This is a genomic window from Aquabacterium sp. TM01 (assembly GCF_057808345.1).
The window spans coordinates 3,015,061-3,071,146 of record NZ_AP046529.1; the positions used below are offsets into that span (position 1 = coordinate 3,015,061).

General features: G+C 64.7%; 52 protein-coding genes and 1 tRNA gene (2 of these 53 running past the window's edge). 25 read left to right on the plus strand and 28 right to left on the minus strand.

Features of this window, described 5'->3' with window-relative positions; translation table 11 throughout:
- The 14 genes from flgB to AC3WW4_RS13990 form a co-directional block, all read left to right on the plus strand.
- Nucleotide 1, plus strand: partial view of a flagellar basal body rod protein FlgB gene (gene flgB, locus AC3WW4_RS13925; protein WP_488829066.1) — a 1-nt sliver only. 437 nt of this gene lie to the left of the window's left edge; only 1 of the gene's 438 nt is visible here; the start codon falls outside the window, past its left edge; its stop codon straddles the left edge of the window (only 1 of its three bases is visible, at nt 1).
- Between the two features lie 23 nt (nt 2–24).
- Nucleotides 25–435, plus strand: a complete 411-nt coding sequence (gene flgC, locus AC3WW4_RS13930; RefSeq protein ID WP_488829067.1) for a flagellar basal body rod protein FlgC — start codon at nt 25–27, stop codon at nt 433–435.
- Nucleotides 436–475: 40 nt separating this feature from the next.
- Nucleotides 476–1,132 (plus strand): flagellar hook assembly protein FlgD, encoded by a 657-nt coding sequence (locus tag AC3WW4_RS13935; RefSeq protein ID WP_488829068.1) that lies wholly within the window; start codon nt 476–478, stop codon nt 1,130–1,132.
- A 43-nt stretch (nt 1,133–1,175) separates the two neighbouring features.
- The gene (gene flgE, locus AC3WW4_RS13940) at nt 1,176–2,486 is read left to right on the plus strand and encodes a flagellar hook protein FlgE (RefSeq protein ID WP_488829069.1); all 1,311 of its coding nucleotides are present in this window, start codon (nt 1,176–1,178) and stop codon (nt 2,484–2,486) included.
- A 25-nt stretch (nt 2,487–2,511) separates the two neighbouring features.
- Nucleotides 2,512–3,240 carry a flagellar basal-body rod protein FlgF gene (flgF, locus tag AC3WW4_RS13945; protein ID WP_488829070.1) on the plus strand — a complete coding sequence of 243 codons (729 nt, stop codon included), beginning with the start codon at nt 2,512–2,514 and terminating at the stop codon, nt 3,238–3,240.
- A gap of 51 nt (nt 3,241–3,291) precedes the next feature.
- The gene (gene flgG / locus AC3WW4_RS13950) at nt 3,292–4,074 is read left to right on the plus strand and encodes a flagellar basal-body rod protein FlgG (protein ID WP_488829071.1); all 783 of its coding nucleotides are present in this window, start codon (nt 3,292–3,294) and stop codon (nt 4,072–4,074) included.
- Entirely contained in the window at nt 4,074–4,760 is a 687-nt protein-coding gene (locus AC3WW4_RS13955) for a flagellar basal body L-ring protein FlgH (protein WP_488829072.1), read from the plus strand. Before flgG ends, AC3WW4_RS13955 begins: the two co-directional genes overlap by 1 nt.
- 41 nt (nt 4,761–4,801) lie before the next feature.
- Nucleotides 4,802–5,932 carry a flagellar basal body P-ring protein FlgI gene (locus AC3WW4_RS13960; protein WP_488829073.1) on the plus strand — a complete coding sequence of 377 codons (1,131 nt, stop codon included), beginning with the start codon at nt 4,802–4,804 and terminating at the stop codon, nt 5,930–5,932.
- The gene (flgJ, locus tag AC3WW4_RS13965; protein WP_488829074.1) at nt 5,932–6,921 is read left to right on the plus strand and encodes a flagellar assembly peptidoglycan hydrolase FlgJ; all 990 of its coding nucleotides are present in this window, start codon (nt 5,932–5,934) and stop codon (nt 6,919–6,921) included. The genes AC3WW4_RS13960 and flgJ overlap by 1 nt, the downstream gene beginning before the upstream one ends.
- Before the next feature lie 19 nt (nt 6,922–6,940).
- The gene (flgK, locus tag AC3WW4_RS13970) at nt 6,941–8,647 is read left to right on the plus strand and encodes a flagellar hook-associated protein FlgK (RefSeq protein ID WP_488829075.1); all 1,707 of its coding nucleotides are present in this window, start codon (nt 6,941–6,943) and stop codon (nt 8,645–8,647) included.
- An 11-nt stretch (nt 8,648–8,658) separates the two neighbouring features.
- On the plus strand, nt 8,659–9,597 hold the full coding sequence (gene flgL / locus AC3WW4_RS13975; RefSeq protein WP_488829076.1) for a flagellar hook-associated protein FlgL: 939 nt from the start codon (nt 8,659–8,661) through the stop codon (nt 9,595–9,597).
- Between the two features lie 26 nt (nt 9,598–9,623).
- Entirely contained in the window at nt 9,624–10,832 is a 1,209-nt protein-coding gene (locus AC3WW4_RS13980; RefSeq protein WP_488829077.1) for an EAL and HDOD domain-containing protein, read from the plus strand.
- Between the two features lie 25 nt (nt 10,833–10,857).
- Complete coding sequence (locus tag AC3WW4_RS13985; protein WP_488829078.1) at nt 10,858–11,889, plus strand: serine/threonine protein kinase; 1,032 nt, start codon at nt 10,858–10,860, stop codon at nt 11,887–11,889.
- Between the two features lie 113 nt (nt 11,890–12,002).
- Nucleotides 12,003–12,455: a flagellar basal body-associated FliL family protein gene (locus AC3WW4_RS13990; protein ID WP_488829079.1), complete on the plus strand. Its 453-nt coding sequence runs from the start codon at nt 12,003–12,005 to the stop codon at nt 12,453–12,455.
- A gap of 14 nt (nt 12,456–12,469) precedes the next feature.
- Here AC3WW4_RS13990 and AC3WW4_RS13995 read toward each other — a convergent pair whose 3' ends face one another.
- Genes AC3WW4_RS13995 through AC3WW4_RS14010 form a run of 4 tightly spaced genes read right to left on the minus strand, consistent with a single transcriptional unit; the run spans nt 12,470 to nt 16,820 of the window.
- A complete protein-coding gene (locus AC3WW4_RS13995; RefSeq protein ID WP_488829080.1) occupies nt 12,470–13,108 on the minus strand; it encodes a Clp protease ClpP in 639 nt (212 codons plus the stop codon).
- Between the two features lie 30 nt (nt 13,109–13,138).
- On the minus strand, nt 13,139–14,731 hold the full coding sequence (locus tag AC3WW4_RS14000; RefSeq protein ID WP_488829081.1) for a diguanylate cyclase domain-containing protein: 1,593 nt from the start codon (nt 14,729–14,731) through the stop codon (nt 13,139–13,141).
- On the minus strand, nt 14,728–15,006 hold the full coding sequence (locus AC3WW4_RS14005; RefSeq protein WP_488829082.1) for a hypothetical protein: 279 nt from the start codon (nt 15,004–15,006) through the stop codon (nt 14,728–14,730). Before AC3WW4_RS14005 ends, AC3WW4_RS14000 begins: the two co-directional genes overlap by 4 nt.
- Entirely contained in the window at nt 15,006–16,820 is a 1,815-nt protein-coding gene (locus AC3WW4_RS14010; RefSeq protein ID WP_488829083.1) for a methyl-accepting chemotaxis protein, read from the minus strand. The genes AC3WW4_RS14005 and AC3WW4_RS14010 overlap by 1 nt, the downstream gene beginning before the upstream one ends.
- Nucleotides 16,821–17,321: 501 nt before the next feature.
- Here AC3WW4_RS14010 and AC3WW4_RS14015 point away from each other — a divergent pair.
- Both AC3WW4_RS14015 and AC3WW4_RS14020 read left to right on the plus strand, forming a co-directional pair.
- Complete coding sequence (locus AC3WW4_RS14015) at nt 17,322–17,672, plus strand: YggL 50S ribosome-binding family protein (protein ID WP_488829084.1); 351 nt, start codon at nt 17,322–17,324, stop codon at nt 17,670–17,672.
- 160 nt (nt 17,673–17,832) lie between these two features.
- Nucleotides 17,833–18,288, plus strand: a complete 456-nt coding sequence (locus AC3WW4_RS14020) for a ferritin-like domain-containing protein (RefSeq protein ID WP_488829085.1) — start codon at nt 17,833–17,835, stop codon at nt 18,286–18,288.
- 11 nt (nt 18,289–18,299) lie between these two features.
- Here AC3WW4_RS14020 and mepK read toward each other — a convergent pair whose 3' ends face one another.
- The 3 genes from mepK to AC3WW4_RS14035 all read right to left on the minus strand — a co-directional run bounded on the left by mepK (nt 18,300) and on the right by AC3WW4_RS14035 (nt 20,628).
- Nucleotides 18,300–18,830, minus strand: coding sequence for a peptidoglycan L,D-endopeptidase MepK (mepK, locus tag AC3WW4_RS14025; protein WP_488829086.1), 531 nt, complete (start codon nt 18,828–18,830; stop codon nt 18,300–18,302).
- A 61-nt stretch (nt 18,831–18,891) separates the two neighbouring features.
- Nucleotides 18,892–20,466, minus strand: a complete 1,575-nt coding sequence (locus AC3WW4_RS14030) for a L,D-transpeptidase family protein (protein WP_488829760.1) — start codon at nt 20,464–20,466, stop codon at nt 18,892–18,894.
- 85 nt (nt 20,467–20,551) lie between these two features.
- Nucleotides 20,552–20,628: transfer RNA gene (locus AC3WW4_RS14035), tRNA-Ile, on the minus strand.
- Between the two features lie 152 nt (nt 20,629–20,780).
- Here AC3WW4_RS14035 and AC3WW4_RS14040 point away from each other — a divergent pair.
- Nucleotides 20,781–21,830, plus strand: a complete 1,050-nt coding sequence (locus tag AC3WW4_RS14040; protein WP_488829087.1) for an NADP(H)-dependent aldo-keto reductase — start codon at nt 20,781–20,783, stop codon at nt 21,828–21,830.
- A 43-nt stretch (nt 21,831–21,873) separates the two neighbouring features.
- On the opposite strand, the gene hrcA is transcribed toward AC3WW4_RS14040, so the two are convergent.
- Nucleotides 21,874–22,893 carry a heat-inducible transcriptional repressor HrcA gene (gene hrcA, locus AC3WW4_RS14045; RefSeq protein ID WP_488829088.1) on the minus strand — a complete coding sequence of 340 codons (1,020 nt, stop codon included), beginning with the start codon at nt 22,891–22,893 and terminating at the stop codon, nt 21,874–21,876.
- Nucleotides 22,894–22,987: 94 nt separating this feature from the next.
- On the opposite strand from hrcA, the gene AC3WW4_RS14050 reads away from it, so the two are divergent.
- From AC3WW4_RS14050 to rapZ, 3 genes are read left to right on the plus strand one after another with little or no spacing between them, the layout of a single operon-like run.
- A complete protein-coding gene (locus AC3WW4_RS14050) occupies nt 22,988–23,890 on the plus strand; it encodes an NAD kinase (RefSeq protein ID WP_488829089.1) in 903 nt (300 codons plus the stop codon).
- A 4-nt stretch (nt 23,891–23,894) separates the two neighbouring features.
- A complete protein-coding gene (gene recN, locus AC3WW4_RS14055; RefSeq protein WP_488829090.1) occupies nt 23,895–25,646 on the plus strand; it encodes a DNA repair protein RecN in 1,752 nt (583 codons plus the stop codon).
- Nucleotides 25,643–26,581, plus strand: coding sequence for an RNase adapter RapZ (rapZ, locus tag AC3WW4_RS14060; protein WP_488829091.1), 939 nt, complete (start codon nt 25,643–25,645; stop codon nt 26,579–26,581). The genes recN and rapZ overlap by 4 nt, the downstream gene beginning before the upstream one ends.
- A gap of 13 nt (nt 26,582–26,594) precedes the next feature.
- Here rapZ and AC3WW4_RS14065 read toward each other — a convergent pair whose 3' ends face one another.
- The 16 genes from AC3WW4_RS14065 to AC3WW4_RS14140 form a co-directional block, all read right to left on the minus strand.
- Entirely contained in the window at nt 26,595–27,524 is a 930-nt protein-coding gene (locus AC3WW4_RS14065; RefSeq protein WP_488829092.1) for an SDR family oxidoreductase, read from the minus strand.
- 26 nt (nt 27,525–27,550) lie between these two features.
- On the minus strand, nt 27,551–28,579 hold the full coding sequence (locus AC3WW4_RS14070) for an NADP-dependent oxidoreductase (protein ID WP_488829093.1): 1,029 nt from the start codon (nt 28,577–28,579) through the stop codon (nt 27,551–27,553).
- A gap of 31 nt (nt 28,580–28,610) precedes the next feature.
- Nucleotides 28,611–29,075 (minus strand): PaaI family thioesterase, encoded by a 465-nt coding sequence (locus AC3WW4_RS14075; protein ID WP_488829094.1) that lies wholly within the window; start codon nt 29,073–29,075, stop codon nt 28,611–28,613.
- An 18-nt stretch (nt 29,076–29,093) separates the two neighbouring features.
- Nucleotides 29,094–29,888, minus strand: a complete 795-nt coding sequence (locus AC3WW4_RS14080; protein WP_488829095.1) for an SDR family oxidoreductase — start codon at nt 29,886–29,888, stop codon at nt 29,094–29,096.
- A gap of 37 nt (nt 29,889–29,925) precedes the next feature.
- The gene (locus AC3WW4_RS14085; protein ID WP_488829096.1) at nt 29,926–30,207 is read right to left on the minus strand and encodes a Dabb family protein; all 282 of its coding nucleotides are present in this window, start codon (nt 30,205–30,207) and stop codon (nt 29,926–29,928) included.
- A 42-nt stretch (nt 30,208–30,249) separates the two neighbouring features.
- The gene (locus AC3WW4_RS14090; RefSeq protein ID WP_488829097.1) at nt 30,250–32,127 is read right to left on the minus strand and encodes an acyl-CoA dehydrogenase; all 1,878 of its coding nucleotides are present in this window, start codon (nt 32,125–32,127) and stop codon (nt 30,250–30,252) included.
- 80 nt (nt 32,128–32,207) lie between these two features.
- Nucleotides 32,208–32,987 carry a crotonase/enoyl-CoA hydratase family protein gene (locus tag AC3WW4_RS14095; protein WP_488829098.1) on the minus strand — a complete coding sequence of 260 codons (780 nt, stop codon included), beginning with the start codon at nt 32,985–32,987 and terminating at the stop codon, nt 32,208–32,210.
- A gap of 112 nt (nt 32,988–33,099) precedes the next feature.
- Nucleotides 33,100–35,202, minus strand: a complete 2,103-nt coding sequence (locus AC3WW4_RS14100; RefSeq protein WP_488829099.1) for a 3-hydroxyacyl-CoA dehydrogenase NAD-binding domain-containing protein — start codon at nt 35,200–35,202, stop codon at nt 33,100–33,102.
- Between the two features lie 212 nt (nt 35,203–35,414).
- Nucleotides 35,415–36,110 (minus strand): ABC transporter ATP-binding protein, encoded by a 696-nt coding sequence (locus AC3WW4_RS14105; protein WP_488829100.1) that lies wholly within the window; start codon nt 36,108–36,110, stop codon nt 35,415–35,417.
- A 2-nt stretch (nt 36,111–36,112) separates the two neighbouring features.
- Nucleotides 36,113–36,913: an ABC transporter ATP-binding protein gene (locus AC3WW4_RS14110; RefSeq protein WP_488829101.1), complete on the minus strand. Its 801-nt coding sequence runs from the start codon at nt 36,911–36,913 to the stop codon at nt 36,113–36,115.
- A 10-nt stretch (nt 36,914–36,923) separates the two neighbouring features.
- Nucleotides 36,924–38,216 carry a branched-chain amino acid ABC transporter permease gene (locus AC3WW4_RS14115; RefSeq protein ID WP_488829102.1) on the minus strand — a complete coding sequence of 431 codons (1,293 nt, stop codon included), beginning with the start codon at nt 38,214–38,216 and terminating at the stop codon, nt 36,924–36,926.
- 7 nt (nt 38,217–38,223) lie between these two features.
- The gene (locus AC3WW4_RS14120; protein WP_488829103.1) at nt 38,224–39,246 is read right to left on the minus strand and encodes a branched-chain amino acid ABC transporter permease; all 1,023 of its coding nucleotides are present in this window, start codon (nt 39,244–39,246) and stop codon (nt 38,224–38,226) included.
- Nucleotides 39,247–39,356: 110 nt separating this feature from the next.
- The gene (locus AC3WW4_RS14125) at nt 39,357–40,592 is read right to left on the minus strand and encodes a branched-chain amino acid ABC transporter substrate-binding protein (protein WP_488829104.1); all 1,236 of its coding nucleotides are present in this window, start codon (nt 40,590–40,592) and stop codon (nt 39,357–39,359) included.
- Nucleotides 40,593–40,774: 182 nt separating this feature from the next.
- Nucleotides 40,775–42,406 carry a 3-(methylthio)propionyl-CoA ligase gene (locus AC3WW4_RS14130; protein WP_488829105.1) on the minus strand — a complete coding sequence of 544 codons (1,632 nt, stop codon included), beginning with the start codon at nt 42,404–42,406 and terminating at the stop codon, nt 40,775–40,777.
- Between the two features lie 162 nt (nt 42,407–42,568).
- Nucleotides 42,569–43,303, minus strand: coding sequence for a nitroreductase (locus tag AC3WW4_RS14135; RefSeq protein WP_488829106.1), 735 nt, complete (start codon nt 43,301–43,303; stop codon nt 42,569–42,571).
- Nucleotides 43,304–43,357: 54 nt separating this feature from the next.
- A complete protein-coding gene (locus AC3WW4_RS14140; protein ID WP_488829107.1) occupies nt 43,358–43,807 on the minus strand; it encodes an acyl-CoA thioesterase in 450 nt (149 codons plus the stop codon).
- Nucleotides 43,808–43,931: 124 nt separating this feature from the next.
- Here AC3WW4_RS14140 and AC3WW4_RS14145 point away from each other — a divergent pair, with 124 nt between their 5' ends.
- From AC3WW4_RS14145 to AC3WW4_RS14165, 5 genes are read left to right on the plus strand one after another with little or no spacing between them, the layout of a single operon-like run.
- Nucleotides 43,932–44,603, plus strand: coding sequence for a TetR/AcrR family transcriptional regulator (locus tag AC3WW4_RS14145; RefSeq protein WP_488829108.1), 672 nt, complete (start codon nt 43,932–43,934; stop codon nt 44,601–44,603).
- Nucleotides 44,600–45,787, plus strand: a complete 1,188-nt coding sequence (locus AC3WW4_RS14150) for an efflux RND transporter periplasmic adaptor subunit (protein WP_488829109.1) — start codon at nt 44,600–44,602, stop codon at nt 45,785–45,787. The genes AC3WW4_RS14145 and AC3WW4_RS14150 overlap by 4 nt, the downstream gene beginning before the upstream one ends.
- Before the next feature lie 14 nt (nt 45,788–45,801).
- The gene (locus AC3WW4_RS14155) at nt 45,802–48,993 is read left to right on the plus strand and encodes an efflux RND transporter permease subunit (RefSeq protein WP_488829110.1); all 3,192 of its coding nucleotides are present in this window, start codon (nt 45,802–45,804) and stop codon (nt 48,991–48,993) included.
- 54 nt (nt 48,994–49,047) lie between these two features.
- A complete protein-coding gene (locus AC3WW4_RS14160; protein ID WP_488829111.1) occupies nt 49,048–49,701 on the plus strand; it encodes a protein-L-isoaspartate O-methyltransferase family protein in 654 nt (217 codons plus the stop codon).
- Between the two features lie 38 nt (nt 49,702–49,739).
- The gene (locus AC3WW4_RS14165) at nt 49,740–51,125 is read left to right on the plus strand and encodes a TolC family outer membrane protein (protein ID WP_488829112.1); all 1,386 of its coding nucleotides are present in this window, start codon (nt 49,740–49,742) and stop codon (nt 51,123–51,125) included.
- Nucleotides 51,126–51,176: 51 nt separating this feature from the next.
- Here the strand turns inward: AC3WW4_RS14165 and AC3WW4_RS14170 are convergent, their stop codons facing one another.
- The 4 genes from AC3WW4_RS14170 to AC3WW4_RS14185 form a co-directional block, all read right to left on the minus strand.
- Nucleotides 51,177–53,489 carry an ATP-binding protein gene (locus AC3WW4_RS14170; protein ID WP_488829113.1) on the minus strand — a complete coding sequence of 771 codons (2,313 nt, stop codon included), beginning with the start codon at nt 53,487–53,489 and terminating at the stop codon, nt 51,177–51,179.
- Nucleotides 53,486–54,427, minus strand: a complete 942-nt coding sequence (locus tag AC3WW4_RS14175) for an ABC transporter substrate-binding protein (protein WP_488829114.1) — start codon at nt 54,425–54,427, stop codon at nt 53,486–53,488. Before AC3WW4_RS14175 ends, AC3WW4_RS14170 begins: the two co-directional genes overlap by 4 nt.
- A 170-nt stretch (nt 54,428–54,597) precedes the next feature.
- Nucleotides 54,598–55,575 carry a helix-turn-helix transcriptional regulator gene (locus AC3WW4_RS14180; protein ID WP_488829115.1) on the minus strand — a complete coding sequence of 326 codons (978 nt, stop codon included), beginning with the start codon at nt 55,573–55,575 and terminating at the stop codon, nt 54,598–54,600.
- Nucleotides 55,576–55,756: 181 nt separating this feature from the next.
- Nucleotides 55,757–56,086, minus strand: partial view of a PEP-CTERM sorting domain-containing protein gene (locus AC3WW4_RS14185; RefSeq protein ID WP_488829116.1) — the 3' end only. It continues 393 nt past the right edge of the window; the window shows 330 of its 723 coding nt (coding positions 394–723); its start codon lies beyond the right edge, outside the window; the stop codon is at nt 55,757–55,759.

Consider the following 56,086-nt stretch of genomic DNA (forward strand, 5'->3'; position numbering starts at 1 on the left):
AGTCGCACGGATCAGGAGCCCCTCATGTCGATGTTCAAGATCTTCAACGTGGCCGGCAGCGCTGTCAGTGCGCAGTCGCAGCGTCTCAACGTGGTGGCCTCCAACCTTGCCAACGCCGACACGGTGGCCGGGCCCGATGGTTCGGCCTACAAGGCCCGCCAGGTGGTGTTCACGACCACGCCGATGGGTGGGCCGGGCACGGCCGGGGTCACCGTCAGCCAGGTGACCGAGGACAACACCCCGGGTCGTCGCATTCACGATCCCAAGCACCCTCAGGCCGATGCCGAGGGGTATGTGACCTACAGCAACGTCAACACGGTGGAGGAGATGGTCAACATGATCTCGGCCTCCCGCTCGTACCAGAACAACATCGAGGTCATGAACACGACCAAGTCGCTGTTGATGAAGACCCTGCAGATGGGCCAAGGCAATTGATGCCCGCCGCCTCGTCTGAACTGTTCAGCAAGGATTTCTCATGAGCACGTCCGCAATCTCCGGCGCCAGTGGCGCCAGCAACAACGGTTCCACGCAGAGTGCGACTGCTGCGGCCAATGAGGCCTCCGATCGCTTCCTGAAGCTGCTGGTGACGCAGATGCAGAACCAGGACCCGCTCAACCCGATGGACAACGCCCAGGTCACCAGCCAGATGGCGCAGATCAACACGGTGACGGGCATCGACAAGCTCAACAACACCGTGGCGGGCCTGGGTGGCAGCCTGGCGCAGATGCAGATGCTGCAAGGCGCGAGCCTGGTGGGTCGCGCCGTGCTGATGGAGGGCAACAAGCTGGCCGTGAACGCCGAGACCGGTGCCGTTGGTGGTGGCTACGAGCTGGCTTCGGCGGCCACCAAGGTGCAGATTGACATCGTGAACAGCAGTGGCGCGGTGCTGGGCACGGTGACGCAGGCAGGCAAGCCCTCGGGACGGCAGTCCTTCGAATGGGTGCCGCCCGAAGGCACTGACACCAAGAATCTGACGTTCAAGGTCACCGCCATGAACAACAACACCGCCGTGAGCGCCACACCGCTGATGACGGATCTCGTCAATGCCGTCAACACCACCGACGGCACGCTGACCCTGGAGCTGCTCAACGGCGGCAACACCGCTTACAGCAAGGTCAAGGCGATCGCCTGACCCTCCTCATTTCTGCGCGCAGTACACCCGAAAGGACAACATCATGGGCTTCCAGCAAGGTCTCTCCGGTCTGAGCATCTCCAGCAAGAGTCTGGAGGTCATCGGCAACAACGTGGCCAACGCCAACACCTATGGTGCCAAGGCGGCACGTGCCGAATTCGCCGACATGTATGCGGCCTCCCTCAGTGGCGGCGGCAACAACAACATCGGCATTGGCGCACGCATCGGCGCGGTGGCGCAGCAGTTCACGCAGGGCAACATCACCACCACGGCGAACACCCTGGACCTGGCCATCAACGGCCGCGGCTTCTTTGCGCTGACCACGGCACAAGGTGAAACGGTGTACTCGCGCAATGGCCAGTTCAAGCGCGACAAAGACGGCTTCCTGGTCAACAACGAGAAGCACCAGTTGCTGGGCCAGGCGCTGGACGCGGCGGGCTCCCCTGCTGGTCCGGCAGGTTCGCCCATTCAGCTGACCAATGACAGCTCGGCGCCCCAGGCCGCCAGCAAGATCAGCATGACGGCCAACCTGAATGCCAGCGCCCAGGTACCTGTCAATCCGACCATCGACTTCACCGACGCCAGCACTTACAACTTCGTCACCTCGCAGACGGTGTACGGCGACAACGGTGCGCCTGTGGCCGTGAACTACTACTTCCGCAAAACCGCCGACGCAGTGGCCGCCGACCCCGCAGCCATCCCGCCTGTCGCTGCAGCGGGTGGCCAGTGGGAGGTCTTCATGACAGCCGACGGCAACACCAATGCCGCCTCGGTGGGGAAGGATCCCGTCACCGGCGACCCGGCGCCCGTTGGCGCGCTGAACTTCAATCCCGATGGCAGCCTGCCGCCCAACACCTTTTTGTCCACGGGCGCCCTGTCGATCCCCGGGGGCCTGAATGGTCAGCCGATCACCGGCGTGACCATCAACGTATCCGGGCTCACCGAGTACGCCGGCAGCTACGCCGTGACCGACCTCAGCGGCGGTGGCTACGCCCAGGGCAATCTGTCGGACTTCATCGTCGAGAGCGATGGCACGGTCATGGCCCGCTACACCAACGGCCAGTCCAAGGCGATCGCCCGCGTCCAGCTGGCCGACTTCAAGAACCTCAATGGCCTGCAGCCGATCGGCGGCAACGAGTGGAAGGCCACCAGCGCCTCCGGTGAGCCCCTGCCGCTGGGCGCGCCAGGCAGTGGTGTCTATGGCCTGCTGCAATCGGGCGCGCTGGAAGAGTCGAACGTCGACCTGACGGGCGAGCTGGTCAACATGATCGTGGCGCAGCGTGCCTACCAGGCCAACGCGCAGACGATCAAGACCGAAGACCAGGTCCTGCAGACCTTGGTCAACCTGCGCTGATCTGCCTCGCACTTAGGAGCCCATCATGGACCGCATGATCTACCTCAGCATGGCCGGCGCCAAGATGAACATGCAGCGCCAGGAAGTGCTCTCGCACAATCTGGCCAACGTGAGCACCACGGGCTTTCGCGCCGAGTTGCAAGCGGTGCGCGCCGTGCCTGTGCGCGGCGATGGCGCCAGCACCCGCGTGTACGCGCTCGACACCACGGTGGGCTACGACGACAGCGCCGGCCCCATCAACTTCACCGGCCGCGCGCTGGACGTGGCCATGCGTGGCAAGTCCATGCTCGCGGTGCAGGCGCTGGACGGCACCGAGGCCTACACCCGTGCAGGCTCCCTGGTGGTCGATGCGCAAGGCAATCTGGTCACACAAAATGGCCTGCAGGTGATGGGCGACGGAGGCCCGATCAACATCCCGCCCAACACGCAGCCCAGCATTGCGCCCGACGGTACGGTGAGCGTGCGCCAGCAAGGCGGCATCACCACCCCGGTGGGCCGCCTGAAGCTGGTCACCCCCGAAGCCAAGCTGAACCGTGGCGATGATGGCCTGTTCCGCTCGCCCAACGGGGACCTGCCGGCCGACCCGGTGGCGCAGCTGCAAGACGGCGCCCTGGAAGGCTCGAACGTGAACCCCATCGAGACCATGGTGTCGATGATCGCGGCCGCCCGTCAGTTTGAAACGCAAATGAAGATGATGCAAACCGCAGAACAGGACGAGAAAGCTGCCGCTCAACTGCTGAGCAACGCCGGCTGATTGCCTGGACACTGAGCAAGCATTGCGTATTGACCTCAAAGGAGAACGGCCATGATGCGTTCACTGTGGATTTCCAAGTCGGGCATGGATGCCCAGCAGGTTCAGCTGGATCACATCTCCCACAACCTGGCCAACAGTTCGACCACGGGTTACAAGCAGTCGCACGCCCAGTTCGAGGATCTGATGTATCAGACCCTGCGGCAAAGCGGCGCCAACAGCTCCGAGCAGACCCAGCTGCCGACCGGCTTGCAAGTCGGCCTGGGGGTGCGCACGGTGGCCACCGCGCGTGAGTTCACGCAAGGCACGCTGCAACAGACCTCCAACAGCCTGGACCTGGCCATCCAGGGCGATGGCTTCTTTCAGATCACCATGCCCGACGGCACGACGGGCTACACCCGCGATGGCTCGTTCAAGCTGGACTCGAACGGGCAAATCGTCACCAACAACGGCTATGTGCTGCAACCGGGCATCACCGTGCCGGCCAACGCCAAAAACCTGACCATCGGCAACGATGGCACGGTCACGGTCACACTGCCCGGCTCGACAGCTCTGCAGCAGCTCGGCCAGTTGCAGTTGGCGAGTTTCATCAACCCGGCCGGCCTGGACCCCAAGGGGCAGAACCTGTTCGCGGAAACGGCCTCGTCGGGCACGCCGCAAACCGGCAGTCCCAACAGCGAAAACTTTGGCTCGCTGTCGCAAGGTTTCCTGGAATCGTCCAACGTGAATGTGGTGCAGGAGCTGGTCACCATGATCCAGACGCAGCGCGCTTATGAGTTGAACTCCAAGGCCATCCAGACCTCGGATCAGATGCTGCAAAAGCTGGGGCAATTGTGATGCGCACGCTGTCCAGACTGTCGCATGCGGCCGCTCTGGCTGGCGTGTTGCTGCTCACCGGTTGCATGGCCATGGCGCCCAAGGTCGACATTGCCGAGCCCGTCCAGGCGCGCCCGCTGCCGCAGACCTACGCGCCAGCGCAAAACGGCGCCATCTTTCAAAGCGCAGGCTACCGCCCGCTGTACGAAACGCATCGCGCACGGCTGGTGGGCGACATCGTCACCATCGTCATCCGCGAGTCGATCACGGCCAAGCAGGAAAGCAGCAGCAACATCGAAAAATCGGGCTCCGTATCGGGCTCGGTCTCGGCGCTGCCGTTTTTGCCAAAAACCTCCTCGATCCTGGGCAAGCTGGGTGTAGGTGGCAGCAGCAAAAACACGTTCGATGGCACCGGCTCCAGCGAAGCCAGCAATTTGTTCAACGGCACGATCACGACCACCGTCACCGAGGTGCTGCCCAACGGCCACCTGCTGGTGGCGGGCGAGAAACAGATCGGCGTGGGCCAGAGCGTGGACATTCTGCGCTTTTCCGGCCAGATCGATCCGATGACCATCCAGCCGGGCAACACCGTGAGCTCCGCCCAGGTGGCCAACGTGCGCGTGGAGCAGACCGGACGCGGCGCCCGCCAGGAAGCGATGGGAATAGGCTGGCTTGCGCGGTTCTTTTTGAGCGTTGTCCCGTTCTAAAGTTCTCCAAAATGGAGCCGACCCCCTAAAGGATTCGGCCCATGACTTCCACCACCCGCTTCTCTCAGCCGCTGTTTGCCTTGGCATGCCTGGCCGCATCGGCGGCGCTGTGGTGGCCGCATGAGGCCGCGGCTGTCCGACTCAAAGAGATTGCCGCGGTGCAGGGCGTGCGTCCCAACCAGTTGATGGGCTACGGCTTGGTCGTCGGCCTTGACGGCACGGGCGACCAGACCACGCAGACACCGTTCACCACCCAGAGCCTGACAGCGATGCTGCAGCAGATGGGCGTGAACCTGCCGGCTGGCACCACCATGCAGCTCAAGAACGTGGCCGCGGTGCTGGTCACGGCCACGTTGCCGGCCTTCGCGCAGCCCGGACAGGCCATCGACATCAACGTGTCTTCCATGGGCAATGCCAAATCGCTGCGCGGCGGCACCCTGATCGCCACCCCGCTCAAAGGCGCAGATGGCCAGATTTACGCGCTGGCCCAAGGCAATGTGGTCATTGGCGGCGCGGGCGCCTCGGCCGGCGGCTCCAAGGTGCAAATCAACCACCTGAGCGCCGGTCGCATCCCGGAAGGCGCCACCGTGGAGCGCAGCGTGCCCACCCCGTGGCTGCAAGGCAGCACGATCCAGTACGACCTGCGTGCCGACGACTTCAACACGGCCCGCGAAGTGGCCAATGCCATCAACCGCGTCAAGGGCACGGGCACCGCCGAAGCCATCAGTGGCCGCACGGTGGCCGTCAACCTGCCGACGCAGCCGGGCCAGCGGGTCGCGTTCATCGCCGACCTGGAAAATCTCAACATTGACCGCGCCACGCCCGCAGCCAAGGTGGTCATCAACGCGCGCACCGGCTCGGTGGTGTTGAACCAGGCTGTGACCGTCGGCCCCTGCGCGGTGGCCCACGGCAACCTGTCCGTCACCATCAGCTCGACCCCGGTCATCAGCCAGCCCAACCCGCTGTCGCAAGGTCAGACCGTCGTCACCGAAAAGGCGAACATCCAGCTCAACCAGGAGCCCGGCGCCCTGATCCAGATGCCCGCCGGCACCCGCTTGACCGATGTGGTCAAGGCGCTGAACGCCCTGGGCGCCAACCCGCAAGACCTGCTGGCCATCTTGCAGGCCATGAAGGTGGCCGGTGCCCTGAATGCGGAACTGGAGGTGATCTGATGAGCAGCCCCACCCTTTCAGGCCAGAACACCGGCCTGACCATGGACCTGCGTTCGCTGGACCGGCTCAAGACCGCGTCCGGCAAGAGCGCCAGCAGCCAGTCCACCATCAAGGAAACGGCGCGTCAGCTGGAGGGCCTGTTCATGCAGGAGCTCATGAAAAGCATGCGCGCCACCACCATGAACAGCGGCATGCTCGACAACTCGGGCACCGAGATGGGCCAGAGCATGCTCGACACGCAACTGGCCACCCAGATGACCGGCTTGCCGCGCGGCCTGAGCGCCCTGATCGAGCGTCAGTTGTCCCGGCAGATGGGTGTGGCCTCGCCCGAGGACGGCGCACCGCAGCCGCTCACGCTGAACGAGCTGCCCGCCCGCCCGACTTTGAGCCTGAGCCGCACCGACGGTCAGCACGTCTCCGCCAGCCTGCCCCTGGATCGCACCATGGAGGCGCGCCTGTCGGCGACCACGCTGGCAGAGACTGCCTCCGCGGACGTCAAGGGCGACCGCAAGCTCAACCCGGCCGAGCGCTTTGTGCGCAAGCACCAAGAAGCCGCCGATGCTGCCGAGCGCGCCACGGGCATCCCAGCCGCAAACATCCTGGGGCAAGCCGCCCTGGAGTCCGGCTGGGGCAAGCGTGAGATCCGCGCCAAGGACGGCAGCAACAGCCACAACCTGTTCGGCATCAAGGCCACGTCCAACTGGACCGGCAAGGTAGCCGAGGTCACCACCACCGAGTACATCGGCGGCGTGGCCCGCAAGGTCACGGCCAAATTCCGTGCGTATGACTCGTACGAAGACGCCTTCAAGGACCACGCCCGCCTGCTCAGCCAGAGCCCCCGCTACAGTCAGGCAGTGGCTCAGGCTGACTCCGTGCGGGCGTACGCCCAAGGTCTGCAACGCGGTGGTTACGCCACCGACCCGGCATATGCCGACAAGCTGACCCAGGTGATCAACACCGCCTTGCGTCTGCAACAGCGCTCGGCTTGACGCCTGACAGGAGACACGCATGGGATCCGGAATCTACTCTCTTGGCACGCGGGCGATGCTCGCCAGTCAGGCGATGCTGGACACAACTGCCCACAACATCAGCAACGTCAACACGCCGGGCTATTCGCGCCAGCAGGTCGAGTTGGCCACTGAGGGGGGCATGTACACCGGTGCCGGCTTTTTTGGCCGCGGGGTGCGCATCGCCACGATCACACGCTCCGCCAACGAGTTCCTGATCAAGGAAGCCAACGTCAACACCGCCGCATCGTCCGCAGACCAGACACGCTTGAGCAAGCTGGAGCAACTGGAGAAAATTCTGCCGACCGGCTCGAACGGGCTGGGCTACGCTGCCACGCAGTTCCTCAACAGCTTCGTGGACGTGTCCAACCAGCCCCAGGACATGTCGGCCCGACAGGTGACGCTGTCTCGCGCCCAGGAATGGGCCAACCGGGTCAACACGGCCGCACGGCAGCTGGATCAGCAACAGGCCGGCGTGATCATGGACATGCAGACCAGCGTGAGCCAGGTCAACAGCCTGACACAGAAGATTGCCGGGCTCAACCAGCAGATTGCGGTGTACAACGGCAGCGGTCACACAGCCAACGACCTGCTGGACCAACGCGACAACCTCATCAAGGACCTCAACAAGCTGGTCCAGGTCAACACGGTGGAAGCCGACGACGGCAGCCTGAGTGTGTTCATGGGCGGCGGGCAGGTGCTCGTGCTGAGCAACACCGCACAGACGCTGAAGATCGAGCGGGACGCGGCTGACGCGACCAAGGGACGGGTGGCGCTGGTCACCAACGCCGCGCTGAATGAGAGCCGTGTCCTGGCCTCCAGCCAGATCACCGGCGGGGCCCTGCAAGGCCTGCAGCGCTACCAGGACGAGGACCTGACCAACACGCGCACCGAGTTGAACAAGTTCGTTGCGCAGTTTGCCGACAAGGTCAACCAGCTCCATTCTTACGGCTTGACGCCGGACGGCGCCTACGGCGATCCGATTTTCAGCAACACCAACTCGCCGTCCACCCTCACCGTCAATCTGAGCAACCCCAAGGACCTGGCTGCGGCCTCGCCCCTGATTGCCTACGCCAACACCGCCAACACCGGCACCGCCAGCGTGGGCGGGGTGACCATGACGGGCACCTTGTCCGCCGCGCCGGGCAGCACCTTGCCGCTGACCATCGACTTTGTGGCCGACCCAGCGACAGCCAGCGGTTTGGGCTACCGAATCTACTCAAGTGGTGGCACGCCACCCGCGACGTCAACCCCCTGGGTTCCCGGCACCGCGCTGGACGGCAGCAGCTTCGACCCGCCCTTCAGCCTGAACGTCAATGGCGCCCCAGCGCTCGGGGACACGCTGAACATCCAAGCCACGACCGCCAGCAACATGGCGGGCAACAACGGCAATGCCCTCTCCATGCTCGCCTTGCGCGACCAGGCCTTCGTGAGCATCAACAGCGGCCTGGGCAATGCCACGGTGACCGATGCCTACGCCCAAATGATTGGCAGCCTGGGCGTGATCGTTCAGGATGGCCGAACCGCAGCCAGCATTTCCCGCACCCTGGAAGACTCGTCCAACCAGACCCTGAGCAGCACCTCCGGGGTCAACCTCGACGAAGAAGCCTCCCGGCTGATCCAGTTCCAGCAAAGCTACCAGGCCGCGGCCAAGGTGTTGCAGGTCGCTCAGACCGTGTTCGACACCCTGCTGAACATCACCCGTTAAGGACAGAGACCATGCGCCTCGCCACCGCCTTCCGTTACGAGCAGTCCATCAGCAACCTGCAGCAGCGTCAGCAGGATCTGAGCACCGCCCAAATGCAACTGACCTCGGGCAAACGCGTCAACGCCGCCAGCGACGACCCGACGGCCGCCGCCCGCGCAGAGCGTGCCCTGGCGTCCATCGCCCGGACGGACGCCGACCAGCGCGCGGTGGACGCCAGCAAGAACGCCATGACGATTGCGGAATCCGTCCTGGGCGATGCGGTGGAGTTGATGCAAGGTGCCCGGGAAACCATCGTGGCCGCTGGCAATGGCACCTATTCCTCATCTGAGCGCCAGGCCCTCGCCGCCAAGCTGACCGAGATCCGCAAGCAACTTCTGTCCGTGGCCAACCGCCCGGATGGTGGCGGCGGCTATGTCTTCGGTGGACAAGGGGTCACGCAAGCTCCGTTTGTCGAATCGTCAGCGACCGTGCCCAACACGGTGACGTTCCAGGGCCAGCCCGGGCAGATCGAAGCAGCGTCCACCGAGAAGGTCAACCTCACTCTCGACGGGGAGCGCATCTGGATGTTTGGGCGCGAGCAAGATGGCACCCTCTCCAACATCAATGTATTCGATGCGTTGTCCACGGCCATCCAGCAACTGAATGACCCCACCGTCACCGGTGCCGCAGCTCAGGCCACCGTGACCCAGGGCCTCACCGACCTCGATAAGATCCTGGGTAACGTGCAGTCCGCGCGCTCGGAAGTGGGCGAAATGCTCAACCGCATGGACGGCATCGAAAGTCGCTTGGCGGTCAGCAAGCTGGCCGCCCAGACCGAAAAATCCAACGCTGAGGACCTGGACATGGTGGACGCCATCTCCCAGTTTCAAAACAAGCAAACCGGGTACGAAGCCGCACTTCAGAGCTACGCATCGATTCAGAAAATGTCCCTGTTCCAGTACATTAGCTGAACCAAGTTCCCCGCTGCGTTGCCTCAATGAACCATCCCATCCTGGGTCAGACCGCCCTCGCCTACAGCCCCGTCATCGACCGCAACCGCACCGTCATCGCCACACGCCTGACGGTGATGCCGCTGACTCAGGGAGCGACGCTGGACGCCTCGGCCCTGCTGGCGGCCCTGGCCGACACCTGGCCGGAAGGCGGGCAGCAACTGTGGTTGAACGTCGCCAGCGAAAGCCTGCTGCAAGACCTGCTGCAAGCCGAAGTGCCTGCGCACATCTTCATTGAAGTGCCGGCTTTCATGGCCATCGACCCCGCCAACAGTGCCGCGCTGCTGACCCTGCACGACCGTGGCAACACCCTGCTGCTCAAAGGGCGCCCGCTGCAAGAGTTGCCGCGTGAGGTCCTGCCCTGCTTCAAGTACTCCATCATCGACTACAACGATGACCGTCGCATCCAGCAGGGCAACCCGAACCAGCCCAGCACGGCCCCCGAAGGCACGGTCCGCAGCATCAGCCACGTGCAAGCTGGCATCACCAGCATCGAAGAGATGGAGCTGTCGTTCCGCAAGGGCGCGCTGGCCGTGCTCGGCTGGCCCATCGACAACGTCATCGACCAGTCCAGCAAGCCCGCCGACCAGCCTGCCCTGCAGGTGATCGTGCAGCTGATCGACCAACTGCACCGCGGCGAAGACATCGACGACCTTGAAAACACCCTCAAGCGCGATCCGCCCCTGGCCTTCAAGCTGATGCGCTACATCAACTCGCCGGCCTTTGGTCTGTCGGTCGAGATCAGCTCCTTCCGCCACGCCATCATGATCCTGGGCTACCAGCGCCTCAAGCGCTGGCTGGCCCTGCTGCTGGCCACTGCCAGCAAAGACCCGAACATGCGCCCGGTCATGTTTGCCGCCGTGCGCCGGGGCCTGCTGATGGAAGAGCTCGCCAAGATCAGCGGCGACGACGAAATGCGCAACGAGCTGTTCATCTGCGGCGTGTTCTCGCTGCTTGACCGCATGTTCCGCCAGCCCTTCAGCGAACTGCTCAAGACCATCCCGGTGCCCGAGCGCGTCTTCCAGGCCCTGGCCGACCAGTCCGGCCCTTACGAGCCCTATTTCGAGCTGGTGCAGGCCATCGAAGCCGGCATCATCTACGACATCAAGGACGTGGCCGACAAGCTGCTGCTGACCTTCCCGGACCTGAACGGCGCCATCCTCAAGGCCATGTACAACGCCGCCCAGCTGGACTGAGCCCGCACGTCGCCTAAGATGCGGCATGCACGCCGCCGACACCCCTTACGCCGACCTCACGCCTGACCTCGTCCTCGACACCCTGGAGGCCTTCGGTCAGGCCGTGGACGGGCGGCTACTGCAGCTGAACTCCTACGAGAACCGCGTCTTCCAGGTCGGCCTGGACGATGGCCGCTTCGTGGTGGCCAAGTTCTACCGGCCCGGCCGCTGGAGCGACGCGCAGATTCTCGAAGAACACACCTTCACGCAGGCCCTGGCCGACGCCGAGGTGCCCGCCGTGCCCCCGCTCACCCTGGCCGACACCGGTGCTGCCGGTGCGCAACTGCTTGGCACGCCCCCGACCCTGGGCGCCTTCCACGGACACCGTGTGGCCGTCGCCCCCCGCCGTGGCGGTCGCGCCCCCGAACTCGAAGACCCGGACGTGCTGCGCTGGCTCGGGCGCTTTCTGGCACGGTTGCACACCGTGGGCGCCGAACAGCCCTTCGTCCACCGCCTGCGCCTGGACGTGGACCAGACCGGGCGCAGCGCTCGCGACTGGCTGGTGTCGCACGACATCCTGCCGCCCGACCAGGCACCCCGCTGGCTGAGCGCGGCCGACCAGGCCCTCGACCTGGCGCAAGCCGCCTTCGACCTCATCCCTGACCTGCGCTACCGCCGCGTTCATGGCGACTGCCACCCCGGCAATGTGCTGTGGACCCCGGACGGCCCCCACTTCGTCGACCTCGACGACGCCTGCATGGCGCCGGCCGTGCAAGACTTCTGGATGCTGCTGAGCGGCAACGAGGCCGACCGCCGCGGCCAGCTCGACGCCCTGCTCGACGGCTACGAGAGCGTGGCCGAGTTCGACTGGCGCGAGCTGCGCCTGATCGAGCCCCTGCGCACCTTGCGCATCCTGCACCACAGTGCCTGGCTGGCACGCCGCTGGGCCGACCCGGCCTTCCCTGCGGCCTTCCCGTGGTTTGGCAGCGGCAACTACTGGCAGCAGCAAACCGATCTGCTGCACCAGCAAATCGAGCTGCTTCAGGCCCCCACCGATCAACCGGCCTGGCTGTCCTGACACGGCCGACTCCGCCGCGCCCGTGACATAGTCCCGCGCCGCGCCGTCCTCCCACCGCGCCCGGCTGCCGGCCGGGTGTAAGGTGACCGTTTGAGCCAACAGGAGATTTCTGGATGAGTGTGGCAACCGCCCAATCCGACAACAACCGCAGCGTGTGGAGCCTGATCCTGGCCGGCGCCGCCTTGATCGGCACACTGGCTTTGGTCACATGGGGCTGGCAGAAGTACACACAAACACCGGATGAGCTGGTGCGCCCCGTCCCCATCTACCTGAGCATCGACAAGATCGAAACAAAGATGTCGGACGGCAGTGTGCTGACCTTCAAGTTCGGCCTGCAACTCAAAGACCCCAAGGACCAGAAGGTGCTGGGCCCCTATGCCCCGGCCTTTCGCAGCATGGTCGCCAATCTGACCACCGAGTTGACCTACCAGGACCTCGCCAGCCCGGACAGCATGACCGAAATGGGGGGCTACATCCAGTACACGCTCAACGACTACCTGACGCAGCAGGGCCTGCCCCAACGGATCAAGGGCGTCCTGTTCGAGGACTGGCTGCTGCTGCTCTGAAGCTCACGCCGGGATCAGCCCTTGGCGCTGACCGTCACCTTGGTCTTGCGGGCAACCGGTTTGCGCGTCTTGGCAGGTGTGGTCTTGCGCGACAGACGGCGGCTGATGTCGTCGGAGTCGATCCAGTAGTCCGCCCCCTTGAGGATGCGGTCCACCTCGTCGTCTGACAGGAAGGGGGTGCAGATGCGTCGCATCACCTTCTCGAACCAGCGCCCCACGGCGGCGATCTCGGCCTGCTGCTCGTTGCCCTTGCCGGCGAAGATGCCGGAATAGGTGTGGAACATGAGCTGGCAGTTGTCGTGCACGAACAGCTCGTCCCCGCTCAGAAAGATCAGGGCCGCCATCGAGTAGGCCCGTGCCTCCAGAATGGTGACCACCCGCGCGCTGGAGGCCGCGATGTTGTTGATGATCTGCAGGCCCGTGTTGAAGTCACCGCCCGGCGAGTTCAGGTGCAGGTAGATCAGGTCGGTTTCGCTGGCCGTGCGCAGCGTGAAGAAGAGCTCGGTGTAGTACTGCGGCTCTTTCAGCTCACCACAGATGTAGTACGACACCTGCCGCACCGGCACCTGGCGCTCGTAGCGCAGCAGACCCTGAAACGGCACGACTTCGCCGTCGCTCTCATCTTCATCTTCGCGTCGGGTGGCAACTGGCAAGGTGCAATCCTCCATGGAACGGAATGGCCATTATGCGCAGGCTGGCTCACTGGGCGGGAGCTCAGCCAGCACAATGGTCTGGCGCCCGGCCTCCTTGGCACGGTACATGGCCGAATCTGCCTGCTGCAGCAAGCGGTCTTCGCTACTGGCCTCACTGTGGAACAAGACCAGGCCAATGCTGGCGCCGCAAACGTGCGTCACCGTCCGCACACTGCCATCGTCTTGAGACAGGGTCAGGTGATAGGGCTCCGACAGGGTGCGCAACACCTTGTCGGCCACGCCGCGCGCCTGAGCCAGAGACGTCGGCCGGTCTTCGTGCAAATCGGCCAGCATCACGACAAACTCGTCTCCGCCGAAGCGGGCCACGGTGTCGGTTTCGCGCACACAACGCATCAGGCGCTGCGCCACCTGGATCAGCACCAGATCACCGGCGGCGTGTCCGTGGGCATCGTTCACGGGCTTGAAGTGATCCAGGTCCAGGAACATCAGCGCACCGTAGCGCGGCTCGCGCTTGTGGCTGGCCAGCGCCTGCTTGAGCCGGTCGCGCATCAGCACCCGGTTGGGCAGCTGCGTCAGGCTGTCGTGATAGGCCAGGGAGCGGATCTGGTTTTCCATCTCGACACGGTCCTGGATGTCGGTGAGGAAGTTGAGCGTGGCGGGACGCCCTTCCCACTCGAACTGCGTGCCGCTGATCTCGAACCAGCGCAGACCGCGGTCGTGGGTGAGCACACGCAGGGGGTACTTCAAGCCAAGCGCCAGGCCCTGCACACGCAAGCGGTAGGACTCCAGCACCTTGGCACGGTCCGCTTCGTGCACGAACTGCAGCAGGTCCTGGCCCAGCACATCCTCGGCGGTGTAGCCCAGCGAGGACAGCAGCATGGGATTGGCGAACTGCACCCGTCCGCTCTGCGCCACCACGATGCCTTCGCAAGCGTTCTCCACCAGCAGGCGGTAGTTGTGATTGCTGAGGAACAAGGCCTTGGCCAGCCGCTCTTCACTCATCAGCACCACCCCCAGCACCAGCAAGGACATGCCCACCAGGGCCGCCATGATGGTGAGCGATTGCACGAGGCTGGAGTCACCGAAGGACAAGGCAGGATGGTGCTCGGTGAGCGCGCCGTACAGCCGCCACATGAAAAGCAGCAGCACCAGGATCACCCCGCTCAGCGTGATGAAGCGGCCACGGCCAGGCAGGGCTGGGTGGGGGTGCCACAGCAACCATGCCAGGCAGACACACAGTCCGCCATACACCACACTGCCCATCGCCACACGCAGGCCCAGGTAGGACGGCGATTGCAGGAAAACGTAGATCAGGGGCAGCGCCACGACAGGCGCCCACCACCACCAACGCCGATCCTTCACCTCACGGAGGTCAAGGAAGACCTGGACGAGCACGGCCAGCGAGGCCAGCAAGGCGGCGTTGCCCAGCACCACCGGCACGAAAGGCGGGCCTTTGCCGGTCTGGGCAAAGCACACATAGGCCACCCCATGCAAGGCCATGGACAGGGCGCACCACAGCAGGTCTTTCTTGCGCGGCCAGGCCACACAGGCCAAGGCCACCGCCCAGGAAAAACTGACGATGACCACCACCAGCAAGAGCGTCGGGGCATGCATGCCAGTCATGGTAACCGGCTCCAAGCCCATCGGGTGAGGAGCGCGATGCAAGCCAGGTCCAGCGCGCCGCCCGCGCGCAACATGTCCGATCGCGTGGCGCGCCCGGCGCCGAACACCAGGGCATGGGGAAGCGTGGCCTCGGTCAGCCAGAGTACCCCGATGAAAACAGTGAGGCTGAGGCTCTTGCGAACCTCAGCCTCAAAAGACAGCCACGCGTACAGGGTGGCCGACACGGCCAGCGCGCCCAGCATGACCATCGCTGAGCGGACGCTGGCGCCAAACATCAGAAGGTTTCCCAGTCCTGATCGTCCACCACCGCCGCCGCTTTGGACGCAGCAGGACGTGCTGGCGCCAGAGTCGGCGCGGCCATGGGCTTCACCGGCGCTTTCGCCTGCGGTGTCACCACGACAGCCGGCTCAACCTTCGCGGCCACCGATGCCGATGCCGCAGCCACGGCCGGCTTGGCCGCAGCACGCACCACCAACGCGGGGCGCGAAGCCGCCTTGACTGGCTTGGCGGCCGACAGGGCCGGGGCAGCCAGCGTGGCGGCGCCACCACTGACCTTGAACAACGACACCACTTCGCCCAGCTTGCGGGCCTGATCGCTCAGTGCACTGGCGGCAGCGGCAGACTCTTCCACCAGGGCAGCATTCTGCTGCGTCATCTGGTCGAGGTTGCCCACGGCCTGGTTGACCTGGCTGATGCCTTGCTGCTGCTCGCTGGCGGCGGCCGAAATTTCGGCGATCAGGTCGCCGACCCGCTGCACACCCATCACGATGTCCTGCATGGCGGACCCGGCGTCGCTCACCTGTTGCGAGCCGGACTCCACGCTCTCCACCGAGCGCTGGATCAAGGTCTTGATCTCCTTGGCGGCCTCGGCACTGCGGTGCGCCAGGCTGCGCACTTCACTGGCCACCACCGCAAAACCACGCCCCTGTTCACCGGCCCGGGCGGCTTCCACAGCCGCGTTCAAGGCCAGGATGTTGGTCTGGAAGGCGATGCCATCGATGACGCCGATGATGTCGGAGATGCGGCGCGAGCTGTCAGAGATGTGCTGCATGCTGGTCACCACATTGCCCATGACCTCGCCACCGCGCGTGGCCGCCTGCGTGGCGTTCAGCGCGAGCTGGTTGGCCTGGCGGGCCGTCTCGGCCGACTGGGTCACGTTGCTGGTCAACTGCTCCATGCTGGCCGCGGTCTCTTCGAGGTTGGCGGCCGTTTGCTCGGTACGCGAGGAAAGGTCCTGGTTGCCATTGGCAATTTCCGTCGACGCGGTGGACACCGAATCCACCCCCGAACGCACCTCGGACACCAAGCTGCGCAAGCGCTCGCTCATCTGGACAAAAGCTTTGAGCAGGTCGCCGAACTCGTCGTGACGATCGGTGCTCAGGTTCTGCGTCAGGTCGCCCTCGCTGATCGCCTTGGCCACGGTGATGACCCGCTGCAAGGGGTGCACGATGGAGCGGATCAGGATCAGCGTCAGGCCCACGGCCACAGCCAGCAAGAAGACCGCAGCGAGCACGCCCATGATGGCGACCTTACGGCGCGCTTCGTGCATGACCTCGACGGCCTCGTCACGCTCCTTTTCCTGCAGCTTGACAAAGTCGTTGAGCGCGCTCAACAGTTGATTGCCCGCCGGTGTGAACTGCTCCTCAGTGAGCTTCAGCAGGGCGGCAGTGTCACCAGACGCCTTGATCTGGGGGACTTGCTTGAGCACGGCCACGGCTGCGGCACGCGCTTGTGTCACTTTCTCGTAGCCCTGCTTGTCAGCGTCGCTGCTCAGGCTCTCCTGAACGGCACGCTGGATCTCGTTGATTTTCGCCGAATCGGCCGCCGAGCGCTCGCCCAATTGCTTGTAGGTGGCCTCGGTGGACACATTGATCGCCGCCGTGGTCCGTGCCATCACCACCTCGGTCAGGCCCTGCCAGCGCACCGCTCGCGTGATGGCCTCCTCGTTGCGCTCCACCTCTCCGAGCGCCGTGAGCATCGCCACGCTTGCGCGGTTCTGCGTGAAGGCTGCGGCAGCCAACATCACGATCAGCAAACCCATGATGGTGCCCCAGAGCTTGGGGGCCACCCGAATGTCGTCCAGCTTCATGTTGTCATTCCGTTCTGCGTTCAATTCAGCCGAATCAATTTACCTGATCGGCCAGTTGGTGGAACGGATGAACGTGGAAATAGTGCAATGTCGTGCAGGAGATCGCATCTCAGCCGCGACAGACGTGGTGAAAGTGCACGCCCCACTGGCGCGCCAGCACACATCCAGGCTAACTCTACCTTTTGGCGTAAGGTATCAGCACCCGGCAGGTGACTGCAAACGGCACCTTGTACGCGTCAAACCACTGTGCGGCCGAACGCCAGGTCAACTCGCCCTTCTCCAGCAACTGCAAAGCCCTGTCGATCGTTCGTCGCATCTCGTGCTGATAGCGCTGCTCTGCCATGATGAACCCCGATTGATTTGATTTGTGGGCCAATATAGTAGCCAGACATCGCCAGATGCAAAAGCCAGCGGCGCCGATGGTGGTATCGGTCCCGGCGATGCGTGGGCGATACTCGGCCTTCCTGGTCGCTTGACCAGATCACTTTATCGGAGCCCCCCATGACCAAACACCGCAGCCGTCGCCAACGCAAGAAACTGCACGTCGGCGAATTTCAAGAATTCGGTTTTGCCTTCAAAACCCAGCTGAAAGACGGCGCCCGCGAAGAAGTGTTCGTCGACGCCTTGCTGGAAGAAGTGATCGAACCCAAAGGCCTCGAATTCGGCGGCTGGGCCAACGGCGGCTTCATCACCAAGTCCGAACGCGGCAGCGTCTCGGCCGAAGACCGCACCGCCCTGATCGAATGGCTGCGCGCCCGCTCGGACGTGGCCTCGGCCCGCGTCAGCGAACTGGTGGACGCCTGGTACACCGACTTTGTGACGGAAGACGCGTTGACGCCTGTGGTGAGCTGAGGACGAACGGCGCGAGGGGCAAAGGGCCACTTGGCCCCGCCCTCTGTGCACGAAACGCTGCGAGCGTCCCATGGTTAATGGGGACATGGCCCCGGAAAGGAATGAAAATCAAACGGCTGCACAGCGCCGTCGCGTTTGCCGCTCCTCGAAAGGAAACACCATGGAAGACGCCAAGAACAAAGCAGCCATCGATGCCCTCAACCGCATCATGGAACTTGAACTCGCGGGCGTGGTGAAGTACACCCACTACTCGCTCATGGTCTATGGGTTCAACCGTATCCCGATCGTGTCGTGGATGAAGGGCAATGCCGATGAGAGCTTGGTCCATGCCCACAGAGCCGGTGAGCTGGTGACGCTGCTGGGAGGCCACCCCTCCCTGAAAATCGGCCCCTTGCTGGAGACAGCCAAGCACGACATTGGCGACATCCTGCGCGAGAGCCTGGCACATGAGAAAAATGCCCTGACGACCTACTACGAATTGCTCAAGATCGCGGAAGGGCACTCGGTGTTGCTGGAGGAATATGCCCGCGAACTGATCGTGACCGAAGAGATGCACCTGGACGAGGTCAACAAGATGCTGCGTCGCCCCGGCGATACCAGCGCATTCACGGCGTGAGAGCCAAGAGCTCAGCCCTGCCAGCTGCGCACCCGGCCGGTATCGACATGCACGAATTGCTCGCTAGGGTAGTAGCCGACGCCTCCCGCCCGCAGCGACAAGGCCACATCACGCAACTCGCTGAGCGGCACCCCCGGCAAACGGATGTCGATGGCTTTGCCATCCATGTGCAGGCTGCGTCGAGCGACCCCGCCACTGCGCGTGGTGCGCAGCGACTCATTGGTGGTGGGGCAGCGGTAACCGGAGATCACCTCGAAGGACTGTGAGACACCCAACTCGAGCTTGACCCGGTGCAACAGGTCGAACAAGGTCGGATCGATCACACCCACATCACCCGAGTAGTGGTCGCGCAAGAAATGGTTCAATGAGGCCAAGGCATCGGGCACGTACTGCGCGTCCTCTGCGTACACCAGGGCCAGCTTCTCGCCGGTGTGGGTGTGGTCCAGAGCCAGACTGCGCGCGCCAGCCCCGGCCGCCAGGGCCTGCCGAGGCAGCAAGGGCGCGGCAATGCCCGTCACCGCCACCTGAGCAGTGCGGAGCATGAACCGTCGACGGGCAGGATGGGGCAGCGACACAGGCATCTCAGATCGTCAAAAGCGAATTTTATTCTGCTTCCATTTTCGGCTGAGGCAGTGGGGGCAATCCCGTGGAACGCTCGCGTAGCGCCTGATCCAGCATCGCATCGTGTCCGTACAGGTCGGGGTAGAAAAAGACCCGGCCGCTCTTGACGACCACCGTGCTGTACGCGATCAGCACCCGCAGGGGCTGCTTCAGACGCAACGTGCGGGATTCGCCCTTTTCCATGGCCTCACGAATGCGATCCTCGGTCCAGTCGGGCTCCTCCTGCAGGACAAACCGGGCCAAGGCGACCGGTTCCTGGACGCGGATGCAGCCGTGGCTGTAATCGCGCCGTTCGCGCTCAAACAGCTGCGGAGCCGGGGTGTGGTGGAGGTAGATGTTGTCGTGGTTCGGGAAAACGAACTTGATGTCGCCGAGGGCATTCTGGGGGCCGGGCCGTTGCCGAATGCGCCAACCCCCGTGAAGGACGGCATCCAAGTGCGCTGGCGCCAAGGTGGTGACCGCCTGACCACTGGGCGTCACAAACTCAAAGCCCTGCTCCCGGAAATAGGCAGGATCGCGCCGGATCTTGGGCACGGTTTCCGCGCGGGCGATCGATGGCGGCACGTTCCAGTAAGGACTGAACTCGATGTAGCGCATGTCTGCATCGAACAGCGGCGTGTGGGTGTCCAGCGCCTTGCCCACGATCACCCTCATCGTCAACTGAACATTCACCTGCTCATCTCGCACCTCATATGCACGCAAGACGAACTCCGGCACATTGACGACGATCATGCGCGGCGCATTCAACAATGGTGTCCAGCGCAGTCGCTCCAGAGACAGCTCAATCTGCCGCACGCGCTCGGCAGGTGTCACGTTCAGTTGTTGCAGCGTGCCACGGCCCAGCACGCCATCGGGTGCCAGGCCATGGCGCGCCTGAAACGCCTGCAAGCCCGTCAGCAGCAAGCCGCCGAAACGCTCAGGCACGGGCGTCCCGACAGGGAGGTCGCCCAGGGCTTCCAGGCGCTGCGCCAGTTGCACCAGGCCCGCATAGGCCTGCCCTGTCTCCAGCTTGCGGCGCGGCAAGGGCGGCAGAGGCGCCTGCCAGGCGGGATGATCGGCCAGCGCCCGGTATTGGGCCAGCGCCTGGCGCAACTCACGGTACATCGGCAATCGAGGCACCACTTCGCGCAGGGCTTCGGATAGGCGACGCCCGGCAACGGCCTCACGCACGAAGGCGTTGGCATCAAACGGCGCATGCAGTGGCACGTCAAAGTCGGCGTGAATCTGGCGTGGGTCGATCCGCCCGTTGTGCAGGTCAGTCAGGTAGCGTTGGAGTGCCGACGTCAGCGCGGCATCCAGCGCTCCCGACTCCGCATCGGACAGCACCGCCCCTTGCTGAGCGGCGCTCAACTGCGCGTCCAGCAGAGCTGCCTGGTAGTCAGCAGGGTTCAGGCCCTCGTCGGCAGCAGACAGCAGGCTGTCAACCGCCTGCCGGGCTTCGGCCGTTGGCCTCCCTGCGTTGAACCAGAGCTGCGCCTCATCGGCCAGTGCCGGGCCCGCCGCAAAGGCGACGACCAGCAGGAGAGATCGAAACCACTTCGACACCATCGTCACCATCGTCACCAACCATCTTGACCCACAGCGGCGACCTGCGACGCCAACAAAAAAAACCAACCCCCGAAAGAGGTTGGTTTTCTCAATTTGGTAGGCCGTGTTGGACTTGAACCAACGACCAAAGGATTATGAGTCCTCTGCTCTAACCAACTGAGCTAACGGCCCCCTGCCTTGCACAACAAGGAATCCGCGATTGTAGGGCCTGCCCGCGTGCCCATTGCTGCCCCACCTCCCTCGAAACCAGCGCCCCCGCCTCGGATTTCCAGCATGGCCTACGATGAAGACTCACCCCTGTCCTCATCCCCCTGGAGCCCCCCATGCAATACCGCCCCCTTGGCCGCACCGGCCTCAACGTGAGTGCCATCGCACTGGGCACCATGACCTGGGGTGAGCAAAACACCGAGGCCGAAGCCCATGCGCAACTCGACTTCGCGCTGGACGCCGGCATCAACCTGATCGACACCGCCGAAATGTACCCGGTGCCGCCCCGCCCTGACACCCAGGGCCGCACCGAGCAGTACATCGGCACCTGGCTGCGCAAGACGGGCCGGCGCCACGAAATCATCCTGGCCACCAAGGCCACCGGCCCCGCCCGCCAGGCCGCACGCCCCAGCCATGTGCGGGGCGGCCGCCTGCTGCACACCCGCGAGAACCTGTTCGAAGCGGTCAACCTGAGCCTGCAGCGCCTGCAGACAGACCACATCGACCTGTACCAGTTGCACTGGCCCGACCGCTCCACCAACACCTTCGGCCAGCTCGGCTTCAGCCACGTCAAAGAAGAAGAGACCACGCCGATCGCAGAAACGCTGGCCGCGCTGCAAGAGCTGGTGCAGGCCGGCAAGATCCGGCACGTGGCTGTCTCCAACGAAACCCCTTGGGGCCTGAGCCGCTTTTTGCACCTGGCCGAGGCCCGCGCCCTGCCCCGCGTCGCCAGCATCCAGAACCCCTACAGCCTGCTCAACCGCAGCTTTGAAATCGGCCTGGCCGAGATGTCCTTGCGTGAAGACGTGGGGCTGCTGGCTTACTCGCCGCTGGGCTTTGGCGTCTTGAGTGGCAAGTACCTGGCCGGGCAACGCCCCGAGGGCGGCCGCCTCAGCCTGTTCGAGCGCTTCAGCCGCTACAGCAACGACAACGCCGAACGCGCCACCTACGAGTATGTGAGCCTGTTCCGCCGCCACGGCATCGACCCGGCGCAGGGCGCGCTGGCCTTCGTCAACAGCCGTGCCTTCGTCACCAGCAACATCATCGGCGCGACCTCGCTGGCGCAACTGCGCAGCAACATCGACAGCCTGACTGTGACGCTGTCGCCCGAGGTGCTCGAAGGCATCGAGGCCATCCACCAGCGCTATCCCAACCCGGCGCCCTGAACGAGCCCTGAGCCCACCTCGAGCGAACGCGCCGGCGTCGTGCTTACTTCTGGCTCAGCGCGTTGCTGACCAGCCGCGAAGTGATGTCCACGATCTGGATCATGCGGTCGTAGGCCATGCGGGTGGGACCGATCACGCCCAGCGTGCCGACCACCTGGCCGTGGATCTCATACGGGGCCGAGACCACCGACAGTTCCTCGAACGGCACCACCTGGCTCTCGCCCCCAATGTAGATGCGCACGCCATCGGCGCGGCTGGAGCCATCGAGCAGGCGCATCAACTGCGTCTTCTGCTCGAACAAGTCGAACATGCGGCGCAGCGAGCCCAGGTCGTGCGAGAAGTCTTCCACCGTCAGCAGGTTGCGCTCGCCCGACAACACCAACTGGTCGCTGCTTTCGGCCAGGGCCTCGCCACCAGCCTGCACCGCCGCCTGCATCAGGGTGGCGATGTCGCCGCGCAACTGATCGACTTCAGAGCGCAGACGCTCGCGCATCTCTTCAATGGTCAGCCCCGAGTAATGGGCGTTGAGGATGTTGCTGGCTTCCACCAGTTGCGACTGGCTGAAGTCGTCGGCGGTGAAGATGACGCGGTTTTGCACATCGCCATCGGGCGAAACCAGGATCACCAGCACGCGCTTGTCACCCAGGCGCAAAAACTCAATGTGTCGGAACACCGAGGCCTTGCGCGGCGCCGTGACCACGCCCACAAAGTGCGAAAGGCTGGAGAGGAGGTTGGCCGCATTGGCGATGACGCGCTGCGGCTGGTCGGGTTGCAACTGCCCGTGCGCCTCGCTGCTCAGTTCACCCATGCCCTGAGGGCGAGCAGTCAGCATCGTGTCCACAAACAGGCGGTAGCCCTTAGGAGTGGGAACGCGGCCGGCCGAGGTGTGGGGGCTGACGATCAGGCCCAGCTCTTCCAGGTCGGCCATGACGTTGCGGATGGTGGCTGCCGACAAGTCCAGGCCCGACGCGCGTGACAAGGTGCGAGAGCCAACAGGTTGGCCATCGGCAATGTAGCGCTCGACCAGCGCTTTCAACAGGATCTTGGCACGGTCATCCAGCATGGGTGTCTCATTCTAGTTCTGGGCCGCGTGTTTGACGCCGCCCGCTCAGGGGAATGACCTAATTTGTCACATCCGCTGTGGTGTAATTCTTCGCATGCCGAGTTCGCCTTCCTGTCGCTTCCGTCACGCCGCCCTGGTGGGCAAATACCAGGCCCGCGGCATCCGCCCGATCCTGGAAGATGTGGCGCATCTGCTGGCCCGCGCTGGCCTGGACGTGTCGCTGGAGAGCGAGACCGCTCTCAACACCGGCATGACCGAGTACCCGGCCTTGAACATCAAGGAGATCGGTCAGCAATGCGACGTGGCCGTGGTCCTGGGCGGAGACGGCACCATGCTTGCCATCGCCCGCGAACTGGCCCCCTTCAACATCCCGCTGATCGGGATCAACCAGGGCCGCCTGGGCTTCATCACCGACCTGCCCCTGAAAGACGTAGGCACCACCCTGCCCCTGATGCTGCGCGGGGAGTACGAAGAAGAGCGCCGCGCCATGCTGGCCGGTGCCGTGCTGCGCCCGATCCGGGGCGATGGCTTCGAGACCATCTACGAAGGCTTTGCCATCAATGAGGTGCTGGTGAGTCGTGGCGCCACCGCCAGCATGGTCGAGCTGCGTGCCGAGATCGACGGCCAGTTCGTTGCAAACTACCGCGCCGACGGCCTGCTGGTGTCCTCGCCCACGGGTTCGACCGCCTATGCGATGTCGGCCGGTGGCCCCATCATGCACCCCGGTGTGGGCGGCTGGGTGATCGTGCCGATTGCCTCGCACACCCTGTCTAACAGGCCGCTGGTGGTGTCGGACGACGTCACCATCACCATCGAGATCGTGGCCGGCAAGGATGCGGGCATGAACTTCGACATGCAAAGCCTGGCCAGCCTGCTGCACGGCGACCGCGTGATCGTGCGCCGCTCGGACCACCAGGTGCGCTTCCTGCACCCCAAGGGCTGGAGCTACTACGCGACCTTGCGCCGCAAACTGCGCTGGAATGAAGGAGTGAGTTAACACCATGCTGCGTCGCCTGACCCTGCGTGATTTCGTCATCGTGACCAGCCTGGAAGTGGACCTGGGCGGCGGCTTCACCGCGCTGACAGGCGAGACGGGCGCGGGCAAGTCCATTCTGATCGACGCCTTGCAGCTTGCCTTGGGCAGCCGTGGCGACGCCGGGGTGGTGCGCGAAGGCGCGGCGCGAGCCGACATCACCGCCGAGTTCGAACCCTCGGCGCAACTGGCCGCCCTGCTGGCGCCCTGGCTGGAAGAAGCGGGCTTTGACAACCTGGAGCCCGGCGCCCCACTGCTGCTGCGCCGCGTGGTGGACGCCCAAGGCAAGAGCCGCGCCTGGATCAACGGCTCACCCGCCACGGCCACGCAACTGCGCGAACTGGGCGAGCACCTGGTCGACATCCACGGCCAGCACGCCTGGCAAAGCCTCACCCGTGCCGACGCCGTGCGCGCTCTGGTGGATGCGCAAGCCGGCGTGGACACCCCCGCGCTGCAAGCCGCCTGGATGGCCCGCCGCGACGCCGCCCGGCGCCTGGACGAGGCCCGCGGCCAGCAGGCCGATCTGGAGCGCGAACGCGAGCGCCTGCAGTGGCAGATTGGCGAGCTGGACAAGCTCAACCCGCAGGCCGACGAGTGGGACACGCTCAACACCGAGCACAGCCGCCTGAGCCACGGCCAGGCCATTCTGGATGCTGCCCGCCGGGCGCTGGACGCCGTCTCCGAGACCGATGACAGTGCCGAGAGCCTGACCGCCCGCGCCATCGACGCGCTGGAAGACGTGGCCTCGGTGGAGCCGCACCTGGGCAACGCCCTGGAGGTGCTGCGCGAAGCCCAGGCGCAACTGCAGGATGCCGCCCGCAGCCTCAACAGCGCCTTGCACCACACCGAACTCGACCCCGACCGGCTGGCCGAACTGGATGGCCGCATGTCGATGTGGATGAGCCTGGCGCGCCGCTATCGCCGCGCTGCCCCCGAGCTGCCGGAGCTGCTGCAGAGTTGGCGCGACGAGCTGGCGAAGCTGGACGCTGCGAGCGATCTGGACAAGCTGGAGCGCGACGCCCAAGCCGCTCACCAAGCCTGGTTGAAGGTGGCGCAAACCGTGAGCCGCCAGCGCAGCGCGGCGGCCCCGGCGCTGTCTCAGGCCGTGACCGAGGCCATGCAGGAACTGGGCATGAAAGGTGGCCGCTTCGAGGTGGCGCTCACCGCGCAAAGTGAACCCCAGGCGTTTGGCCTGGAAAACATCGAGTTCCTGGTGGCCGGACACGCCGGCAGCACACCGCGCCCACTGGGCAAAGTGGCCTCGGGTGGCGAGCTGTCGCGCCTGGCGCTGGCCATTGCCGTCACCACCTCGCAGCGGAGCGACGAGCGCAGCCAGGTCGGCACCCTCATCTTCGATGAGATCGATTCGGGCGTGGGCGGGGCGGTGGCCGACACCGTGGGCCGCCTGATGCAGCGCCTGGGTCGCGACCGGCAGGTCATGGCCGTGACCCACCTGGCGCAGGTTGCCGCCTGTGCGCACCAGCATCTGGTGGTGGCCAAAGCAGTGCACGAGGGCCAGACCACCAGCAACATCCGCGAGGTGCGCGATGACGTGCGCACCACCGAAATCGCCCGCATGCTGGGCGGCCAGATCACTGACACCAGTCGCGCCCATGCGCAGGCCATGCTCACCACGGCCCACGCTCAGGATGCCCAAGACGCCGATGCTGCCGCGCCTGCAGCAAGCAAGCCATCTCGACGCCGCAAGGAGGCCGCATGAGCCAGCTCGACATCGTGTTGCTGACGGGGATCTCCGGCTCAGGCAAATCCGTGGCGCTCAATGCACTGGAAGACGCGGGCTACTTCTGCGTGGACAACCTGCCCCCTGAATTGCTGCGCGGCCTGGTCGACCTGGAAGTGCAACGTCCGCCCGAGTTGAAGCGCCGCATCGCGGTGGCCATGGATGTGCGCAGCGTGGACTCCCTGCCCCACCTCAAGCCCGTGCTCGACACCCTGCGGCAAGAGGGACTGAAGGTGCGTTCGGTGTTCCTGGATGCCAGCACCGACACGCTGGTGCGGCGCTTTTCTGAAACGCGGCGACCTCACCCCTTGCTGAAGCTGCGCCCGCAAGCGCCGGCCGAGGCACCGCGTCGACGTGCCAGTGACCAAGGTCAGTTGGCCGCCGACGAAGCCACACACGCCCTCATCGACACCATCACCATGGAGCGCGAACTGCTGGGCCCGCTGCGTGAGGTGTCCACCGTGATCGACACCAGCCTGCTGCGTCCGGCGCAGCTACGCACCTGGGTTCGCCACATCGTGGGTGCCGAGCCGGCTGCCCTGACCCTGGTGTTCGAGTCGTTCGCGTACAAGCACGGCGTGCCGATGGACGCCGACTTCGTCTTCGATGTGCGCATGCTGCCCAACCCCTTCTACCTGAAGGAGCTCAAGCCGCTGACCGGGCGTGATCAACCCGTCATCGACTACCTGGACGCCCAGCCAGAATCGGCCGAGCTGCTCGCACAGATCGAAGCGTTCTTGCTGCGCTGGCTGCCCACGCTGGAGAGCGACCAGCGCAGCTACGTGACCGTGGCCATGGGCTGCACCGGCGGCCAGCACCGCTCGGTGTACTGCGTGGAGCAGTTGGTCAAGCGTTTTGCGGCCCGCGGGGTCGTCCTGTCACGTCACCGTGAACAGGACGCCCGCAGCAGCTGATCTGCGGCGCTGTTCAGTCCTCTTTGGCGAGGGCTTCGCGCAAAGCGGTCTTCAGCTGAGCACCAATTTCCGGCTTGCCCGCAAACGGGTCAGTCGGGTTGCGCGCCTGCATCACGTCTTCCATGCGCACCTGCACCATGCCAATGGCCTTGGGATGGGTGTAGACGTAGAACTGGTTGGCCTTGATGGCGTTGAACACCAAGACAGCTGTGTCGGTGGCGGTCACCTTGCCGGACGTCACGGCCTTGGCGCTCATGGCCTGGCCAATCAGCTGGCTGGCTGTGGGCTTGGCGTCGGTGCGCAGCTCGACCGGGCGGTTGCGGTGCGACTGGTGGATGCCGGTGGGCACGAAGTATGGGCACAGCACCGAGGCGTGCACCTGGTCGGTGACGAGGGCCAGGTCCTGGTACAGGGTCTCGGACAGGCTCACCACGGCGTGCTTGCTGACGTTGTAGACGCCCAGGTTGGGCGAGTTCAGCATCCCGGCCATGGAGGCCACGTTGACGATGTGTCCTTGGTAGTTGGGGTTCTTGCGTGCTTCGGCCAGCATCAGCGGCGTGAAGACGCGCACACCGTGAATGACGCCCCACAGGTTGACGCCCAACACCCACTCCCAGTCGCGTGGACCGGCTTCCCAGATCAGGCCGCCATAGGCCACACCGGCGTTGTTGATGACAATGTGGGGCACGCCAAAACGCTCCAGGCACATATCGGCCAGGGCCTGAATGTCCTCACCACGAGAAACGTCACCGCGCAGGGCCGCCACCTGGGCACCAGCGGCGGTCAGCTCGGCCACCACCGCATCAAGGGCTTCCTGCTGGACATCGGTGAGCACCAGGTTGAGGCCCTTCTGGGCACCCAATCGGGCCAGCTCCAGACCAAAGCCGCTGGCGGCACCCGTGATCACGGCCGTCTGGCCCGGTTGCAGATTCAGATGAGTCATGCTGTATGTACTCCTTGTTTGAATGTTCAGATCAGTTTGACCAGTTGTTTGCCAAAGTTCTTGCCCTTGAGCAGGCCCAGGAAGGCCTCGGGCGCGCTGGCAATGCCTTGCGCCACCGACTCACGGAACTTCATCTTTCCGGCTGCCACCATGGTGCCCAGTTCCTGCACGGCATCGGGCCACACTTCGGGGTGTTCGCTCACAATAAAACCCTCGACTTTGAGGCGGTTGACCAGGATCAGGGCCGGGTTCTGCATCGGGGTGGGCTCGCCGTTGTAGCCGGCGATCATCCCGCACATGGCGATGCGGCCAAAGGCGTTCATGCGCAGCAGCACCGCGTCCAGGATCATGCCGCCCACGTTCTCAAAGTAGCCGTCGATACCGTTGGGCGTCGCGTCCTTGAGAGCCTTGTAGAAGCTCTTGGGGTCGGGGTTGGCCTTGTAGTCCACGCAGGCATCAAAGCCCAGTTCCTTGACCACGTAATCGCACTTGTCGGCACCACCGGCCACGCCCACGACACGGCAGCCGCGCGCCTTGGCCAACTGGCCCACCACGCTGCCTACAGCGCCGCTGGCGGCACTGACCACCACGGTTTCACCCGCCTTGGGGGCGATGATCTTGACCAGGCCGTACCAGCCGGTCACGCCCGGCATGCCCACCGCTCCCAGGTAGGCGGACAGCGGGATGTGGGTGGTGTCCACCTTGGTGAGCGCGCCACGCTGGGTGGCGTCGACCACGCTGTGGGTTTGCCAGCCGCCCATGCCCACCACCTTGTCGCCGACGGCGAACTTGGGATGCTTGCTGATCAGCACCTCGCCCACCGTGCCGCCGAGCATCACGCTGTTCAGAGGTTGAGGCTCGGCGTAGCTCTTGCTGTCGTTCATGCGACCGCGCATATAGGGGTCGAGCGAGAGGTAGTGATGGCGCACCAGCACCTGGCCGTCGCTCAGCTCATCGGCCGAGGGCAGCGGGGTCTGCACCAGCTTGAAGTTGTCGACACTGGCTTCGCCCTGCGGACGGGATACCAGCAGGATTTGTTCGTTGACTTGGCTCATGGGACAAACCTTTCTTGGGGTGGGTGTCACATCAATCGGAACCGGGGCCTTGCAGATGAGGCTCATCGGGTGAGCCGGCTGCAGGCCGGGATTTGGGGATGTCGCGCAGATACTTGAATGTGCCGGTGGCGTGGGCGCACAGCCGGTCGTGTGCGTCGAAGACCTTGCCCTCGCAAAACACCAGGGTGGCGGTGCTGTGCAGCACGCTGCCCAGCGCCCGGATGCGCCCGATGCCCGGTCGAGTGAAGCTGGTCTTCATCTCGATGGTGACCGCGCCGGGGCTTTGCCCTTGGGCATCCAGGCGCAGGCTGCGGGCCGCGTGCGCCATGGCCACGTCGAGCAGGGTCATCATCAGGCCGCCATGGGCGACGCCGAAGGAGTTGGTGTGGTTCTCGTTGAGCGTGAGCGAGACCTCGGCGTGACCGCCCTCAAAACGCTGCAGCTCGCACCCGATGCCTTCGACGAAGGGGATGCGGAAGGCAAAGGGAATGGCCATGTCCGACGTACCCTCGACTCAACCCACGAGGGCACTGACGCCCCCGTCCACCGCCAGGATCTGGCCGGTGATGTGTTTGCCAGCCTCGGAGGCAAACAGCAGCGCGGCCCCCTTCAGGTCTTCGTCGTCGCCCAGACGCAGCAGGGGCGCATGGCTGGCCATGTTCTCCTCGCCGACCGCACCGAGGAGGCCGGCGGTCATCTTGCTGGGGAAGAAGCCCGGGGCGATGGCGTTGACGCGGATGCCCAGGTGCCCCCATTCACAGGCCAGTGCACGGGTGAAGTTGACCACCGCCCCCTTGCTGGTGTTGTAGGCAATGGTCTGCATGAAGGCCGGGTTGCCGCCCAGGCCCGCAATGGAGGCCACGTTGATGATGCGGCCCTGCTTGCGCGGGATCATGCTGGCCTTGGCAATGGCCTGCGACAGCAGGAAGTAGCCGCGCACGTTCAGGTTCATCACCTTGTCCCAGGCGTCCAGCGGGTGGTCCTGTGCGGGCGCACCCCAGGTGGCGCCGGCGTTGTTGACGAGAATGTCCACGTCGCCCACACGCTCCAGGGTTTCGTCGGCCAGGCGCTGGATGTCCTCGGGCTTGCCGGCATCCGCGGCAATCCAGCGGGCGTCGATGCCACGGTCCTGCAGGGCCATCACGGCCTCTTCCAAGTCAGCCGCCTTGCGCGAGCTGATGACGACCTTGGCGCCGGCCTCGCCGAGGGCCTGTGCCATCTGCAGGCCCAGGCCGCGGGAGCCGCCGGTGATGAGGGCCTTCTTGCCCGTGAGGTCGAACAGGTTCTGGATGGTGCGGGCTTCGCTCATGCGGTGGTCTTTCAATGAAAAGGGGCAGTCGTCAGGGTCAGCAGACGTAATCGAGCACATGGCGGCCCGATGCCATTTCGCGGAGCGGGGCGATGACGCCCTGGTGGTGGGGATGTTGCTGGTAGGCCGCGAGGGCCGCTGCATCGTCAAAGCTGGAGACCAGCACGACGTCGGCCGTGGCTTCCAGGCCCTCGGTCTTGATGCCCACCTCGAACTCGAGGATGCCGGGGACGATGTCCTTGCAGCTGTCGAGCAAGGCCTTGACCTTGGGCGCGTTGGCCGGGTCCTTAAGGGTGAACAGAACGATGTGCTTCATCATGATGGGCTTCTTTCGTGTGCGTTGCGCAGTCGGTGTCGTGGTTCAGAACCAGTCGGCCTGGGCCTGGGCACAGGTCAGGTCGCGGCGCGAGACCACGCCCAGCCAGGCGTCGATCTTGGGCAACTCGTAGGCAAAGAAGTAGTCTGCCGCAGCGCGCTTGCCTTGCAGGAAACCGACGCCCAGAGGTCCTTGGTCCCATGTGCCCTTGGCTTGGGCGGCCTGCGCAGCGATGGCCAGCTCCAGCCAGATCCAGGCCAGCACGGTGTGACCGAAAGCCTGCAGGTACAGCGTGGCGTTGGCCAGGGCCTCTTCAGGCTGGCCAGTGCTCCACGCGGCCTTGGTGGCCGCGCCCACCTTTTGCAGCGCACCAGCCAGGGCATTGGCGTGCAGTGCCAGGCCTTCGATGTGGCCGGCCTTCTGGATGGTTTCGCTGATGCGCTCGGCCAGCACGGCCAGGGCCTTGCCACCGTTCATGACCACCTTGCGGCCCAGCAGGTCCATACCCTGGATGCCGTGGGTGCCTTCGTGGATCATGTTGAGGCGGTTGTCGCGCCAGTATTGCTCGACAGGGAAGTCGCGGGTGTAGCCCGCACCGCCCAGCACCTGGATGGCCTGGCTGTTGGCCTCCAGAGCCCATTCGCTGGGCCAGCTCTTGGCAATCGGGGTCAGCAGCTCCAGCAGCAGGTGCGCCTTCTCGGCTTCGGCCTCGGTGCCGGTCTGCTCGTCGTCCACCAACTGCGCACACAGCAAGCCCAAGGCCAGACCGCCTTCGACCACGCTCTTCTGCATCATCAGCATGCGCTTGACGTCGGTATGCTGAATGATGGGGATCTGCGGGCTGCTGGCGTCCTTGCCGGCCGCGGTCATGGCACGGCCTTGCGGACGATCCTTGGCGTAGGCCAGCGAGGCTTCATAGCCGGCATAGCCCAGCATGGTCGCACCCAGGCCCACGCCAATGCGGGCCTCGTTCATCAGCGTGAACATGCACTTGAGGCCCTCACCGGGCTTGCCGATCAGGTAGCCCACGGCGCCGGCCTGGCCGTGCACCGGAAACTTGCCTTCGCCAAAGTTCAGCAGGGTGTTGACGGTGCCGCGGTAGCCGCACTTGTGGTTCAGGCCCGCCAGTGAGACGTCGTTGCGCTGCTCGGTGATGGTGCCGTCAGCCTGCACCAGCTTGCGCGGCACGATGAAGAGCGAAATGCCCTTCACGCCGGGGATGGTCTTGCCGTCTTCGCCGGGAATCTTGGCCAGCACCAGGTGCACGATGTTCTCACCCATCTCGTGCTCACCGCCCGAGATCCACATCTTATTGCCCTTGAGGCGGAAGCGCGGACCCAGCGGGTCTTGCTGCCAGGGCGTGGCGCCGTGGGCTTCGCTGCCGATATCGGGCACGGCCTTGGTGGCGATGTCCGACAGGCTGGAGCCGGCCTGCGGCTCGCTCAGGCACATGGTGCCGAAGGTGCGACCTTCCAGACCGGGCTTGGCAAACACCTCGACTTGCTTGGGAGTGCCGTGCGCCAGGATGGTGTTGGCGTTGCCGCGCGTCAGCATCGGGTAGCCGCCCAAGGCCACGCTGGCCTTGAAGAAGAAACTCATCGCCGCCATTTCGACCACGGTGGGCAGCTGCATGCCACCGACCTCGACATCCTTGGCTGCGGCCATCAGTCCCGAGTCGATGAAGGCCTTCAAAGCCTTCGGGGTCTCGGCCGGCAGGTGCACACGCTCGCCGTCGAACTCGGGCTCTTGCAGGTCGGTCAGGCGGTTGATGGGAGCGAACTGCTCGGTGGCGATCTTCTCGCCCAGGTCCAGCACCGCATCGAAGGTGTCGCGGCTGTGATCCGCGTGGCGGGGGCGCTCACACAGGGCATCGGCTTTCAGCCAGTCGTAGAGAAGGAAGTCGAGGGTGGCACGTTGGGTCATGATGGCATGCGGTTCAGGTCAAGCAAACAGGGTTTGAGCGAAAACTCGCGGTGTCCAGGCAGAGGCTCAGCTGTTGCGCCTCAGCGCCCCTTGAACACGGCTTCACGACGTTGCACGAAGGACAGCACACCTTCGGCCGCGTCCTCGCTCTGCATCACGGGCAGCAGGTCCACAAACAGATGGCGGGCGGCTTCTGCCTCGCCTTCGTTCCAGGCCATGCGGGTAGACTTGAGCACGCCTTGCACGCCCAACGGCGCCGCCTTGGCGATCTGCGTGGCAATCTCGCGGGCCTTGTTGACCTGCTCACCGGGCGCCACCACTTCCTGAACCAGGCCGGTGCGCAGGGCTTCCTCGGCATACCAGAACTCACCCGTCAGCAGGTAGCGATGCGCCGCACCCCAGCCCATCTGGCGCGGCAGGCGCAAGGTGGCACCCCCACAGGGGAAGATGCCGCGCTTGACTTCCAGCATGGCAAAGCGCGTGTCCGAGGCCGCCACGCGGATCTCGGTGTTGAGCATGATCTCCACGCCCCAGGTGAAGCAGTTGCCCTGCACGGCCATCACCACCGGCTTGGTGTGACGCTGGGCCTGCAGGCCGAAAGGATCGATCTCGCCCTCGCCCACTTCAAAGCCCTTGCCGTTGCCAAAGATGGGCGCCCACTTGTCCAGCTCGACGCCGGAGGTGAAATGCGCGCCCTCGCCGTACAGCAGGCCCACGCGCAGCTCAGGGTTGCGGCTGAGCTCGCCATAGGCACGGGCCAGATCGCGGTACATCTCGGGCGAGAGCGCGTTGTGCTTCTCGGGCCGGTTGACCTTGATCTCCAGGATGTGGCCGTTCTGATGGGTTTCGATGTGGGACATGTCAGACACCTTTGCGCGGAGCGATCAAAAAGGGTCTGCGTGGCCCATGCCCTGCAGACCCTCACGGTGGTGGCTCATGCTTACTCAGTCAGAGCCATGAGGACGTGGGCGATCAGGCCTGACCGGTGAAGGTCTTGCCTTCGGCCACCAGACGGGCCAGCCGTGGCGCCGGCGTCCAGAAAGCCTGGTCGGCGCCGGGCAGCTCCTGGAAGCCCTTCATCAGCTCGACCACCTTGGGCAGACCCAGCAGGTCGGCGTACAGCATCGGGCCACCCCAGGCCAGCGGGAAGCCGTAGCCGGTCAGGTAGACCATGTCGATGTCAGACGCCTTGGAGGCAATGCCTTCTTCCAGAATCTGTGCACCCTCGTTGACCATGGCCAGCACCAGGCGGTTGACGATCTCTTCGTCACTGATGGCGCGCGGGGTGATGCCTTTGTCAGCACGCACCTTGTCGATGCAGGCTTGCACCTCGGCCGAGGGGATCGGGTCGCGCTTGCCGGCTTCGTAGTCGTACCAGCCCTTGCCCACCTTCTGACCGAAACGGCCCAGCTCGCAAATGGCGTCGCCCACGGGGCTGTAGACCACATCGGGCTGCTCGACGCGACGGCGCTTGCGGATGGCAAAGCCGATGTCGTTGCCGGCCAGGTCGCCCACGCGGAAGGGGCCCATGGCAAAGCCGAAGGCTTCGGCGGCCTTGTCCACCTGGGGCACCGTGGCGCCCTCTTCCACCAGCTGGAAGCTCTGGCGCACGTACTGCTCGAACATCCGGTTGCCAATGAAGCCGTCGCACACGCCCGACACCACCGCGACCTTCTTGATCTTCTTGGCCACCTGCATGACGGTCGCCATCACGTCCTTGGCGGTGTGCTTGCTGCGCACCACTTCCAGCAGGCGCATCACATTGGCCGGGCTGAAGAAGTGCAGGCCCACCACGTCCTGCGGACGCTTCGTGACTTCGGCGATCTTGTCCACGTCCAGCGTCGAGGTGTTGGAGGCCAGGATGGCACCGGGCTTCATCACGGCATCCAGCTTCGTGAACACCTGGGCCTTGACCTCCATGTTCTCGAACACGGCTTCGATCACCATGTCGGCCTGGGCGATGTCGTCGTAGCTCAGGGTGGTGGTGAGCAGGCTCATGCGCTGCTCGTACTTGTCCTGGGCCAGCTTGCCCTTGGCGACCTGGGCTTCGTAGTTCTTGCGGATCACACCCACGCCACGGTCGATGGCCTCTTGCTTCATCTCCAGCAGTTTCACCGGGATGCCAGCGTTGAGGAAGCACATGGTGATGCCGCCGCCCATGGTGCCGGCACCGATCACGGCGACGTTCTTTACCTCGCGGGTGGGGGTGTTGTCGGGCACATCTGGGATCTTGCTGGCGGCGCGCTCACCAAAGAAGGCATGCTGCATGGCCTTTGCCTGCGGGCTCACCATCAGGTTCAGGAAGATCTCGACCTCTTTCTGGATGCCGGTGTCGATGTCAGTCTGCGTGGCGATCTCGACGGCGTCGATGCAGCGCTGCGGCGAGATCAGGCCGCGGCGGGCCTTGGCCATGTCGGCGCGGGCCTGGTCGAACAGACCGGCGTCAGCGGCCACCGGCACAGGCAGGTCACGCACACGCGGCAGCGGGCGCACTGCGGCCACTTCCAGCGCAAAAGCCTGGGCCCCTGCGAGCAAATCACCTTCGATGAGCTTGGCAATCAACTGTTGACCGGGCACCTTGGCCAGCTTGTCGCTCGGCACCGAGGCACCGCTCGTCACCATCTGCAAGGCCATCTCGACCGGCAGGACGCGCGGCAGACGCTGCGTGCCACCACCACCGGGGATCAGGCCGATGTTCACCTCAGGCAGGGCCACCTGCACGCCCGGGGCCATCACACGGTAGTGGCAGCCCAGCGCCAGCTCCAGGCCACCGCCCATGACCACGCCGTGGATGGCGGCGACGACCGGCTTGGTGCAATCGTCCAGCGCCTGAATGACGGTGTGCAGGCCCGGATCGGCGAACGCCGCCGGGGTGCCGAATTCGCGAATGTCTGCGCCACCGCAGAACACCTTGCCACCGCCGATGATCACCACCGCCTGCACGTTGGCGTCAGCCTGGGCCTGCTTCACACCCTCAAAAATGCCGGCGCGGGTGCTGTGACCCAGGCCGTTGACGGGGGGGTTGTTCAGGGTGATGACGGCGACGCCGCCGTTGACTTGGTAGGTGGTGCTCATGGCGATCTCGGGACGTTGATAGACGGATGCAGGCCGCGCGTCACCACCTTCACGCGGCGACCACGCTCTGCCTGGCGACCAGACAACTCATTCTGACAAGAGTTCTTGTAAGAATATCCGAAGATTGTGGCAGAGCTTGTCCCCCGTGTCGCACAAACACAGGGAAACTCCCAGGCCACAAAGTCTGCAAATTCCGCCATGCGGACCAAAAATCAGACCTCCAGCCACTCCTTGCGGACGTACTGGTCGGCCCGCAACTCGTCGGGCGTACCGTGAAACACCACCTCGCCGTGGCCCATCACGTAGCAGCGCTGTGAGATGTCCAAAGCGATCGTGAGCTTCTGCTCCACCAGCAGCACGGCCAGGCCGCGCTTTTGCAGCTCCTTGAGGTACTCGCCCACCAGCTCCACGATCTTGGGCGCCAAGCCTTCGGTGGGCTCGTCGATCATGATCAGGTCAGGGTCGCCCATCAGCGTGCGGCACAGGGTCAGCATCTGCTGCTCCCCGCCCGACATCACGCCCGCCTCGGTGTGCTGGCGCTCTTTGAGGCGCGGGAACATCTGGTACATGTCGTCCAAGCTCCAGCGCCCGGGCTTCTTGCCGCCCTTCTGCCCCAGCAGCAGGTTCTGCTCCACGGTCAGCTTGGGGAACACATCGCGGCTCTCGGGCACATAGCCCAGGCCGTGGCGCGCAATGTCGTAGGTCTTGTGGCCCAGCAACTCCTGGTCGTTCCACTTGACCGAGCCTTGCGCGTCCACCAGCCCCATGATGGCCTTGATGGTGGTGGAACGCCCCGAGCCGTTGCGGCCGAGCAGGCTGACAATCTCGCCCGGGTTGACCTCCAGGTCCACGCCATGGAGGATGTGGCTCTTGCCGTAAAACGCGTGCAGGTTGTGAATGTTCAGCATGCTCAGACTCCTGCCTCGGCGGCCTGGTTCTGGGCCAGCACCGAGCCCAGATACGCCTCTTTGACCCGGTCGTTCGCCCGCACGTTCTCGGGCGTGTCGAAGGCGATCACCTCGCCATACACCAGCACCGCGATGCGGTCGGCCAGGCCGAACACCACACCCATGTCGTGCTCCACGGTCAGCAAGGTCTTGCCTTCCGTGACTTCACGGATCATGCGCACGAAGTTCGCCGTCTCCGACTTGCTCATGCCCGCCGTGGGCTCGTCCAGCAAGATCACGTTGCCACCGCCTGCAATGGTCACGCCCACTTCCAGCGCACGCTGCTCGGCGTAGGTCAGCGACGTGACATGCACATCGCGCTTGCGACGCAGGCGGATCATGTCCAGCACCTCCTCGGCGCGCTGGTTGACCGCGTCCAGCTTGGAGAGGAAACGCCAGAAGGCGTAACGCTCCCCCATCGACCACAGCACCGCGCAGCGGATGTTCTCGAACACGCTCAGGCGCGGAAACAGGTTGGACACCTGGAAGCTGCGGGCCAGACCGCGGCGGTTGATCTCGTAAGGCTTCATCCCGTGGATGGCTTCGCCATGCAAGAGGATCTCGCCGCTGGTGATGGGCAGACGCCCGCTGATCAGGTTGAACAAGGTGGACTTGCCCGCCCCGTTGGGGCCGATCAGGGCGACGCGCTCGCCGGCCTTGATGGCCAGCTCGGTCCCGCGAATGATTTCGGTCTTGCCGAACGACTTGCGCACGCTGCGCAACTCCAGCGCCAGACCTTGTGCAGATGCTTTGTGATCGCTCATGGTTGGCCTTTCAATGCAATTGCTGGCGGAGGTTCTCCGCTTCGATGTCTTCCTGGATCTGCCCCCACTGGTGCACGAACTGACGTCGCACCAGCTCGAACAGGCCCACGCCGGTGATCAGCAGGAACACCGCCCCCACCCAGGCATCGGTCCCCTGGGTGTTGATCGTCGCGCCCATGAAGCTCATCTCCGGCCCCAGGGCCTCGTTGAGCTTGATGTGATAAACCATCTCCACGATCACACCCACCGCTGTCAGCGCCACCAACAGGGCACCGCCCAGCGCCAGGTACGAGGTCCAGAGCCGGCGCAGCATCCCGTAGGCGGCCAGACGCAGGTTCATCATGATCAAGCCCGAGACGCCGCCCGGCGCGTACATCACCATCACCAGGAAGAAGATGCCCAGGTAGAGCAGCCAGGCCTTGGTCATCTCCGACAGCAGCACCGTGGCCAGCACCATCATCACAGCGCCGATGATCGGACCGAAGAAGAACAGCGCGCCACCCAGGAAGGTGAACAGCAGGTAAGCGCCGGAGCGGTGTGCGCCCACCACCTCGGCCGTCACGATCTCGAAGTTGATGGTGTACAAGCCGCCGGCAATGCCAGCGAAGAAACCCGCGATCATGAAGGCCAGAAAGCGCACACGCTGCGTGTCGTAGCCGATGAACTCGACCCGCTCGGGGTTGTCGCGGACGGCGTTGAGCATGCGGCCCAGCGGCGTGTGCGTGAAGGCAAACATCAGCACCGTGCACACGAAGGTGTAGACCGCGATCAGGTAGTACACCTCGGTCTCGGGTCCGAAGGTGATGCCCATGAAGGGCTCGCCCACCATGCGGTTGCTGGCGATGCCGCCCTCACCCCCGAAGAACTCCGGCAGCATCAGTGACATCGAGAACACCAGCTCGCCAATGCCCAGCGTGATCATGGCAAAGATGGTGCCTGACTTCTTGGTGGTCAACGCGCCCAGCAGGGCCGCCACCAGCAAACCGGCCAGCCCCCCCACCAAGGGCAGCAGGCTGACGGGCACGCTCCAGGCGCCATCGGCCACCTTGTTGAGCACGTGGATGGCGGCGAACGAGCCCAGGCCCGAATACACCGCATGACCAAAGCTCAGCATGCCGCCTTGCCCCAGCAGCATGTTGTAGGACAGGCAGGCAATGATGGCGATGCCCATTTGCGTGAGCATGGTCATCGACAGGCTGCTGGTGAACACCTTGGGCGCCACCAGCAAGACCAGGGCGAACAGGGTCCACAGCACGATGCGGCCCACATTGACGGGGCGGAATGTGTACATCTTGTCAGTCATGGTCGGTTTACTCCTCGCGGGTGCCCAGCAGGCCCTTGGGTCGGAAGATGAGGATCAGCACCAACAGGAGATAGGGCAGGATCGGCGCCATCTGCGACACCGAGATCTTCAGAATGGGATAGGCCCAGTTCTCCAGGGAGATCGGGCTGCCGAGCTTTTCCATCACCGACACCGCCGACACGTCAATCACCACGGCGAAGGTCTGGATCAGGCCGATGAGGATGGAGGCCAGAAAGGCACCAGCCAGCGATCCCATGCCGCCCACGACCACCACCACAAAGATGATGGCGCCCACGGAGGCCGCCATGTTCGGCTCGGTCACGAAGGCATTGCCGCCGATGACCCCGGCCAGCCCGGCCAGGGCGCAGCCGCCACCGAACACCCCCATCATCACGCGCGGCACGTTGTGACCCAGGGACTGCGTCATCTCGGGGTGCGTGAGCGCCGCCTGGATGATCAGACCGATGCGGGTGCGGGTCAGCAGCAACCACAGAGCCACCAGCATGGCCAGGGCCACCAGCGCCATGAAGCCACGGTACATCGGGAACTGGGTGCAGGAGTTGCCCACGGCCGTGCAGATCGCCGCGTCTCCAGCGCCCGCGAACCAGCTCAAACCCTGCCCCTGGATGTTGGCCAGCGTGAACAGCGACCCACTGAGCGCCTCCGGCACGCGGTAATCCACGTTGGCCGGCCCCCAGATCAGGCGCACGACTTCCAGCACCACGTACGACAGACCAAAGGTGACCAGCAGCTCAGGAACGTGTCCGTAAGGGTGCACCTTGCGCACACAGTAGCGCTCGAATGCCGCGCCCAGCGCGCCCACCAAGAGCGGGGCCACGATCAAGGCTGGAAAGAAGCCAATGCTGCCCGTGAGCGCATAGGCGAAATAGGCGCCCACCATGTAGAAGCTGGTGTGCGCAAAGTTCAGCACGCCCATCATGCTGAAAATGAGCGTCAGGCCAGAACTGAGCATGAACAGCAGCAGCCCGTAGCTGAGCCCGTTGAGGGCGAAGACAAAAAACGTTTCCATGACAGGCCCGCAGGTGTCGTCTCGCCGGCCGGCGCCGGCAGCACGATCAGGTCAAAAAAAGGGCATGCAGTACGCCCCAGCGCCACCGCATGCCCTCTGGCGTCCTCACATCAAGAAGGGCGCTTCATCTGGCAGGACGTGGGCGTGCTGGCCACGTAGGCGTCAAACTGCTTGACCGGCACAAAAGTCATGCCCGTGCCTTCGACGTTGTACGGGTTCTTCGCATCCACTTGCGCCCACTTGGCCAGGTACAGGGTCTGCTGCAATTGGTGGTCGGTCTTGCGCATCTCGACGTCGCCGTTGAAGGTCTTGAACTTCAAGCCTTCCATCGCATACGCCACCTTGACTGGGTCGGTCGACTTGGCATTGGCCATGGCGATCGACAACATCTGCAGACCCGAGTAGGTCGCCGCCGAGTAGTAGTCGTCGTTGAAACGCTTCTTGAACTCGGCCACGAGCTGACCGTTCAGTCCACCCAGGTTGTAATGGCCGTAGCCGATCTGGTAGACGCGGCCGTCAGCCACCTTGCCCAGCGCGGTGGGCGTGCCGCCAAAGTTGGCGTAGTAGGTGTAGAACTTGGCGGTCAGGCCGGCGTCGTTGGCGGCTTTCACCAGCAGCGCGAGGTCTGAGCCCCAGTTGCCGGTGATCACGGTGTCGGCACCCGAAGCCTTGATCTTGGCCACATACGGGGCAAAGTCACGCACCTGCGCCAAAGGGTGCAGGTCGTCGCCCACGATCTGGATGTCCGGGCGCTTGCGCTTGAGGTTCTCCTTGGCGTACTTGGCCACCTGGTGGCCGTGCGCGTAGTTCTGGTTGATCAGGTAGACCTTCTGCACATCCTTCTGGTCCTTGATGAAGGTGGTCATGGCCTCCATCTTCATGGAGGTGTCCGCGTCCAGACGGAAGTGCCAGAAGCTGCACTTGCTGTTGGTCAGGTCGGGGTCCACCGCGGCGTAGTTCAGGAAGACGATTTCCTTGCCGGGGTTGCGCTGGTTGTGCTTGTTGATGCCGTCGATCAGCGCCGTGGCGGCACCCGAACCCAGGCCTTGCACCACATAACGCACGCCCTGGTCCGCAGCCGACTTCAGCGCGTTCAGCGTCTCGGCGGGACTGAGCTTGTTGTCGATGCTGATGATCTCGAACTTCACGCCCGCCGGGTTGCTGGCGTTGAGCTTCTCGGCAACAAATTGATAGCTCTTGAGCTGGTTCTGACCCACGCTGGCCATCAGGCCCGACAGCGGGTCAATCCAGGCGACTTTCACGGTTTCACCCTTCTGGGCGAACACTGCACCGGCGCTCAAAGAGGCCGCCACCAACACGCTCATTGCTCGTACAGGGAATCGCATCGCTTGCTCCTTATGGGGGGTCAGAAATCGTTACCTGCTCAATCTATCCCCCATGTTCACGGGGGTCAGTCAGAGCTTTCCCGTACGGCGTGAACTGTCATTCCACCTTGCAGACCCACAAGAAGAAAGGACACCCGAAGGTGTCCTTGTTTACCCTTGAAGAGGGAATGTCACACGACGGATCAGGCCGTCGGCAGCTTGTGATCGCGGAACTGTTCGCGCAGCTTGAGCTTGTACAGCTTGCCCGTGGCCGTGTGCGGCAACTCGTCCACGAACACGATGTCGTCCGGCGTCTGCCAGTTCGGGATCTTGCCCTTGAAGAAGGCCAGCAGCTCCTCTTTGCTCACTTCGGCATCGGGCTTCTTGACCACCACCATCAACGGGCGTTCGTCCCACTTGGGGTGATGCGCCGCAATGGCCGCGGCCTCGTGCACGGCCGGGTGGGCCATCAGCACGTTTTCCAGCTCAATCGAGCTGATCCACTCGCCACCCGACTTGATCACGTCCTTGGAGCGGTCGGTGATCTGCATATAGCCGTCCGGGTCGATGGTGGCCACGTCGCCCGTGGGGAACCAGCCATCGTGCAGCGGCGACTTGTCAACGTTGAAGTAGCTCTCGATCACCCAGTGGCCGCGCACCTCCAGATCGCCCGTGGCCACACCGTTCCAAGGCTGCACATTGCCCTCGGCATCCACGATGCGCATGTCCACCCCAAACACCGACTTGCCCTGCTTTTCCAAGATCTTCTGCTTGGCTTCGGGCGGCAGATTGGCGTGCTTGGACTTGAGGCGACCCAGTGTGCCCACCGGCGACAGCTCGGTCATGCCCCAGGCGTGTACCACCTCGACGTTGTAGTCGTTCTCGAAGGTGCGGATCATCGACGGCGGGCAGGCCGCGCCACCGATTACCGTGGTCTTGAAGGTGCTGAACTTGAGGTTGTTGGCCTTGACGTAGTTCAGCAGGCCCATCCAGATGGTGGGCACACCGGCGCTCATGGTCACACCTTCGCTCTCGAACAGCTTGTAGAGCGACTCACCATCGAGGTGATGGCCGGGCAGCACGAACTTGCAGCCCACCAGCGCGGCGGCATACGGCGTGCCCCAGGCGTTGACGTGGAACATCGGCACCACGGGCAAGACCACATCGGTGCCCTTGAGGCACATGGCGTCGGGCAGTGCCACAGCAAAGGCGTGCAGCACCGATGAGCGGTGCGAGTAAATCGCGCCCTTGGGGTTGCCCGTCGTGCCCGAGGTGTAGCAGATGCTGGCCGCGGCGTTCTCGTCGAACGAGGGCCAAGTGTAGTGGCCGTCTTCGGCATCGATCAGGTCTTCGTAGCACAGCAGGCTGGGCAGCGAATGTTCGCGCGGCATGTTGTCGCGGTCGCACATCAGCACCACGTGCTTGACCGAAGGCAGCGAGGGCACCAGCTTTTCCACCAGCGGCAGGATGTTCAGGTCCACGAAGATGACCTTGTCCTGCGCGTCGTTGATGATCCAGGCGACCTGCTGTGGGAACAGGCGCGGGTTGATGGTGTGGCATACCAGCTCCGAGCCCGAGACGCCGTAGTAGATCTCCAGGTGACGGTAGCCGTTCCAGGCCAGGGTGCCGATGCGGTCACCCGCCTCGCAGCCCAGACGGGCCAGCGCCTGGGCCAGCTTGCGCGAACGCAGCTCCACCTCGGCCCAGTTGGTGCGATGGATGTCGCCCTCGACACGCTTGGACACCACTTCGATATCCCCGTTGTGACGCGCTGCATGGGTCAGCAGCGACGAAATCAACAAGGGCATTTGCATCATTTGGCCCATCAGGCTCATAGGTCGACCTCCGGAAAGACACGCAGATTGGTGGTTGACGGCGGCGCGCCATTTTGACAATGCCGTCTTCCACATTCACAAAATCATAGACGCCTTTGTCCGACACTCCGAGCCCTCAGACCCCCGTGAAGACCCTTGAAAGATGGACGAATCTGCGTCAAATCAAGGCCAGAAAGTGGCGAAATCGGACACCGTTTCACGCTCGGTCAACAAGGTGTTCTCGATCGCCTCCGGGTCGGCGTGGCCCAGCGCCATGCCCACCACCACCATCTCGCGCTCGGCATCCAGCCCCAGGTGCTCGGAAATCAGCGTGTGATAGCCGTTGAAGGCCGCCTGCGGGCAGGTGTCGAGCCCACGTGCGCGTGCCGCCACCATGATGTTTTCCAGGAACATGCCGTAGTCCAGCAGGCTGCCCTTGCCCATGATCCGGTCGATGGTGAAGATCATGCCCACGGGCGCATCGAAGAAGCGGAAGTTGCGGCCGTTCTGTTCGTGCATGCGCGCCTTGTCACCCTTGGTGATGCCCAGCAGGCTGTACAGGTCCCAGCCCACCTTGCGGCGCCGGTCGATGAAGGGCGAGACCCACTCCTTGGGGTAGTAGTCGTACTCCTCCTGGTGCAGTCCCACCTGGGCCGGGTCGTTGTGCGCGGCCATGATGCGGTCCACCAAGGCCTTGAGGCTGGTGCCCGTCAGCACATGCACACGCCAGGGCTGGGTGTTGGTGCCCGAGGGCGCCCGTGCGGACACGCGCAAGATGTCCTCGATGACCGCGCGGGGCACCTCGGTGGGCAGAAAGCGGCGGATCGAGCGGCGCGATGTGATGGCGAGGTCCACCGCAGCGGTGCTCTCGGGGGTGATGACATCGGGCGCGCGGGGCACCGAGGCGGGATGGCTCATGACAGGTCCTGACAACAAAAAAGGGAACAGACAATCAAACGGATGCGACCCGACTCATGCGGCGGCGGGCACCTGCAGGGCCTTCAAAGCCTGCACAAAGGCATCTGGCAACTCGGTGGGACGGCGCGTGACCCGGTCCACATACACATGCACGAAGTGGCCGCTGGCGGCCGACTGCGCCTCACCTTCCTCGAACAGGCCGATCTCGTAGCGCACGCTGCTCTTGCCGATGTGGGCCACCCGGATGCCGGCCTCGACATTGCGCGGGAAGGCCAGCGGTGAGAAGTAATTGCAGTGCGTCTCGATCACCAGGCCGATGACCTCGCCCGCATGGATGTCCAGCACCCCGGCCTCGATCAGATAGCGGTTCACCGCCGTGTCGAAGTAGCTGTAGTAGGTCACGTTGTTGACGTGGCCGTAGATGTCGTTGTCCATCCAGCGCGTGGTGATGGGACTGAAATGGGCGTAGGCCGCCCGGCTCTGAGGTTGGGGTCTGCTGCTCATGGGAACCATTATTCATGATTCATTCCCTCGTCTGCGTCGCACACGCTCCACGGCCCGATTGACCGCGCGCAGAAGCGCCCGCTACATTAATGACCCACCGGTCAGTTACTGAAGGTCCATCCGTTTGAGCGAGCCCGATCCGTCCTCTTTGACCAAACCTCGCCAACGGCGCAAGGCCGCCCGCCCCCAGGAGTTGCTGGAAGCCGGGCTGCGTCTGTTCTTGCGCAAGGGCCTGGCGGCCACCCGCATCGAAGACGTGGCGCACGAAGCCGGCGTCTCCAAAGGCACGCTCTACCTCTACTACCCCAGCAAAGATGAGCTCTTCAAGGCCGTGGTGCGCCACTACCTGACCGAGGTCATCGTGGAAGCCGGCAACCTCGCCGATGTGCACGACGGCCCCAGCGCCGAGCTGCTGCACCAGCTGGCGAGCACCTGGTGGCTGCGGGTCGGCTCGTCCGACGCGTCGGGCCTGGTCGTCTTGCTCATGAACGAGGCCGCGGCCTTCCCTGACCTGGCGCAGTTCTACATGGACGAGGTGCTCGCTCCCACCCATGCGCTGCTGCGCCGCGTGCTGGAGCGCGGCATGGCCCGCGGTGAGTTCCGTTCCCTTGACATCACCTCGGTCGTGTTCGGCATGATCGCCCCGGTGCAGTTCCTGATCCTTCACAAGCGCTGCACCTCGGTGTGCGCCGCCAACCCCCTGCCCATGGACCCCGCACGCTTCCTGGGCACCCAGATCGACATCCTGCTGCACGGACTCGCCATTGCACAGCCCCCCTTCGAGAAGGCCTCATGACAACACCCTCCCCGTGGAAAAAATGGCTGCTGCTGTGCATCGCCCTGCTGGTGCTGGGCGGCAGCATTGCCCGCGCCATCGTGGCCCGCAAGGCCCAGCAAGCCGAACTGGCCCAAAGCACCGAAAGTGCGCAAGCCCGCGCCATCAACCTGGCGCCGCACGACTTGCACACCATCCAGGCACGCACCCTGAACTGGTCCATTCCGATTTCGGGCAGTCTGGTCGCGCAACGCTCGGCCGTCGTCAAGGCCAAGGTGGCCGCCGAGCTGCAGGCCCTGCATGTGCGCGAAGGCGACACGGTCCGCCTGGGCCAGTCGCTGGGACAACTCGACACCCAGGAAGTCGGCCTGCGCCGCCAGCAGGCCCAGCAGCAAGCCGCCTCGGCCAAGGCCATCTGGACCAATGCCGAGCAGACCCTGCGCAACAACCAGGCCCTGGTGCAACAGGGCTTCATTTCGCGCCAGGCCCTCGACACCTCGCTGTCCAACGCGGCCTCCACCCGCGCCACCTATGAAGCCGCGCAGGCTGCCGCCCGCCTTGCCGACAAGGCATGGCAGGACACCCGCATCCTCGCGCCCCTGGCCGGGCAGATCGCACAACGTTTCGTGCAGCCCGGCGAACGCCTGAATGTCGACGCCCGCATCGTCGAGATCGTCGACCTCGACAGCTTGGAATGGCAGGTGCCCCTGAGCCCCCAGGACGTGACCCAGGTGCGCGTGGGCGCCACCGCCAGCCTGAACATCGAAGGCCTGTCCGAACCCCTGAGCGCCCGCATCGTGCGCATCAACCCCAGCGCCACCGCCGACACCCGCTCCGTGATGGTCTACCTGAGCCTGCCTCGCCACCCCGCCCTGCGCCAGGGCCTGTTCGGCCAAGGGCAGATCACCGTGGACACCCGTGAAGGCCTGGCCATCCCGGCCAGCGCTGTCTTCCGCGACAGCGGCCGCGACGAGGTGCTGCGCATCGACGGCGACCGCATCGTGCGCGTGCCCGTGCAACTGGGCCTGCGTGCCTCACGCGGGGGCGACGCCGCCCAGCCCTTCGTCGAGATCACCGCAGGGCTCAAAGCCGGCGACCGCATCCTGCCCGATGCCAGCGGCACCGTACGCGAAGGTGCCCGGGTGACGCTGCGCGCCGCAACGGCAGCATCGGCACCGGCCGCTGCTTCAGCTGCCTCACGCTGAAACGGGCCCGCACCATGTGGTTCACGCGCCTGTCCATTGGCAACCCTGTCCTGGCCACCATGATGATGATGGCCCTGGTCGTCCTCGGCCTGTTCTCCTACCAGCGTCTCAAGGTCGACCAGTTCCCCGATATCGAACTGCCCACCCTGGTCGTGCAGATGGCCTACCCCGGCGCCTCGCCCGAGATCATCGAAACCGAGGTCACCCGCAAGGTCGAAGAGGCCGTCAACACCGTGGCCGGCATCAGCCAGCTCTACTCGCGCTCTTACGAAGGCAACTCGGTCGTCATCATCCAGTTCAACATGAGCGTGGACGGGCGTCGCGCCGCCGAAGACGTGCGCGAGAAGCTCTCCGCCCTCCGCCCTTTGCTGCGTGACGAGGTCGAAGACGCCCGCGTGCTGCGCTTCGACCCGGCCAACCGCCCCATCTTCTCGCTGGCCCTCACCTCGCCCGACGGCAGCCAGAGCACCCAGGCCCTGACCACCTACGCCGACCAGCTCCTGCGCAAACGCCTGGAAAACGTCGAAGGCGTGGGCAGCGTCAACCTCGTGGGCGGCCTCAAGCGCCAGATCAACGTCTACCTGCGCCCCGATGCCCTCGACGCGCTGGGCCTGCGCGCCGAGCAGATCGCCGCCACCGTGCGCACCGAAAACCAGGACCAGCCTGCCGGCAGCGTGCGCACCCGCGACCGCGAGCGCGTCGTGCAGATCGACGCCCGCTTGCGCACCGTCGAGGACTTCCGCCGCCTGGTGGTCGCCACCCGCAACGACCAACCCATCCGCCTCAGCCAGGTCGCAGACGTGGTCGACGGCCCGCAGGAGTTGGAGACCCTGGCCTTGCTCAACGGCCAGCGCACCCTCGCCCTCGAAGTGCTCAAGTCCCAAGGTGACAACACCCTGGACGTCGTCAAAGGCCTGCGCGCCGCCATCACCGAGATCACCCCCAGCCTGCCCCCGGGCATGAAGCTGGACGTCGTGCGCGACAGCAGCCGCCCCATCAGCGTCAGCGTGCAGACCGTGCGCGCCACCCTCATCGAAGGCGCCGTGCTCACGGTGGTCATCGTCTTCCTGTTCCTGAACTCCTGGCGCTCCACCGTCATCACCGGCCTCACCCTGCCGATCTCCATCATCGGCACCTTCCTGTTCATGCAAGCCTTCGGCTTCTCGATCAACATGGTCACGCTGATGGCGCTGAGCCTGTGCGTGGGCCTGCTCATCGACGACGCCATCGTCGTGCGCGAAAACATCGTGCGCCACCTGCAGATGGGCAAGTCCGCCCTGCAAGCCTCCATCGACGGCACACAGGAGATCGGCCTGGCCGTGCTGGCCACCACCCTGTCCATCGTCGCCGTGTTCCTGCCGATTGGCTTCATGGGCGGCGTCATCGGCAAGTTCTTCCACGAGTTCGGCATCACCATCGTGGCGGCCGTGCTCATCTCCATGTTTGTGAGCTTCACGCTCGACCCCATGCTGTCGAGCGTCTGGCACGACCCGGCGGTCTCCCGACACGGCGCCGCCCAGACCGCACCACGCAGCTGGTACGACCGCACGTTCGGCCGCCTCACCGGCGCCGTCGACCGTTGGTCCGAGTCGCTCAGCCACGGCTACCAGCACCTGCTGGGTCGCGCCCTCGACCACCCCTGGTGGACCCTGCTTGTGGCCGGCGCCACCCTGCTCGGCAGCCTCGCCCTGATGCCTCTGGTCGGCACCGAATTCGTGCCCAAGGCCGACTTCTCGGAAACCTTCGTCAACTTCCACACGCCCTCGGGCACCTCGATCGAAGCCACCGAAGCACGCACCCGCGAGGTCGAACACCTCATCCGGCAGATGCCCGAGGTGGCCTACACCCTGTCCACCATCAACACCGGCCAGGCCCTGGGCCGCAACCAAGTCTCGGTCTACGTGCGTCTGACCGACCGCCACACCCGCCATCGCAACGTCGACCAGCTCTCAGCCCCGCTGCGCGAGGCCTTGTCCGCCCTGCCCGGCGTCACCGTCACCCACGTCGGCCTGCTCGACTCGGTGGCCGGCCTCAAACCCATCATGCTGTCCATTCAGGGCAGCAACCTCAAAGAGCTCGAACGCCTCAACCAAGAGGTGCTGGCCCGCCTGCGCCCCATCCCCGGCCTGGTCGACCTGGACACCAGCCTCAAGCCCGACAAGCCCACGCTCGACATCCGCGTGCGCCGCGACGCTGCCGCCGACCTCGGCCTGAACGTCAACGCCGTCAGTCAGGCCCTGAGCGTGCTGGTCGAAGGCAAGGTGGTGGGCAGCTGGCGCGCCGAAGACGAGCAGAACTACGATATCCGCGTCTCCCTGCACCCCGACGCCCGACGCACCGCCGACGACCTGCGCAACCTCACCTTGGTCGTGGGAGCCGATGCCCAGGGCCGTCCCCGTCAAGTGCGCCTGAGCCAGGTCGCCGACGTGATCGAAAGCGTCGGCCCCTCGCAGATCAACCGCCGCGACCTCAACCGCGAAATCGAGATCACCGCCAACTTCACGGGCCGCTCCATGGGCGAGGTCTCGGCCGACATCCGCAAGGTGCTCGACCAGATGCCCTGGCCCAGTGGCTACCACTACCGCTTTGGCGGCTCCACCAAAGACATGCAGGAGTCCTTCGCCTACGCCCTCTCGGCCCTCGGCCTGGCCATCGTCTTCATCTACATGATCCTGGCCTCTCAGTTCCGCAGCTTCCTGCAGCCCATCGCCCTGATGAGCTCCCTGCCCCTGACCCTCATCGGTGTGGTTGTCACGCTGCTGGTGTTCGGCTCCACCGTTAACATGTTCTCCATCATCGGCATCATCATGCTGATGGGCCTGGTCACCAAGAACGCCATCTTGCTGGTGGACTTCGCCAACCGGGCCCGTGCGGGCGACGCGGGCGAAGGCCATGACAGCGCGCCCCTGCCCCGCCGCGAAGCCCTGTTGCTGGCCGCCCGCGTGCGCTTGCGCCCCATCCTCATGACCACGCTGGCCATGGTCTTCGGCATGGTGCCGCTGGCCTTCTCACTCACCGAAGGGTCCGAGCAGCGCGCCCCCATGGGCCAGGCCGTCATCGGCGGCGTGCTGGCCTCCTCACTGCTGACGCTGGTCGTGGTGCCCGTGGTCTACACCTTCCTCGACGACCTGTCCACGTGGCTCAAAAGCCGAATGCATCCGACGAACTTGCAGCAGATTCCCCCCAAGTCAGGCGGCTCTTCTTAAAATGCCCGTTTTACCCGGATTCATTTCCTTACCGTCTCCCGTAGGATGCCCAGCATGAACGTCGAACAAGCCCGCTTCAACATGATCGAGCAACAGATCCGCCCCTGGGATGTCCTGGACCCCGCGGTGCTGGACCTGCTGTCGTCCGTTCACCGTGAAGATTTCGTGCCCGAAGCCCACCGCGCCCAGGCCCTGATGGACCTGGAAATCCCGCTGGACAACGGCCGCGCCCTGCTGGCCCCGCGCGTCGAAGCCCGCCTGGTGCAAGACCTCAGCCTGGCCAAAGAGGAAACCGCCCTGCTGATCGGCGCAGCCACCGGCTACATGGCCGCCCTGATGTCCCACCTGGCCCAGCGCGTGGTCGCCATCGACGCCGACGCCGCACTCGTCTCAGCCGCCCGTGCCAACCTGAAAAAGGCCGGCATCGGCAATGTCGACGTGGCCCAGGCCGACGGCACCCAAGGCTACCCTGGCAACGCCCCTTACGACGCCATCTTGCTGGCCGGCTCGGTGGCCGAAGTGCCCCAGGCGCTGCTCGACCAGCTCAAGCCCGGTGGCCGTCTGGTCGCCGTGGTGGGTCAGCAGCCCATGATGTACGCCACCCGCTACACCCGTGAAGGCCAGACCCAGTTCAGCAGCCAGCAGCTGTTTGACACCGTGCTGCCGCGCCTGACCGGCTTCACCGAACCCAGCCAATTCAAGTTCTGAGCCCTGCTCGGCTCTGCATCCAACTGAGGAAACCCCCGATGTTCCAGCACGTTTCGCCTTCGCACCCGACCTCCTCTGCCACCCCCAACGCGTGGCGGCCGCTGGCCCGGGCGTGTGCCCTGGCGGTGCTGGGCATGGCAGGCTCCCTCAGTGCGCAGGCCGAGAACCTGGTCGAGCTGTACCAGGCCGCACGAGGCTACGACGCGGCCTACCTGGCTGCCAAGTCGCAGTTCGATGCGGCCCAGTTCAAGGCCGACCAAGCCCGTTCGCTGCAACGTCCGTCGGTCAACCTGCAGGCCACGGTCAAGCGCAACCGACTGGAGTCGTCCGTTGAAGGACCCGTCAGCTATGACGGCAACAGCACCAACAGCCAACTGGCCTTGGGCGCACGCCAGCCCCTCTTCAACCTCAGCAACTCGGCCAAGGTCTCCCAGGCTGAAGAGTCACTGAACGCCGCCCAGGCCGACCTCAAAATGGCCGAAGATGAACTGGTGGCCCGCCTGTCGCAAGGCTACTTCGACGTGCTCTCCGCGCAGGACGTCCTCGCCACCGCCCAGGCCAACAAGAAAGCCCTGGCCGAACAACTGGCCTCGGCCAAGCGCAGCTTCGAAGTCGGCAACTCCACCATCACCGACACGCGTGAAGCCCAAGCCCGCTTTGACCTGGCCTCGGCCCAGGAGATCGCCGCCACCAACGACCTGCGCGTCAAGCGCATCGCCCTCGACCAACTGGTGGGCCGCGCCGACGTCAAGCCCAACCCCCTGCGCACGCCGGTCAACCTGGAATCCCTGGACCCCGGACAGATCGACCCCTGGGTGCAAAACACCGGCACCGCGCCCATGGTGCGCAAGGCCGAAGTCGGCCTGAAGGTGGCCAAGCTGGAGGTGGACAACGCCCGTGCCGGGCACATGCCCACGCTGGATGCGGTGGCCCAGCTTGCCCGCACCCACAACAGCTCGAACAATGACCTGGTCAGAGCGCAGAGCGGTGCAGGCACCGCAGGCTCCATCGGCCTCGAATTCAACATGCCCCTGTATGCCGGCAACGCCATCCAGAACCGCGTGCGCGAAACCCTGAGCCTGCAGGACAAAGCCGAACGCGACCTCGACAACGCCCGCCGCAGCGTCGAGCTCGGCACGCGTCAGGCCTACTCGGGTGTCCAGTCTGGTCTGGCCCAGGTCAAGGCCTACGAGGCGGCCGAGTCCTCGGCCAAGCTGGCCCTGGAAGCCACCCAACTGGGCTACCGCGTCGGTGTGCGCATCAACAAAGATGTGCTGGACGCCCAGACCCAGCTGACCAACACGCAAAAGGACCTCTACAAGGCCCGCTACGACGTGATCGTCGGCGCCATCAAGCTGCGCCAGGCTGCCGGCACCCTCACCGCCGACGACCTGCTTGAACTCAACAAGCTGGTCGCTCCCTGAGCTGCCGGCCTGTCGGACCTGACCTGACCGGGCAGGCCGACTCGACCAACGTCAATCCAGATCGGCAGACAAGGCCAGCTCATCGACCTTGCGCAGCAACTGCCCCACGTCGATGGGCTTGGTCACATACGCAGCGAAACCGGCCGCACGGCTGCGCTCCAGATCACGCGGCATGGCATTCGCACTGACCGCGATCACTGGAATCCCCCGAGTGGCCGGGTGTTCGCGCAGGCACTGCATCACGGCATAGCCGTCCATGTCGGGCAGATTGATGTCCAGCAAAATGAGATGCGGCCTGTGGGTGCGCGCCAGCTCCAACCCCAGGCCAGGGGCCATGGCGCTGAGCAGCCGCACGCCGGGCAACATGCCCACCACGCTCTCGATCAGCTGCAGATTGTTGGGATTGTCTTCGATGCACAGCACCGTGCGGGTCGCCATGCCAGCACCCGACGTGGCGAGCCCCGCGTGGCGCATCATCCCGACGTTGCCCCCCTGCGCCACACCATCTGCGGCGCGCGGCAGTCGTACCCAGAAGGTGCTGCCCTCGCCAACCTGACTCTCCACCCCGATCTGCCCGCCCATCAAGGACATCAGGCGTTTGCTCAAGGCCAGACCGATCCCGGTGCCCTCCACCTGATGCTCGCTGGCATCCAGGCGCTCGAACGGCACGAACAGGCGCGCCTGTTGCTCGGTCGTCAGGCCCGCACCCGTGTCACTGATGCGGACACAGATGCTCCCGTCCTCCAGAAGGCATCCCACACTGACCACCCCTGCCGTGTGGTTGTACTTGATGGCATTGGACAGCAGATTGAGGAACACCTGCTTGAGGCGTGTACGGTCCGCTCGCACCTGCCAGGCATCGCCACAGGCCACATCCAGCAAGCGGATGTCGCGCGCCTGCGATTGGGGCCGCACCAGCGTCAGGCACTCCTCCAGCAAGGGGCGCAACGCCACCTGCTCCAGGCTCACCGTCATCTGCCCCGACTCCACGCGCGCCAGATCCAGCACCTCGTTGATCAAGGCCAGCAAGTGCTTGCCCCCATGCAGAATCTGCCGAACATGGGCAATTTGCAGCGGATCGCGCACCGCATACTCCAGCAACTGCCCAAAGCCCAGGATGGCGTTGAGGGGCGTGCGCAACTCATGGCTCATGCGCGACAGGAAATCACTCTTGCTGTGGTTGGCCCGCTCGGCCTCGTCCTTGGCCGTGGTGAGCTCGACCGTGCGTGCCGCCACGCGCATTTCCAGCTCTTCATTGAGCTGCTTGAGGCGCTCCTCGGCCTCCTTGCGCGGCGTCACATTGCGAGAAATCAGGATGTAGGTGGCGCGGGCGCCGTCCGGTGCATCCTTGCGCGCCACCGAAATCTCGAACCACTTGTCGCCGGCGGGCACCTCCAGCTCCAGCTCGCGCCCCCACACGGCCCCCAACTTCTCCGCATCGCGCAACGCCTGGTGCACCACCTCGGCCGCTGCGGGCGGCATGACCTCCCGCACCGTCTTGCCCAGCAAATGCGCCGGCTCCAACAGCAGCCAGTCGTTTTTCGGGGTCAGCACGCGCAGGTAACGCCCGTCGCCATCGAGTTCGAACAGCAGATCGGGCAACGCCTGCCAGGTGGCTGCCAACTCCTGCCTAAGGGCATCAAACCCTGCCGCCAGGTGGTCAATTTCCAGAAAGCCCCCCCGCGGAACGGGCGTGCCCCACTCCCCGCGGCGCAAAGACTGCGACACCTGGTGCAGCTGCGCCAGCGGTCGCGTGACGTACCGGCCCAGCAACCAGGCCATCAGCCCCATCATCGCCAGCAAACCCAGCATGTCCGGAACACGGCCCATCACTTCGGCATGCTGCGCCTGCGCACGCAGAGTGCTCAGGTCATAAGCCACATACACCACCGCGCGACGCAGACTGCGCACCTCGTCATCCCGGCTGGGCAAGGTAAAGGACTGCACCGCATCCATGCGCAGGCCATCGGCATGCATCTGCCAATCCGGCAAACGCCCTCGTGCGGCCTGGCGCAAACGCGCCAGATCCAAGGTCGGCCAGACTTCGCGCACCGTCCGTCCACGCCAGGCGGCGCGATGCGCGTTCAATACCTCACCCGTCTCGGTCACCAGCAACACCGCCTGCACCTGCGGGCGGCTCGCCACCTGCGCCACCTCTTCGGCCAACAAGGCCGAGGTCGCGGGCGGCAGCTCGTCAGACAGGCGCACCAGATGCGCCACATCGCGCAACAGGTCCAGACGCGAGGACTCGGTCAAGGCCCGCTGCTTCTGATCCAACGCATACGCCAGGGACATCGCTCCGACCACCAGCATGGTCAACAGCAAGACCAGAGGCAGGAACACGCGCAGAGATCGCTCTCTCATGCCACCTCCGGTAAAAAGCTCGGCTCACACAAAGACGTCAGATCGGGCACCCGATCCAGCAAACGCGCCTCGTGCATGAGTCGCCCCACCATCTGGGCCGATTGCAGCAAACGCGGCTGCGTACCCGCCAGCCATGCCTGATTGCCCGCCAGATCGGACAGGGCGATGCCTTCAAACGCCCGCATCACCTCCTCGGCCGACAACTGCTGGTGAGGCGCCATCAGCCGAGCAGCCACCTCGGGCTGCGCCTGCCTGTGGTCAAACGCCTGAAAATAGCCGCGCAGCAGGTGATGCCACGCCTTGGACTGCACCGACAAGGCATCGGCCCGCACGGCCAGCACATCGACGATCAAACCGGGCAGACGGGTGCTGTCGAGCAGCACCTGCGCGCCCAGCGTCCGCAGTTGAGACGCCATGGGCTCGAAGGTGATCACCGCATCCACCTCACCCCGTGCATACACCGCGACGTGTTGGTCTGCGGTCAACGGCACCTTGTGCACATCGGCCGCCTTCAGCCCGGCCACCTCCAGCAACTTGGCCAGCAGCAGTGCCCCCAGCGCCGTGCCTTCCACACCGATGCGCCGCCCACGCAACTGATTGAGCCGCGTGACGGACGGATGGGCCAAGACCACATCGGCCCCATGCGACTCGTCAAACACCAGGATGGCGCGTGCATCCACGCCTCCCTCACGCACCAACAGCAACTCATCCAGGGTCAAGGCCGCTGCCGGCAACTGACCATTGATCAGCGCCATCATGCTGGCCGTGTTGGACGGGAACTCCTGCAACCGAACCTCATGCTGACTGAGATAGTCCAGTTCGGCGGCCAGATGCAGCAAGGCATAACCCGCCCACGCATTGAGCGCCACCTGCACCGGCTCACGCGGCGCGGCGCACCCGCCCAACGCCCAAGGCCAGACCGGCGCCCCTAACAGCACACCCCCACACCTCGTCAGCCATGTACGTCGATTCATCTTTTTGTATTCTTCGGTGCCAAAGCATGCGCGTCTCATCAACCCACCCGCCGGACGCGCTACATATTCTTACACTCTACCGAGACAAAAAGATGTCTTCCCTGCGCCTGAGCACGTCGGCGCAGGCGTGCCCCTCATCTGTACCTGGCACATGCCTGAGCCAGGCGCGTCGCCACGGCCTGCTTCAAAGCTGCAGGCCGCACCACCTCGACATCGGGGCCCCAGCGCAGGATGTCCATGATCAACTCGGTGGGCTCGACATAGGGCAGCTTCATCAGCAAGGCGCCGGTGTCATCCACCTCGGTCTCCTGCTGGGGATGCCAGGCTTCCCGCGACACCCAAGGCGCCGCATCGGCCGTGAAGCGCAGTTGCGCCCAGTTCACCTTGTTGCCGGCAAAAATGCCATAGCCCCCGTCCATCTCCTCTTCCACACGCTTGAGGGACAGGTGGCGCGCCTTGCGTTCCAGGGGCTGTGCATCCTCAACCGCATCCAGTGCAAAGCGACGCAGTGCCTCGCTCTCGTGGCACCAGGCGTCGAGGTACCAGGTATTGCGGTAATGGATCAGGCGCTGCGGCGACACCTCGCGCACCGAACGCGCCTTGCGCGAACGAGTAAAGTAATGCAGATGCACGCGGCGACGCTGCAACAGCGCGGCGCAAATCACCTCAAAACACTGCGTGGTCACAGACCGCCGCGCCGACCCGACAATGCGGACCCGGCGCATCAACTCGGTCGCATCCACCTCGGTGCTCCCGAGCAACTGGTGCACACGGTCCAACAAGGGGCCCATGTGACGGCTCAGCGTGCCATCCGGGTCCAGATCCGACAGCAGATGATGCGCCATCAACAGCGCATACAGCTCCTTCTGATCGAACCACAGCCCCGGCAACTCGTGCTTGTCGCCCGTCTGAGCCTCGTCGGCAAAGCGGTAGACGTTCTCCGCACGGTCGTAGACGATGGGTGCACCCATACGGTCCCGCAGAAACTGCAAATCGCGCTTGAGCGTGGCACGTGACACCTCCAGCTCCGTGAGCATCTCCTCGAAGCTCACCTGGCCGCGGTGGCGGATCATCAACTCGATCTTGTAGAACCGTTCAGTCTTGCTGCCCATGATTTTTTTGGTGTTGAGACGTTGGCCGGGAAAGTATCAACAGACTTTAACAGCGGCGCATCGGCATCGACCCGCCATGGCCTGGAAAACAGGCAGATGGTTAAGACGGCCGCGCCCATGAAAAAGCCCGGTCAAGGCCGGGCTTTAGAAGCCACCGCAGCGGCTCGATCGGCCAGAAAACTCAGGCGGCCTTGCGTCGGCGTGCAGCGCCTGCCGCCAGAGCCGCCACGCCCACCAGCGCCAGGCTGGCAGGTTCGGGCACCTCACCGGCTTGAGCGGCTGTGAAGCGAATCACGCCATTCACCAGACCGCTACCGCTGTTGTGGAACTGGGACGTGGTCAGGCCGCTGTACATGATGTAGCCTGCTCCGACTTCCTTGCCGGCCACCAGCATGTTGGCGCCGGAGGTCATGTACGGCGTCAGGTCCGCGCCGGTGATGTAATCATGGGCCACCGAATTACCGCACTGCGACGCAGCGACACCGAAGGCGGACACGCCAGCGCTCGTCAG

What these genes read in the sequence shown, in the direction of transcription:
- flgC (WP_488829067.1), top strand. Translation starts at nt 25, where the DNA reads ATGTCGATGTTCAAGATCTTCAACGTGGCCGGCAGCGCTGTCAGTGCG.
- flgE (WP_488829069.1), top strand. Translation starts at nt 1,176, where the DNA reads ATGGGCTTCCAGCAAGGTCTCTCCGGTCTGAGCATCTCCAGCAAGAGT.
- AC3WW4_RS14070 (WP_488829093.1), bottom strand. Translation starts at nt 28,579, where the DNA reads ATGAGCCAAGTCAACGAACAAATCCTGCTGGTATCCCGTCCGCAGGGC.
- flgL (WP_488829076.1), top strand. Translation starts at nt 8,659, where the DNA reads ATGCGCCTCGCCACCGCCTTCCGTTACGAGCAGTCCATCAGCAACCTG.
- rapZ (WP_488829091.1), top strand. Translation starts at nt 25,643, where the DNA reads ATGAGCCAGCTCGACATCGTGTTGCTGACGGGGATCTCCGGCTCAGGC.
- AC3WW4_RS14000 (WP_488829081.1), bottom strand. Translation starts at nt 14,731, where the DNA reads ATGACTGGCATGCATGCCCCGACGCTCTTGCTGGTGGTGGTCATCGTC.
- AC3WW4_RS14050 (WP_488829089.1), top strand. Translation starts at nt 22,988, where the DNA reads ATGCCGAGTTCGCCTTCCTGTCGCTTCCGTCACGCCGCCCTGGTGGGC.
- AC3WW4_RS14095 (WP_488829098.1), bottom strand. Translation starts at nt 32,987, where the DNA reads ATGTCCCACATCGAAACCCATCAGAACGGCCACATCCTGGAGATCAAG.
- AC3WW4_RS14040 (WP_488829087.1), top strand. Translation starts at nt 20,781, where the DNA reads ATGCAATACCGCCCCCTTGGCCGCACCGGCCTCAACGTGAGTGCCATC.
- AC3WW4_RS13935 (WP_488829068.1), top strand. Translation starts at nt 476, where the DNA reads ATGAGCACGTCCGCAATCTCCGGCGCCAGTGGCGCCAGCAACAACGGT.
- AC3WW4_RS14030 (WP_488829760.1), bottom strand. Translation starts at nt 20,466, where the DNA reads ATGGTGACGATGGTGTCGAAGTGGTTTCGATCTCTCCTGCTGGTCGTC.
- AC3WW4_RS14010 (WP_488829083.1), bottom strand. Translation starts at nt 16,820, where the DNA reads ATGAAGCTGGACGACATTCGGGTGGCCCCCAAGCTCTGGGGCACCATC.
- AC3WW4_RS14115 (WP_488829102.1), bottom strand. Translation starts at nt 38,216, where the DNA reads ATGACTGACAAGATGTACACATTCCGCCCCGTCAATGTGGGCCGCATC.
- AC3WW4_RS14150 (WP_488829109.1), top strand. Translation starts at nt 44,600, where the DNA reads ATGACAACACCCTCCCCGTGGAAAAAATGGCTGCTGCTGTGCATCGCC.
- AC3WW4_RS14020 (WP_488829085.1), top strand. Translation starts at nt 17,833, where the DNA reads ATGGAAGACGCCAAGAACAAAGCAGCCATCGATGCCCTCAACCGCATC.
- flgK (WP_488829075.1), top strand. Translation starts at nt 6,941, where the DNA reads ATGGGATCCGGAATCTACTCTCTTGGCACGCGGGCGATGCTCGCCAGT.
- AC3WW4_RS14100 (WP_488829099.1), bottom strand. Translation starts at nt 35,202, where the DNA reads ATGAGCACCACCTACCAAGTCAACGGCGGCGTCGCCGTCATCACCCTG.
- AC3WW4_RS14130 (WP_488829105.1), bottom strand. Translation starts at nt 42,406, where the DNA reads ATGAGCCTGATGGGCCAAATGATGCAAATGCCCTTGTTGATTTCGTCG.
- mepK (WP_488829086.1), bottom strand. Translation starts at nt 18,830, where the DNA reads ATGCTCCGCACTGCTCAGGTGGCGGTGACGGGCATTGCCGCGCCCTTG.
- AC3WW4_RS14135 (WP_488829106.1), bottom strand. Translation starts at nt 43,303, where the DNA reads ATGAGCCATCCCGCCTCGGTGCCCCGCGCGCCCGATGTCATCACCCCC.
- flgF (WP_488829070.1), top strand. Translation starts at nt 2,512, where the DNA reads ATGGACCGCATGATCTACCTCAGCATGGCCGGCGCCAAGATGAACATG.
- AC3WW4_RS14170 (WP_488829113.1), bottom strand. Translation starts at nt 53,489, where the DNA reads ATGAGAGAGCGATCTCTGCGCGTGTTCCTGCCTCTGGTCTTGCTGTTG.
- flgJ (WP_488829074.1), top strand. Translation starts at nt 5,932, where the DNA reads ATGAGCAGCCCCACCCTTTCAGGCCAGAACACCGGCCTGACCATGGAC.
- AC3WW4_RS14125 (WP_488829104.1), bottom strand. Translation starts at nt 40,592, where the DNA reads ATGCGATTCCCTGTACGAGCAATGAGCGTGTTGGTGGCGGCCTCTTTG.
- AC3WW4_RS13955 (WP_488829072.1), top strand. Translation starts at nt 4,074, where the DNA reads ATGCGCACGCTGTCCAGACTGTCGCATGCGGCCGCTCTGGCTGGCGTG.
- AC3WW4_RS14005 (WP_488829082.1), bottom strand. Translation starts at nt 15,006, where the DNA reads ATGTTTGGCGCCAGCGTCCGCTCAGCGATGGTCATGCTGGGCGCGCTG.
- AC3WW4_RS14065 (WP_488829092.1), bottom strand. Translation starts at nt 27,524, where the DNA reads ATGACTCATCTGAATCTGCAACCGGGCCAGACGGCCGTGATCACGGGT.
- AC3WW4_RS14140 (WP_488829107.1), bottom strand. Translation starts at nt 43,807, where the DNA reads ATGAGCAGCAGACCCCAACCTCAGAGCCGGGCGGCCTACGCCCATTTC.
- AC3WW4_RS14160 (WP_488829111.1), top strand. Translation starts at nt 49,048, where the DNA reads ATGAACGTCGAACAAGCCCGCTTCAACATGATCGAGCAACAGATCCGC.
- AC3WW4_RS14165 (WP_488829112.1), top strand. Translation starts at nt 49,740, where the DNA reads ATGTTCCAGCACGTTTCGCCTTCGCACCCGACCTCCTCTGCCACCCCC.
- hrcA (WP_488829088.1), bottom strand. Translation starts at nt 22,893, where the DNA reads ATGCTGGATGACCGTGCCAAGATCCTGTTGAAAGCGCTGGTCGAGCGC.
- AC3WW4_RS13990 (WP_488829079.1), top strand. Translation starts at nt 12,003, where the DNA reads ATGAGTGTGGCAACCGCCCAATCCGACAACAACCGCAGCGTGTGGAGC.
- AC3WW4_RS14110 (WP_488829101.1), bottom strand. Translation starts at nt 36,913, where the DNA reads ATGAGCGATCACAAAGCATCTGCACAAGGTCTGGCGCTGGAGTTGCGC.
- AC3WW4_RS14075 (WP_488829094.1), bottom strand. Translation starts at nt 29,075, where the DNA reads ATGGCCATTCCCTTTGCCTTCCGCATCCCCTTCGTCGAAGGCATCGGG.
- AC3WW4_RS14080 (WP_488829095.1), bottom strand. Translation starts at nt 29,888, where the DNA reads ATGAGCGAAGCCCGCACCATCCAGAACCTGTTCGACCTCACGGGCAAG.
- AC3WW4_RS14180 (WP_488829115.1), bottom strand. Translation starts at nt 55,575, where the DNA reads ATGGGCAGCAAGACTGAACGGTTCTACAAGATCGAGTTGATGATCCGC.
- AC3WW4_RS13985 (WP_488829078.1), top strand. Translation starts at nt 10,858, where the DNA reads ATGCACGCCGCCGACACCCCTTACGCCGACCTCACGCCTGACCTCGTC.
- AC3WW4_RS13960 (WP_488829073.1), top strand. Translation starts at nt 4,802, where the DNA reads ATGACTTCCACCACCCGCTTCTCTCAGCCGCTGTTTGCCTTGGCATGC.
- AC3WW4_RS14085 (WP_488829096.1), bottom strand. Translation starts at nt 30,207, where the DNA reads ATGATGAAGCACATCGTTCTGTTCACCCTTAAGGACCCGGCCAACGCG.
- flgG (WP_488829071.1), top strand. Translation starts at nt 3,292, where the DNA reads ATGATGCGTTCACTGTGGATTTCCAAGTCGGGCATGGATGCCCAGCAG.
- AC3WW4_RS13980 (WP_488829077.1), top strand. Translation starts at nt 9,624, where the DNA reads ATGAACCATCCCATCCTGGGTCAGACCGCCCTCGCCTACAGCCCCGTC.
- AC3WW4_RS14105 (WP_488829100.1), bottom strand. Translation starts at nt 36,110, where the DNA reads ATGCTGAACATTCACAACCTGCACGCGTTTTACGGCAAGAGCCACATC.
- AC3WW4_RS14090 (WP_488829097.1), bottom strand. Translation starts at nt 32,127, where the DNA reads ATGACCCAACGTGCCACCCTCGACTTCCTTCTCTACGACTGGCTGAAA.
- AC3WW4_RS14015 (WP_488829084.1), top strand. Translation starts at nt 17,322, where the DNA reads ATGACCAAACACCGCAGCCGTCGCCAACGCAAGAAACTGCACGTCGGC.
- recN (WP_488829090.1), top strand. Translation starts at nt 23,895, where the DNA reads ATGCTGCGTCGCCTGACCCTGCGTGATTTCGTCATCGTGACCAGCCTG.
- AC3WW4_RS14120 (WP_488829103.1), bottom strand. Translation starts at nt 39,246, where the DNA reads ATGGAAACGTTTTTTGTCTTCGCCCTCAACGGGCTCAGCTACGGGCTG.
- AC3WW4_RS14155 (WP_488829110.1), top strand. Translation starts at nt 45,802, where the DNA reads ATGTGGTTCACGCGCCTGTCCATTGGCAACCCTGTCCTGGCCACCATG.